The organism is Azospirillum sp. RU38E (genome assembly GCF_900188385.1).
In the GTDB taxonomy this organism is placed as follows: domain Bacteria; phylum Pseudomonadota; class Alphaproteobacteria; order Azospirillales; family Azospirillaceae; genus Niveispirillum.
This window is the reverse complement of the sequence record NZ_FZOI01000026.1, coordinates 1-54,030: the sequence shown is the minus strand read 5'-3', so window position 1 is coordinate 54,030 and position 54,030 is coordinate 1. Positions and strand designations below refer to the sequence as shown.

Genomic DNA, 54,030 nt, shown 5'->3' with positions numbered 1-54,030 from the left:
CACCCTGTAAATTCTTAACCGCTCCAAAATAAGGGTAATTACTTGTTATCAAAAATAAATCCGGAAAAATGCCGGCAACCGGTGACAAATCCGGGTCTATCGCGGCGCCATGCGGATGGCGCCGTCCAGGCGGATGGTTTCACCATTGATCATGCTGTTGGCGATGATATGCAGGGCCAGGGCCGCATATTCATCCGGTTTGCCCAGGCGGGAGGGGAAGGGCACCTGTTTGCCCAGACTGTCCTGGGCGTCCTGCGGCAGGCCCAGCAGCATCGGCGTCAGGAAGATGCCGGGGGCGATGGTGGCCACACGGATGCCACTGCGTGCCAGTTCCCGCGCGGCAGGCAGGGTCAGGGCATGGACCCCGCCCTTGGATACGGCATAGGCGGCCTGGCCCACCTGCCCCTCGAACGCGGCGACGGAGGCGGTATTGATGATGACGCCGCGTTCGCCATCATCATTCACCGGGTCCAGTCCAGCCATGCCGGCGGCGGCCAGCCGCAGCATGTTGAAGCTGCCGATCAGGTTCACCTCAATCACGCGGCGGAACAGGTCCAGATCATGCGGACCGTCACGGCCCAGGATTTTGGCCGGCGGGGCGATGCCGGCGCAATTGACGGCGATGCGGGCAGGGCCATTGCTGGCCGCTGCCTCTGCCACGGCCTGCGCGGCGCTGTCGGCGCTGGTGACGTCGCAGCGGATGGCGATGCCGCCGATTTCCGCCGCCACCGCTGCCGCCGCATCCGGGTTGATATCCAGCAGCGCCACCTTCACCCCGCGCGCCGCCAACGCGCGGGCGGTGGCCGCCCCCAGCCCGGACCCACCGCCAGAAATAAGGGCGGCGGTATGTTCATTGATTTTCATGGTGCGTCCCCGGTTTTAGGCGGTAAAGAAATCGGCCCGTGCCTGACCCTGGGGGTCATAGACGGGTTCGATCAGATCAACGCGGTATTTGCGCGCGTCCGCCGCCGTCATGCCAGCCTTTTGCAGCAGCCCGACCATGGTGCTGTAGGCGGGGGCGGCGAAATGGGCGCGCAGGGCCGCCTCATCGCGCCATTGCTCGAAGACATTTACCCGGGCGGGGTTCTTATGGTCGGCACCCCAGCTATATTCGACACAACCATCCTCGGCCAATGCCTCTTCAATCAAGGGATCGGCCTCGGCCAGGAATTGCGCGCGCAGAGCGGGGTCCACGTCCAGCGTGGCCATGATCACGATGGTCATGATTGCGGTCCTTGATGGGTTTTATCATACCAAGGGGCATGGGATATGCCCCTTGGAGGCCGGCGACCGCCGGCCCGCGGGCACGTGCTCGCGCAAGCCAAGCTGCCGGAGGCAGCGCCCGGCGATTGAGGGAACGGGTAAATACCAAGAGTCATGATCCATGGCTCTTGGTATCAGAGGCGGGGCGGCGGGGCAGCCGGATCATCGGTCAGATAGTGATCGACCCAGCGGTGGAAATATTGGTTGCCGCGTTCGTTGCGGCCAAAGGTGACATGGTCCAGCGCACCGGATTGCAGCCCCTTCTGGATCGACAGGCCCAGCACATAATCTTCCTGGTTGGTCACATCGCCGAAGAAGCTGGCCATCATGGCCATCTTCTCCCGCTCCGCCTCATCGGCCGGGGGGCGGGGGGTGGCATAAGTCAGGATCGTGCGGTTCTGTCCCGGCGTCGGCCCCGGCAGCAGCAGCGCGATCTGGGCGATTTCCGGCGCCACGAAGATCGACAGGTTGGGGAACAGGGTGCGGACGAAATCAAAGCCGTCATTCTGATGCCGATGCCAGTCGGCCGGCGGCACATCGCGCAGCTTGCCGATGCTGCGCTGGGGGAAGCCGATGCGCAGATGCGGGCCGAACCCTTCGAAATGCATGATGTTGGAGAAGGTGCGCGGATGCACTGTCTCCGGATGGGCTGCCGCGAAATGATAGCCCTCCAGATAGCCATCATAGGCAATCTTCCAGTTGGCACCCTGGATATCCCGGTTGCCGCAGAAATGCCAATGGCCGAAATCCAAGTTTTCCAGATCGTCCAACATGCCGCCAAGATAGGATTTCACGTCAATCGCCAGCCCCGGCGTCAGGATGACGAAGATCATGCCGGCCAGTTCCTGACAGGGGAGCTGTTTCAGCCGGTGGCAATCCTTCTCCACCTCCCCGAATTTGGCTTTCTCTGCCACGGCAAACAGCCGCCCGTCATTCTGGAAGGTCCAGGCGTGATAGGGGCAGACGAAACGGCTGGCCGTTCCCTGGCCGGCTTTGACCAGCGGTGCACCCCGATGGGTGCAGACATTCAGCATGGCATGGACCTGCCCGGCGCGGTCGCGGGTGATCAGGACGGGGATGTCCATCACCTCCATCGCCTTGTAGTCACCGGGGTTCGGCAGCTCGATCGACAGGGCCAGCATCAGCGGCAGCCGTTTGAAGATGCGCGCCATTTCAAGCTCGAAGCGGGCAGGGTCCAGATAGTCGCGGGCCGGCACCTTCAGGATGTCTGCGGCCTGATCGGTGGTTTGTGTCTCCACATAGGTGAGCATCGCTTCCACCGAGCGGTTGATCTGCTCCGCAAGCGCCGTCATCTCAACTCTCCCTATTGTGCAAAGCAGGTTGGCAATGTGCGGACCAGGCCGCCCGAAAAACCACCTGCAATGATTTATGATTCATTCATCATCGTTATCATCCACGCCGGCCTTGTCAAGGCGGGTTTGATTGCGTTTCAGCGATTTTGCAGAAAAGCGAAAGGGCGGCCGGATGGCGCTTGACAGCCCCGGCCGGTTGGGTCGAAATAATGACTAATGAATCATAAATCGCATTAAGGTCGGTCAGACGGGTTTGCTGGGCGGGGGGATTTTCCCCGGTCCTGGCCATGGCCGCCGACCGGCTGTTGCAAAAACGGGAGGATTGAAATGGGTCGAATGCAGGGCAAGGTCGCCATTGTCACCGGTGCCGCTTCCAACCCCGGCCTGGGCTATGCCACGGCGTTGCGTCTGGCGGCGGAAGGGGCGCGGCTGGTGGTGACAGACCGGGAGGAGGCGGGGGCCGAGCTGTGTGCCGCTGCCATCCGGCAGGCGGGCGGTGAGGCCATCCATCTGCGCCATGATGTGGTGTCGGAGGAAGAGTGGGCCCAGGTCATCAGCGAGACCGAAAAGGCCTTTGGTCGCCTGGATGTGCTGGTCAATAATGCCGGCATCCACCTGACCAAGAGCCTGGATGACACCACGCCCAAGGAGTTCCAGCGGCAGTTGGATGTCAATCTGGTGGGTTCCTTCCTGGGGGTGAAGGCGGCCTTCCCGCTGCTGCGCCGGTCGGGGGCGGGGTCGATCATCAATCTTTCCTCCATCGCCGGCACGCTGGGCATCCAGGGCCTGTCCGCCTATGCGGCGGCCAAGGGCGGGGTGCGGTCCATGACCAAGACCATCGCCATCGAGGGGGCGCCCGATCAGATCCGCTGCAATTCCATCCATCCCGGCATGATCTGGACCAACATGATGATGCAGGCCTCTGTCAGCGCCGAAGCGGTGAAGGATGCGCTGCTGGCGGCCGTGCCGCTGCGGCGCATGGGGGAACCGGATGATATTGCCAATGCCGTGCTGTTCCTGGCCTCCGATGAAAGCCGGTATGTCACCGGCATCGAACTCTATGTCGATGGCGGCATGTGGGCGCAGTGATCGGGGGACAGCATGGTTGAGCGTGGATTGCAGGATGCCCGTACCCTGGTGACCGGTGCCCTGCGCGGGATCGGGCTGGCCACAGCGGTGCGGCTGGTGGCGGAAGGGGCGCAGGTGCTGGTGACCGACCTGTCCCCGCCCGATGATCCGCTGGTGGGGCAGGTGCTGGGCCGGCTGGGACCAGCCGCGACATACCTGCCCCTGGACGTCACCGCAGAGGCGGATTGGGAACGGGCGCGCGGCTGGGTGGAAAGCCGCTGGGGCAGCCTGGATGTGTTGGTCAATAATGCCGGGACCGACCTGGTGGGGCCGGTGGATCAGCTTGACCTTGCCGCCTGGCACCGGTTGATGCGCGTCAATGTCGACAGTGTGTTTCTGGGCGTGCGCAGCTTCACGGCTGCTCTGGCGGCTGGTGGGGCCGGGCGGCGCGGCGGCGCCAGCGTGATCAATGTCGCCTCCATCATGGGGCTGGTCGGGTTCGCCGAGACCTCGGCCTATAATACCAGCAAGGGGGCGGTGCGCCTGTTCAGCAAGGCGGTCGCCATTGAATTTGCCCAGGCGGGCAAGCCCATCCGGGTCAATTCCATTCATCCCGGCTTTGTGGAAACGCCGCTGCTGCATGTCGGGATGCAGCGCTGGGTCGATCAGGGCAAGGCGGCCCGGGCTCAGGATCTGCTGGACGGGATCGCGGCCATGACGCCGGTGAAGCGTCTGGCCCAGCCGGAAGAGATTGCCGCCGCCATCGCCTTTCTGGCCAGCACCGATGCCAGTTATCTGACCGGTTCGGAACTGGTGGTTGATGGCGGCTGGACAGCACAATAGGGGGACAGCAGAGCATGAGCGACGAACTGAAAGGGGCTGTTGCCCTGGTGACCGGGGCGGGCGGCGGTATCGGCCGGGCCATCTGCACCGCCCTGTCGGCCGCCGGTGCGCATGTCGTGGCGGCCGACCGGCACTGGCCCGCCGACGCTGCCCCGGTTGCCGGTGAACAGGCAGTGCTGGATGTCTGCGATCCGGATGCCTGGTTCCGGCTGATGCAGGATATCCGCCAACGGCATGGGCGGCTGGATGTGCTGGTCAATAATGCCGGCATTTCACTGGTGGCCAGCATCGCGGAGACCAGCCTGGAGCAATGGCGCCGCTGTCAGGCGGTGAATGTGGAGGGCACGCTGCTGGGCATCCAGGCGGCCCTGCCATTGCTGCGCGATGCCGGGGCCGCCCGTCCCGGCGGGGCCTCCATCATCAATATCTCTTCCGTCGGGGGCTTGCGCGGGGCACCATTCAACGCGGCCTATTGCACCTCCAAGGCCGCCGTGCTGATGCTCAGCAAATCGGCGGCGCTGGAGTTTTGTGCACTGGGCTATCCGATCCGGGTGAACACCGTCCATCCGGGGGCGGTGGGGACCGCCATGATGCAGGATATCATCCACCGTTATGTGGAACTGGGGGCAATGGCATCGCTGGAACAGGCCACACAGGCCGTCAATGCCATGCACCCGATCGGACGGCAGGCCACACCGGCGGAAATCGCCGCCGGTGTGCTGTTCCTGGCCTCGCCGGCCTCCAGCTATATGGTCGGGTCGGAACTGGTGATTGATGGCGGCTATACCAGCCGGTGAGGGATCAGGGCGCGGCCGGAAAGTCCCGCGCCCATTCAGCCGCCGCCGGCCCGGTCAGCCATGTCACCGCATTGGCGATCAACCGACGATAGGCGTGGTTGTTATAGGCTGAGGGGCCGTCCCCGCATTGAATATAGACCACGGGCGCGTTGCCCGCACGCTTGGCCCAGGCGATCAGATTGCTGCCCGGCGGATGCTGCCAGTCCGCATTGCAGAACATCCGCCCTTGCACGGCCAGATCGGCGGAATAGAAGTTCTCGCGGGTGAAGCCGTGGTCGCTGCGCAGCAGGGGCAGCTTGTCGCCTTCATCGATCTGAACCAGATACAGTTCATCGGTAATGTCAAAGCCGGTCCCCAGACCGGCCGTCACCGGATGGTCCGCCACCACCCGGACATGATGGTCAACATCATGGCGATAGCCACTGTCGTGCCGGCCGCACGCCGGATCGGGGCTGTAATGAAACTGCCCGCCGATGATTTGGGCCCAGCGGTCCCAGGCCGGCCAGCCGGCCAGGGCGTGGTGCAGGAACAGCATTGGCTTGCCCTGTTCCAGCAATCGCTCCACGCCGTGTTTCATCAATGCCGGCGGTTCGACCTCCCGGACCGGCTGACCGGGATGGAACAGCAGGCCCGGCATATCATAGAAAACCAGACCGTCGAATTCGACCAGCCGCTCCGGCTCCATCAGATAGGGGGCGGCGGGATGTTCGACATGGGCCCAGGCAAAGCCGTCCAACGTATCGAACAGGGCGAAAAAAGCGGGCTGGTCGAACGGGTGGCCCCGCGTGACCAGCAGTATTTTCTTCGGCGCATCATACCGGATGACCATGCCTGCCGCCCTTGGGTTCAGTTGGGCCAGTCCAATGCCAGCACGGTTTTCCCGACAGTTTCCCCCGCCATCAGGCGGCAGAAACTGTCGGGCGCGTGGGCGATGCCACGGGTGACATTCTCCAGCGCCACCAGCTTTCCATCTGCTGCCCATTGGTGTAGATCGTGCCGGGCCTGGGGCAGGCTGTCTGTGTGAGAGAACAGCAGAAAACCCCGCATGGTCAATTGCTTGGCCACCACCTGCCACAGATTGTGCACGGGCGTGGGGCTGGCTTGATTGTTATAGTCGGAAATCATGCCACAGCAGATGATGCGGCCGAAATCCCGCATGTTCGGCAGCAGCGCATCCAGGGTGCGCCCGCCGACATTATCGAAATAGACATCGACCCCGGTGGGGCAGGTATCGGCAATGGCGGCCCGCAGATCATCCACCGCGCGGTAATTGATGGCGGCGTGGAAGCCCAGCCGGTCGGTCAGGATCGCCGCCTTTTCCGCCGAACCGGCCAGCCCCACCACCCGGGCCCCGCGCAGCCGGGCGATTTGCCCCGCCACACTGCCCACCGCCCCGGCGGCAGCCGAGATGACCACGGTATCGCCCGCCTTGATCCGCCCGATATCATGCAGCCCGACATAGGCGGTCAATCCCGACGGTCCCAGCGCCCCGACATAATGCGACAGCGGGATATCCGGGCTGACCGTCAGCCGTTCCAGCAGGATCGTCTCGGCCGACAGGATGGAGTATTCTTCCCAATGGGTCAGGCCCCAGACGTAATCGCCGGGCGTGAACCCCGCCAGGTTGGATTGTTCCACCACACCCAGGGAGGGGCCGCGGATGACGCCGCCCAGGGGGATGGCCTGGAAGTAATTATCCTTGCCATCCAGCCAGCCGCGAATGGCCGGTTCCATGGAGAAATAAAGGTTGCGCACCCGCATCTGGCCCGGCCCCGGTTCGGGAACCGGCGCTTCGATCAGGGCGAAATCATCCGGCTTGGGATGGCCCTGGGGATGGGCACGCAAGGTGATGCGTCGGTTGACATGCATGGAACGGGCTCCCCGCTTGCAAGAAAATATCCCGGCCAGCCGAGTGGGCTGGCCGGGGCCGACATCAGAACTCGTACCCGAGCTGGATGCCGAAGGTCCGCGGCTCACGCCCGGAGGAGAAGGACCAGAGACCGGCGACGGTGAAGGCGGCGTTGGGGCCGCGATCATCGAACAGGTTGCGGCCATAGAGCGTGACCTTGGCCTTGTTGCCGCCGAGATCGAATTTCATCGTTGCCGAGGCATCGAACAGGTTCTGCGCGTCTGACCGCACGCGCGGATCGTTGGAGAGAACCTTGACATTGCCCGATGCATCCACCTGCGTCGGCCCCAGCGAGATCTGTTGATCATAGGGGGCGACGTAACGATAGCTGCCGCTGAAGACCAGATCGCCGGCATCCAGCGGCACCGTATATTCCGCCGTCAGGGAGCCAGTGACATCCGGCGAATAGATCATGTTCACGTCGGAATAATCGAACTTCACCAGCTTGCCGGCGGCATTGGGGGCGGTGGTGATGAAGCCGTCGAAATTGCTCTTTTGCAGGCCCAGCGAGGCCGTGACCTTGAAATCATGGGTGACGCGGGCGGTGACATCCAGTTCCAGCCCCTTGATCTTGGCCTTGCCGACATTGGTGACGATGGTTTCATTGCCGGTGCCGACGGTGGTGGGAATGGTGGTGTTCTGCTGCAGGTCACTGTAATTGGACAGGTAGGCTGCGAGATTGACCTGCAGGCGGTTATTCAACAGCGCGCTTTTGAACCCCGCCTCGTAGCTGTCCACCGTTTCCGGGCCAAAGGGCGTGGTGGAGGAAAGCAGCGTCTGACCCCGGCTGGAGAAGCCGCCGGAACGATAGCCGCGCGACCAGGACGTATAGAGCATGTTGTTATCGTCCGGACGGTAATCCAGCACGATCTTGGGGGTGAATTTGCTGCCGCTATATTTTGAGTTGGGATATTGCGCCGTGCCGACGCGGTTGATCTGCTGTTTTTCATCATGGGTCCAGCGCCCGCCACCAGACAGGCGCCATTGATCGGCGAACTTCCAGTTAAAGTCACCGAACAGGGCGTAGGATTTGGCGCGGCCGGTATTATACTGGTCAGCCCCCGGATTGACGGCCCCGAACAGCCGGGTCGCCTGGAACAGGTCGAACTTGCTTTCATAATAGAAGCCGCCGACCACATAGTCGAAACTGTCGGTCAGCTTGCCGGCACCGCGCAGTTCCTGGCTGAACTGCCAGTAATCCTGAATGCGGTTGGTATAGTAGAGATCGGCCGAGGAGGCGTCGAAATCCTGCGTCTGCGCCTCGTCGGAGGTGCGATAGCCGGTGACCGAGGTGAAATCGATCCCCTCCGTATCCAAGTTCATCTCCAGCGTGGCCGCTGGGGATTTATAGTTGGAATGGGCCGGACTGTTGAAGACCGTATAAAGGTCATCCCGGGTATTGCGGTTGCATTCGCGCGCCGGCGCGAAGGAACAGAAGACCTCTCCGGTCTTGGAGATGTTGGAATTGACCGGATCGAAATCCTGCACCTGCTTTTCCAGGGTCAGCAGGGCTTCGAAATTCTCGGTCGGGGTCAGCAGGAAGCTGGCGCCGAAATTCTCGTTATTATTGCCACCGACCCGCTTGCCGGTAATGCCGTTACGGTAATAGCCGTCACTTTCATTGTGGAAATAGAAGAACTTGGCGGCCAGCTTGTCCGGGATCAGGTTGGCGTTCAGGATGGCGCGCGTGGCCCAGGTATTGAACTTGCCATAGCTGACTTCCAGCTTGCCGCCATTCTCCCCCGTCGGGCGCGACCGGCGGATATTGATCACACCGCCGATGGTGTTGCGCCCGAACAGGGTGCCCTGCGGGCCGCGCAGTACCTCGATACTGTCAATATCGAAGAAATCCAGAAAGGCGCCGGTGCTGGTGCCGATGAAGATGCCATCGACGACGATGGCGACGGTGGGATCGAAGGATTTCTCCACATCCGCAAAGGACAGGCCGCGGATGGAGACGTTGGCGGCGGCAGCGCCGGAATTCTGCTGCGTGATCAACACATTGGGGGCCGACCCCATCAGGTCGCCGATATTCAGCGTCGCCTTGCTTTCCAGCTGGGCGGGCGTGATGGCCGTGATGGCCAGCGGCGTCTCCTGCAAGGTTTCAGACCGGCGGCGGGCCGTGACGACAATTTCTTCCAGCGCGTCAACCTGGGTGCCGGATGCGTCCCCGGCGGCCTGCGCCAGGGCTGGCGGGGTGCTGGTGCCGGTCAGCACCAGGGCGGCAGCCGCCAGCAGGGTAGAACGCAAGGTGGGTGCGCAAGCCATGATCGATATCCTCCCTGTGGATGTCTTTTTTTGTGGGCTTGTTTGCAGCGACTCTTTGGGCGGGGCACCGGTTCCGGTGTGGCAGGCGCTTTGTGCATTCCCGCTTGAAATGATGATTTGTGAGTCATTAATCACTATATTCGTGCCCTGAACCGGCGTCAATCCACCTTCGCTTTTTCACCGCTGAATTCCCCGTCGCTACGGGGTGAATTTAGGGTGGTGAATGGCGTGCCGGATGGCCGTCGGCGGGGCTTGACAGAAGGGGGAGGGTCCGCGTTAATGACTAACGAATCATAAATCATAACGATGGTTGTTGGGGGGCATGGTGCCCGCCCGTTGCCATCCCTTCATGGAGGAACAGGTGACCCATACAGACGCAGCCGCCCGCAATCTGGCCACCACAGAGGCGCTCTATGCCGCCACAGCCACCGGAAATTGGCCGCTGGCCGAAACCATGCTGTGCGATGATCTGGTGATTACGGAGGCGGAAACCTTGCCCTTTGCCGGCACCTATACCGGCAAAGGGGCCTTGCGCGACCTGTATGCCAAGGTGCTGGGCACCTCGCTGGGCCAGGCCACCATCGCGGTGAAGAACAAGATGGCGGCCGGTAATAACGTCGTCTATCTGCTGGAACTGGTGCCGCCGACCGGCGATCCGCTGGAACTGGTGGAGGTGTTTCATTTCGCCGATGACGGACGTGTGTCTTTGATCAAGCCTTATTACTACAACAGTGCTGCCGTCACGGCCGCCGTCGCCGCTGCCCGTGGCTGAATGAAACGGGGCGGCCCATCCGGTGCCGCCCCGTTTTGTTGAACCGGTCAATCCGCCAGATATTTATCCAGCGTCGCGTGCAGGTGCCGCACGCGGATTTCCTGGTAATTGCCCAATTGCACCGCGCCATTCTTGGATGCCTTCAGCCCGTCCTGCACGAAGGGCAGGTTATCCATATCCTGCTGGAACACATCGCCCAGCACGCCCAGTTCCTTGGCATCGGTCCAAGGCTGGTCCGGCCCCAGGAAGTTCATTTCCACCGGCGGCGGTTTGGGCGCATCGGCCGGCAGGCGGACCAGGATGCGCACCTCCATCAAGGTCTTGTCCTGATCCGGCCAGGGCCGCCAGCGGTAGACGATGTTGGGCATGAACCCGCCCCAGGGTGCGAAATTCGGGAAGACATTATAGACAAAGGCATCCAGCAACTCGGCATCGGTCACATGGCTGTGATCATAGCCGCTGTCGGCCTGGTACTTCTCCCGATTGGCGGCGGCCATGGCGCGCCGGGCACTCATGCCGTCCGGCACCGCCACTGACATTTCCGTGCCACCGGCCCGGCCATTATATTTCAGGAACTCATCGACGATCCATTGCTGCGCCTTGCCAGCGGGATCGATATGCGGCGACATGACGGCAAAGGGCGTCAGCGCCGCATTCACATGGTCGCCATAGGTGCTGTACTGGGTATTGGCATCCCCGGTGAAGGGCAGGATCTGGGGGTGCGTCTCAATCGTGTGCCAGGCCTCCATGAAGGCTTCGGCCACCACCTTCCAATTGGCATTCACCACCTTGCCGACCCAGATGACGGTGGTGCATTCCTCATGCCGCCAGCGTTGGAAGAAGTCGGGCAGGGGGGCCAGATACTCTTCCAGGCTGGGGCCCTCGGCGGCCTCCCGGATGAAGATATAGCCGGCCCAGCGGCCCACCTGCGCCTCCGGCAGGGCCATTTTCTCGTCCTGCAGGTGTGGGAAATCCCAGCGGCAGGGGATGTTCTTCAGGCTGCCATCGGTATTCCAGGCAAAGCCGTGGAAGGGACATTTGAATTCCGCCGCCGATCCGCTTTCCAGCCGCAGCTTACGCCCGCGATGCAGGCAGACATTGTGAAAGGCGCGGATGGAACCGTCCGGCTGCCGCGTCACCAGATAGGAACGACCGGCATTTTCATAGAGGGCGAAGTCGCCCGGTTCCGGGATATCTTCCTCCCGGGCGGCAAACTGCCAGACGCGGGGCCACATTTTTTCCAGCTCACGCCGGAAGAATTCCGGGCTGGTGTAACGCTCCGCCTGCAGCGGTTCGCTGCCCATATAGCGGTAATTTTCCCGGCGCAGGAAATCGGGCACGGGACGTGTGTCCGTATCCATCAGGTCGTTCCACGAGGTGCCGGGGCAACGGGCCTCGCCGGGTTTGGGCTGGGACGCAAGATCATCTGGCACGGCAACCTCCCTGAACCTGTTTGATTTGTTTGACTGCGTGGGTCTCGGTGACTGACCGGAAAGTTATTGTGTTGTTTCAATGTTTCACACGATTTGACTTTCTGTATCACCGTCACCCCGGCGAAGGCCGGGGTCCAGAATCACGGGCACCTTGCTCTCCGAAACTGGACCCCGGCCTTCGCCGGGGTGACGGTGAGGATGCAGTAATACGTTGATAATGAACAAAACCTCCAGACAGACTCTCAAACCCCGACCAGCCCCGCCGTCGTGCCGCCATCGGCCACCAGTTCGGCGCCATTGATCAACGACGCGTCGGCGCTGGCCAGGAAACTGACCAGGGCCGCCACCTCCTCCACCTGGCCCAGCCGGCCCAGCGGAGAGATATTGCCCAGATAGGCCAGGGAGGCATCGGGATCGGGCGTGTCGGCCACGGCGCGGCGGATGATCGGTGTGTCGATGATGCCGGGATGAATGGAATTGCAGCGGATATTGGTCCGGGTTCGCGCACAATGCACCGCCACCGACTTGGCCAGCAGCCGCACCGCCCCCTTGGAGGTGGTGTAGGCGATGTTGCCGGGCAGGCCGACCAGACCATTGATCGACGAATTGATGATGATCGACCCGCCGGACCCGCCGGGATTGGCCTTCATGGCGGCGATGGCGTGCTGGCAGGTCAGCATGGTGCCGGTGACATTGACGGCCATGATGCGGTTCCAGGCGGCCATGCCGATGGTTTCAATGCTGCCATCCCCCATCTCGATCCCGGCATTGGCAAAGGCAATGTCCAGGCGGCCGAACCGGTCCGCAATGGCCTGCATCAGGGCGGGCCAGGCGGCCTCGTCCGTCACATCATGGGCGTGGAAATGCGCACCGGTTTCCTGGCACACCGCTTCCGCCGCCACGGCGTTGGAGCCGGTGAAGACCACTTTCGCGCCATCATCCGTCAGGCGGCGGACCGCCGCCGCGCCGATGCCGGCGGTGCCGCCGGTGACCAGGGCCACCTTGCCGTCAAGCCTTGCCACTCTCGCCTCCCTGTTCTGCCGCGATCTGTGCCGCGATGCGTTGGCGCAAAAGATCCTTGCGCACCTTGCCCGATGCCGTGCGGGGCAGGTCGGTCACCAGCTCCACCCGTTCGGGGAATTTCTGCCGTGCCAGCCCGGCGGCGGCAACATGGTGGGTGATGCTGGCCAGATCGGGCCGTTCGCCGGGCTGCGGCACGACATAGACGCAGACGGTTTCCCCCAGCCTGGCATGGGGCATGGAAACGGCAGCCACCTCCTGCACGGCGGGGTGCTGGTGCAGCACATCCTCAATATCCTTGGCGGAGAGATTCTCACCGCCCCGGATGATCAGGTCTTTCTTGCGCCCGGTGATGACAATGGCGCCGGCGGGTGTCAGGTGGCCAATATCGCCGGTGCGGAAATAACCATCCGCGTCGATCGCCTCCCGCGTCTGCGCTTCATCGGCATAGCCCATGAAAAGGGAGGGGCCGCGCACCAGGATTTCCCCATCCTGGCCCCGCGCCAGCACCCGCCCCGTCTCATCCACGATGCGGATATCGTAATCGATCACCTTGCCGTCGGTGGTGGCGGCCAGTTCCAGTTCGTCTGCCCCCATGCAGCCCTGGGTGATCAGCGGGGCTTCGGTGCTGCCATAGACGCGAAAGGCGCGGCCCCGGTCGAACAGGGCATTGGCGCGGCGGATCAGGTCCGGCGGCACGGCGGCGCCGCCACAGGCAAAAATCTTCAAGGATGGCAGGCGTGATCCTGCCCGTTCCGCCGCCTCCAGCAATTCCTGCAAGAAGGGGGTGGCACCGATGGTGATGTTGACCCCATGCCGGTCAATCAACTCCACCGCCTCATCCGCGTTCCAGCGTTCCATGAACAGGGTGCGTGTGCCCTCGGTAAAGGGCAATTCGATGCCGTTGGAATAGCCGGTAATATGGGTGACAGGCGACGGCATCAGCATCAAATCGCCCGGTTCCAGCCGCCAATAGCCCATGAAAATATGCGAAACGCGGGCGATGGAGCGGTGATCATGCATCACCGCCTTGGGCCGGCCCGTGGTGCCGGACGTGTACATCATCAGCTTCAGCGCGTCCGCCGGGACATTGGGCCAGTCGATCTGCCGGCCGCGGCCCGCCTGCATCAACCCGTCCAGCGTCAGCGGACGGTTGCCCGCCCGCACATGCACCACATGGCGCAGGTCGGGCAGGGAAGGGCGCAAGCCCTCCAGCATCGCCGTGTAATCAAAGCCGCGATAGCTATCCGGGATGAAGATCAACCGGCTTTGGCAGTCGGCCAGGATCAGCCCCACCTCCGCCCCGCGATAGATCGGCACGATGGGGTTGCAGACCAGCCCCAGCAGGCTGGCCGCCATATCCACCAGCACGGCTTCCATCCAGTTGGGTAACTGGAAACTGATCACATCGCCGGGGCGCAGGCCCAGATCCCACAGACCCACGGCCAGGGCTTCGGCATCCGTCAGCAGGCTGGCATAGCTGCCGGGATGCTGATCCTGGTTCAGAAAGGCGATGGCATCGGGCGCGCTTTCCGCATGGCGGCGCGCCAGAACCGCCAGGGGTTCGGCCTGCCAGTCACTGCCAGATGCCAGATTCTGCCGGGCCATCACCCTCTCTCCCCATCCAGGCCGGCGGCGGTCCAGCCGCCCAGCCGGTCCAGATGCCAGCCGGCCGCGCCGAACAGCGTTTCCAGCAGCATCAGACGACGATAGTAATGCCCGATGGCATATTCTTCTGTCATCCCGATACCACCATGCAGCTGTATGGATTGTTCGCCCACCAGCCGGGCGGCGGCACTGCTGCGGGCCTTTGCCGCGGCCGTCAGCAGGGCAGCATCCGGGTTGCCGCTGGTTACAGCACCAATGGCGGCCCAGGTGATGGCCGATGCCTCCTGCATGGCCAGACTCATATCCACCATCCGGTGCTGCATCACCTGGAAGCTGCCGATGCTGCTGCCGAACTGGGTGCGGGTTTTCAGGTAATCCAGCGTCAGCCGGTTGGCGGCCTCCATGGCACCCACCGCCTCCGCACAGACGGCCAGGGCGGCGGCTTCATTCAGGTTGGCCAGCAAACTGGCATCGCCACCCGGCAGCCTGTCCGTCGCTGCCACGGCCACATCATCCAGCCACAGGTCGGAGACCGGTCGGTCATCCACGGTGCTTGCATGGGCCAGGGTGACGCCGGGAGCGGTGGGGGAGACCAGGAACAGGGCCACCTGGCCCGCCAGTTCCACCTTTACGATGATCTGGTCGGCGGCGGCCCCGTAGAGCACGAAGCCACGCCGGCCGTTCAGCCGATAGCCGCCCTCTGTCGGGCTGGCGATCACCGGTGTTTCGTCGCTGGCGGCATCATCCTGCGCCAGGGTCAGGATGGCGCGCCCCTCCGCGATGGCGGGCAGCCATTGCGCCTGTTGCTGGGCGTTGCCGCCGCCTGAAAGCGCCCCCGCTGCCAACACCAGGGTGGGCAACAGCGGTTCCATCAACAGCCCGCGCCCGGCGGCCCGCATCAGCACGGCCAGTTCGGCCAGCCCGCCGCCGGACCCGCCCTGTTCTTCGCCTATGGCGATGCCCAGCCAGCCCAGTGCAGCGTATGTCGCCCAATCGCTGCGGCTGAAGCCATCATCGCTTTTCAGGATCGCCGCCCGGTGTTCCGGCCCGTAAGCCTCATCAACATAACGGTTGATGCTGTCGGCCAGCAGGCGGCGATCTTCGGTGGTGAATGCCGACATGATGCTCCCTACAGGCCCAGGACGGCCTTTGCCAGGATGTTGCGTTGAATCTCGTTGGTGCCGCCATAGATCGTCGTGGCGCGATCATGCAGATGTTCGCGGATCATGCCCGGCGCTTGGGGCAGGCCGACCGGTGCAGCCTGCCAGCCGGCATCCAGTGCGGGCGTCTGATAGACCAGCCCCTTGACGGCCAGCGCATCCACCATAGCGCCGGTCAGGCCCTGGATCAGTTCCGATCCCATGATTTTCAGGGCCGACACTTCCAGCCCTGGGGTGGAGCCGGCCTCGGCGGCGGCCAGATATTCGTTGCACACGGCCTCCAGCGCCAGCAGGCGGGCGCGCAGTTCGCCCAGCCGGCGGCGCCAGTGCGGATCATCCGCCAGCGCTTGCCCGCCGTTCTGAATATCCAGCAGCGTCTGGCGCAGCTGCTGCAGCAGGCGGGTGGATTTGCCCACCTCCGCCCCCAGCAGACGTTCATTATTCAGCAGGAACTTGGCATAGGTCCAGCCGCGGCCTTCTTCCCCCACCAGATTGTCAGCGGGGACGCGCACATCATCCAGAAACACCTCGTTCAGGTGATGGCACTTGTCGATGCTCTGGATCGGGCGGACCGTGACGCCCGGACTGTTCATGTCGATCAGCAGGAAGGAGATGCCGTTCTGCGGCTTGCCGTCGCTGCTGGTGCGCACCAGGGTGAACATCATGTCGGCCCATTGCGCCATGGTGGTCCAGGTCTTCTGGCCGTTCACCACATAATGGTCGCCATCGCGCACGGCGCGCGTCTTGATGTTCGCCAGATCAGACCCGGCCCCCGGCTCCGAATAACCCTGGCACCACCAGGTATCGGTGCTGCGGATGCCGGGCAGGAAGCGGTCCTTCTGTGCCGGGCTGCCGAAGGTATAGATGACCGGCCCGGCATAGCAGACACCAAAAGGGGTCAGCCAGGGGGCACCCGCTTTGCTGGTTTCATCGTCAAAGATGGCGCGTTGCAAGGGCGTCCAGTCCTGGCCGCCATATTGGCGCGGCCAATGGCCAACGATCCAGCCCTTATCGAACAGGATTTTCTGCCAGCGCACATAATCCTGCTTCTCCAGATGCTGGCCGGCCAGCACCTTGGCGCGGATATCACCGGGTAGGGCTGTTTCGCAAAAGCGCCGCACGTCCCCCCGGAATGCCTGGATGGCCGGGTCGCGCATGAGGTCGATCCCCAACATGGCCTTCCCCCGTTTTGTTATGATTGATGAGTCATAAATCAGGTTAGATCGGGTGCGCGGGTTCGTCAACGGTCAGAAGCAGGTTTGTGACGATTTTTGCGTTGACTGATGAATCAAGGATCAATCATTATTCCTGTTATAAACCTTTGCTCCATGCCGCTTTCGCGCAGGATGAAGCCATGCAAGTCGACGCTTCCCCATCCGATGTGACCTATCACGATCTGCTGCCCGCCGATGATCTGCCGCCCGGCCAGATGCGGCTGTTCACCATCGCGGGGGAGGAGGTGCTGGTGTGCAGTGCGGTGGGCGGCTTCTTTGCTGTGCGCAACCGCTGTTCCCATGCGGAATCACCGCTGGAGGGCGGGCGGTTGCGGCAGAACAGCATCTCCTGTCCGCTGCATGGGGCGCGCTTTGACCTTCCCACGGGGCGGGCGCTGGGCGGCACCGGCTACCGCCCGCTGACCTGCTTCCCGGTGAAGGTGGAAGGCGGGCGGGTGCTGGTGGGGGTGAAAGGGTAGGCGGCTGTTAGAACGCCGCCGTCTCCACGCTGCGCCCCGTCACCCAGCGGATGCCCCGGCGCAGCAATTCATAGAAAACCGGGCTTTGCCAGGAACAACGCTCATTATGGGGATATTCCTCCATCAAGGGGCGCAGATCATGCTTGCCCCGGCAATGGCCCAGCACCAGATACAGCACTTGGCCCGGCCCATGGTCGCGCAAATACAGGACCGGATGGTCCGCCTCCGGCCAATCCTCCTGCACGAAGGGGGCGCAATTGCCGCCCCAGCGTGTGTGCAGCAGGGTGCGATTGCCGGGGTTGACGCTGCCCAGATACAGCTCATCCTCCACCCAGAAATTCTTCAGGCCGCGGGTCAGCGGATGGGTGCTGTCCGTCACCTGGATTTCATAGCGGCAGATGGGCGGATGGGCGCGGAACTGGCTGCCCAGCATGTCCGACAGGTCGGCATCCAGATCAGGGCAGTCGATGCGCCCATCATCCAGGAATTTGATGGTGGAGTTGGTGCCGTGCAGGGCGAACCATTTGCCACCCTTGGCCAGGAAGCGGCGCAGGCCTGCCTGTTGTTCCGCCGTGGGCAGCACGTCACAGGTATAAGTGATCAGCACATCCGCCGCCGCGATCTCATCGATGCGACTGTAATCGGGCCCCACCTCCACGCGGATATCCTCATGCTCGGCCAGCAACTTCAGCAGCTCCAGCCGGGCGAAATTGATGTCGTGATATTTGCCGCCGGCAACCAGATAGACGTCGATCCTGCTGGACATGTCGATCTCTCCCGTTGCCGTTACAGCTGCACGCGCTTGGTGTAACCGCCATCAACCACAAGGTTGACGCCTGTGACCCAACTGGCAAGCGGGCTGGACAGGAAGGCGACGCAGTTGGCCACTTCCTCTGGCGTGCCCAGCCGGCCCGACGGCTGGGCGGCGAGGGTGGCGGCGTAAAGCTCCGGCGCGCCCTCCTTGATCCCCTCCCAGGCCCCGCCGGGAAACTCGATCGGGCCGGGGGAGACGACATTGACCCGGATGCCGCGCGGCAGCAGCGTCTGCGAAAGCTGTTTGGCATGGACAATCAAGGCCCCCTTCATGGCGTTATAGGCCATGGGCGCCATGAAGGTTTCCACCGCTGCCGTGGTACCGGTGATGGTGATCGCCCCCTGGCCGGAGGCTTCCAGCGTGGGCAAGGCGGCCTCAATGGCGCGCAGCGTGCCCAGCACGTCGATGTTATAGGCGTCGTGCCAGCTCTGCTCTCCATTCAGGCTGCCGCCGGCCGACACGTTGGGGATTAGAATATCGATCCCGCCCAGCGCATCGCCCATGCGGGTGACCCAGTTGCTCACGGAAGTCGCATCGGCGGCATCCATGGCCGCCCCCACCACCTTCACACCCAGGCCGGACAGGTCCGCAATAGCGGCCTCCACCTCATCCGCCTTGCGCGCACCGATGGCGATGGCGCAGCCCTCCCGCGCCAGGGCCTCGGCAATGCGGCGGCCGATGCCGCGTGTGGAACCGGTGATCAGCGCCCGGCGACCCGCCAGCTGAAGGTCCATCTGAAATCCTCCCGTTTATCTGATTGTCTTTTTGCGGGGCAGGGTAACGGCCCCTGCGGAATTGACAAGCACCCGCCTTCATCGTCATTATCATGACTGATGAATCAAAAGTCAACGCATCCACGCGGGTGGCAGCGTTGGCCCTATCCCCAGGCGGCAGACGAACGGAGGAACCATCATGGCGATGGAAGGCAGACCGCTTGCCGACAATGTCTTTACCTGGCCCAGCGATGATCCAGCTTTGATCGGTGGGGTTGATGCGCGCGGGCGCGTCCGCTTCCCCTTCATGGGCCGTCCGGGTGAACAGCCGGTCCAACTGGCACGCGAGGGCGTGTTGTGGAGCTGGACGGTACAGCGCTTCCTGCCCAAGCAGCCGCCCTATCTGGGGCGGGAAACCAAGGCAGAGTTCCAGCCGTTCGCGCTGGGCTATGTCGAACTGCCGGGGCAGGTGCGGGTGGAAACACGGCTGGTGGATTGTGACCCGGCGGATTTGCGCATCGGGATGCCGATGCGCCTGACCATCCGCCTGCTGTTCCGCGATGAACAGGGGCAAGACCTGTTGATGTACGCGTTCCGCCCGGCGGCTTGAGCAGAAAAAAAGAGGGGAGGGTTGTGCCATGTCGGATGTGGCGATTGTGGGCATTGGCATCCATCCGTTTGGGCGGACGCCGGACCGCACCGGGTTGGAACAGGGGGCCTTTGCCGTGCGTCAGGCGCTGGGGGATGCCGGTATTGGCTGGGGCGATGTGCAGTTTGCCTATGGTGGCAGCCAGGATGGCGGCAATGCCGACACGATGGTGGAGGAACTGGGCCTGACCGGCCTGCAATTCATCAATGTCGCCAATGGCTGCGCCACGGGGGGCTCGGCCCTGATCTCCGCCTATGGGGCTATCCGGTCAGGGCAATATGATCTGGGGCTGGTGGTCGGGTTCGACAAGCATGAACAGGGATCGTTCCGGGTGCGCCCGTCCGATTGGGGCCTGCCGGAATGGTATGGGGAGGTAGGGTTTGCCCTGACCACCCAGTTCTTCGCCATGAAAATTCAGCGCTATATGGCCCTGCATGGCATCACCGATGATGCCTTGATCCGCGTGGCGGAAAAGGCTTTTGCCAATGGAGCGCAGAACCCGAATGCATGGCGGCGCCGGGCGCTGTCCTATGCGGAGATTGCGCAATCAACGATGATCAGCGATCCGCTGCGCCAATATATGTTCTGTTCGCCGGGGGAAGGGGCGGTGGCCCTGATCCTGGCCAGCCCGAAAAAGGCGGCACAATTGACACAGCATTCCGTGTGGCTGAAGGCGGCGGCCATGCGCACGCGCGGTGCCGGGTCGTTTGAGGTGTTCAGCCCCAGCCTGTCGGTGGAAGATGGAGAGGGGGCCACCCCCATCGCCGCGCGGGCCGCCTTCGCCATGGCCGGCATTGGGCCGGAGGAGATCGACATTGCCCAGCTTCAGGATACCGAAAGCGGGGCCGAGATCATGCATATGGCCGAAAACGGTTTCTGCCGGGATGGGGAGCAGGAAAAATGGCTGCGCGACGGCATGACCCGGCTGGATGGCAGGCTGCCCGTCAATACCGATGGCGGCTGTCTGGCCAATGGGGAACCCATCGGGGCGTCGGGCCTGCGCCAAGTTTATGAGACGGTCCTGCAATTACGCGGGCAAGCCGGGGCGCGGCAGGTACCGAAGCCGCTGCGCACCGGGTACACCCATGTTTATGGGGCACCGGGGGTTTCGGCGGTGACGATCCTGGCGCGGTAGTGTGGGGGAGCGCCGGTTCCAATGCAGCCAACCGTCACCCCGGCGCAGGCCGGGGTCCAGTTCGTGGAGCAATATGCCCTGCAATCCTGGACCCCGGCCTGCGCCGGGGTGACGGAGTAAACAGATAACATGTTGATAATAAAAACTTTTAGGCGTTCCACAGCCCATAAACCGCGTCCCCCGGCGCGTGGCCGCCCCGGTGCTGCATCAGGGCGAAAACGCCCTGATCCCAGCAGACGGTGCGCGCTGGGCTGGCGTTCCAATCCATCAGATACTGGCGATGGCTGAATTTCCACAGGCCCTCCCGGCGCTCATACCGGTCCAGATAGCGGCCATAAAGGATGCTGTCCGTGTCCGCCCCGGATGCTGCGGCCAGCGTCAGGCTGTAGATTTCCCCCACTGCCTGATCGCCGCGAATGTCAAACCATTCATTGCCGGCCATGTGGAAGGACCGGGCCAGCCCGCCGGTCGCCCCCACCGCCAACCCGCAGAATTCGGCCGCCGACCCGGTGAAATAGCCAAAATCGACGGTGGCATCGGGGTGCCAGAGGCTACGCAACAGTGCCTCATCCGCCCGATCCACCGCCCGGTTATAGGCCATGTTCAAATCATGCAGTGCCTGCTTGGCCAACAACGTATCCAGATCATTCATGCTGTTGTTTCCCCTCAGCTCAACAATCCCAGCGGCTGCTCCAGATGCTGGCGCAGGGCTGCCAGGAAGCGCGCACCCACGGCCCCATCGATGGCGCGATGGTCGCAGGAGAGGGTCACCGACATCACCGACCGGAAGCGCACGTCCCCATCCGGCCCTTCCTGCGCCTCTCGCCGCGTGGCGCCGACGGCCAGAATGGCAGCCTGGGGCGGGGCGATGATGGCCTGGAAATCCCGGATACCGAACATGCCCAGGTTGGAAATGGCGAAGGTCCCTTCGCTTAAATCCGCCTGGGTCAGCCGCCGGTCGCGGGCACGCGATGCCAGCGCTGCCGCCTCTGCCGCGATGGTGCGCAAGGGTTTGCCCCCGGCATCGCGCAGCACGGGCGTGACCAGCCCGCCTTCAATCGCCACGGCCACGGCGATGTTGGCCTGGGTGAAACGGCGCATCCCCTCTTCGGTGAATTGCACATTCACATCCGGCACATCGCCCAGCGCCAGGGCGCTGGCACGGATGATGAAATCATTGACGGAGATTTTTGGCCCCGGCAGCCCGTTCAACTGACCCCGCAGGGAAAGCAGATCATCCATGACAATGTCGGCCGTCAGATAGAAATGCGGCACGTCCCGCTTGGCCGCCGTCAAGGCCGTGGCGATGGCGCGGCGCATGGCGCTGTGCGGGATCAGATCGCTGTCAGCAGTCGGCGCAGGGGCTGGCGGCGGGGAGGCTGCGGCGTTGCGCACATCTTCTTTCGTCGCGTGGCCCTTCGGTCCTGTCGGCGTTACGCTGGACAAGGGGATGCCTAAATCCGCCGCCAGCTTGCGCGCGGCCGGCCCGGCGGGTGGGGTGGGGGCTGGTGCGGGTGTCGGGGCCAGGCCGCTGGCAGCGGCGTGCCGCTCCACATCCTCCACATTCACCCGCCCGTTGCGCCCTGTCCCCGCCAGGCGGGACAGGTCAATGCCCAGCCGGTTGGCCAGCCGGATGGCGTGGGAGGTGGCATGGATCGACCGGTTGTCGATGGTCGCGGGCGCGGTGTTTGCTGGCGCTGATGCAGGATGGGCGGCGAGATAGGCTTCCACATCTTCCTGATTGACGCGGCCATTGCGACCGGTGCCGGTAATGCGTGACAGGTCCACCCCATGCCGATTGGCGATGCGCCGGGCGATGGGGGTGGCCGATACGGTCTCGTTCCGGCGTTCCAGATCGGGGTCGCTCTCCAATGCTGGGGCATCTGGCGCAACAGCTGGTTCAGGGGCAGCCGGTGCCGGTGCCGCCGCTGGCGCGGGGCCTTCCCCCCGGATGAAGCGGTCGATATCAGCGTCCGTCACGCCGGCATCGGCGACGATGGCGATCAAGGCACCCACGGGCAGGGTCTGGCCCACGGGGGCGACGAGCCGGCGCACCGTGCCTTCCAGATCGGATTCCAGCGTGTTGACGATCTTGGCGGTTTCGATATCGACGATTTCCATGCCGCGGGAAAGGGTCTGACCCTCTGCCACATGCCAGTTGGAAATCGTCCCTTCCGACATTTCCAGGCCCCATTTGGGCATGATGATCGGGGTGATGGCGTTCATCGCGTCGTTCCCCCTTTATCAGCGGCTGCCAAGCACTTTGCGGATGGCGGCTTCAATCTTCTCTGGTGAGGGCAGATAGGCGGCCTCCAGTTCCCGCGCGAACGGCACCGGTGTGTGCGGGGCGGTCACCTGGATGATCGGGGCTTTCAGGTGGTGGAAGGCCTTTTCCGCCACCATGGCGGCGATATCAGCGGCGACGGAGCAGCGCGGCGGGCTTTCATCCACCACCACCAGCCGGCCCGTGGCCCGCACGCTTTCCAGAATGGTTTCCTCATCCAGCGGGCTGGTGGTGCGCGGATCGATCAGGTCGCAACTGATCCCTTCCGCCGCCAGCTTGTCCACGACGCCGATGGCCAGCGGCACCATGCGGGCCAGGGCGACCACAGTGACATGTTCCCCCTCGCGCACCATCGCGGCCTCGCCAAAGGGGATGGTGTAATCCCCGTCCGGCACCTCGCATTCATCCATATAGAGCGATTTATGCTCGAAGAAGATCACCGGATCATCGTCGCGGATGGCGGTCAGCAACAGGCCCTTGGCGTCATAGGCGTTGGACGGCACCACCACCTTCAATCCTGGAATGCCCGTCAGCATGGGATAGATCGTCTGGGAATGCTGGGCCGCCGCATTCATGCCGCCGCCGCAGGTCATGCGGATAACCAGCGGTGTGCGCGCCTTGCCGCCAAACATATAGCGGAACTTCGCCGCCTGATTCAGCAACTGGTCCAGGCAGACGCCGACGAAATCGGCGAACATGATCTCCGCCACCGGGCGCAGGCCGGTCAGTGCCGCCCCATTGGCAGCCCCGACGATGCAGCTTTCACTGATCGGCGTGTCGATCACCCGGTCTTCGCCGAACCGGGGCAGCAGCCCCTTGGTCAGGCCGAAGACGCCGCCGGCCGCCTCCCGCTCACCGGAGGTGCCGCCGGCCCCGCCGGAGACATCCTCCCCCAGCACGATCACGCGGGGGTCGCGTTCCATTTCAAGATGCAGGGCGTCATTGATCGCCTGGCGCATGGAAATCTTGGGCATGGGTCAGGCTCCCGCTCAATAGCTGATATAAACGTCGGTCAGGACGTCGGCGGCGGTGGGGGCAGGGGCGGCCACCGCTTCACGCACGGCCCGGTCGATCAGGTCGCGGACCTCGCCATCCACCTGATCCAGATCGCTGCCGGGCAGCAATCCTGTCTCCGTCACCCGCTGGCGGAAGATTTTAAGGCTGTCCTTCTCCGCCCGCAGCCGCGCCACCTCGTCCTTGGCGCGGTAAAGCTGGGGGTCGCCTTCGAAATGGCCGAAGAAGCGGGTGCATTCGGCATAGACGGCGCAGGGGCCGCCGCCATTGCGCGACAGTTCCGTCGCCTGACGCATCGCCTCATAGACGGAAAAGAAATCATAGCCATCGGCCTGGAACACCGGCATCCCGAAGCCTTCGGTACGCCGCACCATATCCCGGCTGCCCACGGCATAGCTGAAGCCGGTATGTTCGCTATAGCCGTTATTCTCCAGCACGAAGATTTTCGGCACTTTCAGCACCACGGCCATGTTCATGGCCTCGAAAACCGTGCCCTGGTTGCTGGCCCCGTCGCCACTGAAGGAGACGGCGACGCCGCCGGTCTTCAGCACCTTGGCGGTGATGGCGGCGCCCACGGCGATGGGCGGGCCGCCGCCGACAATACCATTGGCGCCCAACATGCCCTTATCCAGGTCGGCAATATGCATGGAGCCACCCTTGCCCTTGCACAAGCCATCCTGTCGGCCATAGATTTCCTTCATCATGCCGATGACGTCACAGCCTTTGGCGATGCAATGACCGTGGCCGCGATGGGTGCTGATGATCTTGTCCTTTTCCGTCAGGTGTTCGCACACCCCGACGGCCACCGCCTCCTGCCCCGCATAAAGGTGGGTGAAGCCGGCAATGCCACCGCGTTGGATATCGACATGGATCCGTTCCTCAAACTCCCGGATCGTCACCATCTGGCGGTAGGCCCGCAGCATCTGCTCGCGGCTGATCTGCATGGAAATCTCCCTGTTGCGTCAGGCAGAAGGGGCGGCCGTTCCCGCCATTTCCCGCTGCCCCGGACCTTGTCCGGCCTGTTGCCCGGTGGTCCGATCCTCCCGAATAATGATTTTTGATTCACTAGTCATTGTATCTTTCCGTTATCCTTCCGTCAACGCCACTTTCCGATATTCAACAGCCGTCTGGTGGGGCAACAGCCCGGATTGCAGCGCGCCCGCAACTGTGACAAAATGATTATAGAGTCATTAGTCATATATGCTGATGGCGCCTCCCTCCCGGACAAAAGCAAGGTTTGCCCGTGCCGCCCAGGAAAGCGAAAGCCACCGCCCCGTCGGATGAACAGGAACCGTCCCCCGGCCGCCGCCGGCGATCGGAAGCGCAGGTCCAGAAGAACGAGGAGACGCGGGCGCGGCTGCTGAATGCCGCCGCCCGCGTTATCGGCAAATATGGCTATGCCGGCTGTTCCATCGCCCGTGTCGCCGCCCGGGCCAAGGTGGCGCACGGCACCTTCTATCTGCATTTCAAATCCCAGCAGGATCTGTTCGACCAGTTGCTGCCCGCCCTGGGGGCGGAGATGCTGGAGGTGATCGGCAAGGCGGTACGCGACAGCAAAAGCCTGATCGAGCTGGAACATCGCGGGTTGGTGGCCAATTTCGATTATCTGGTGCAGCATCCCTATCTGCACCGGGTCACGTCGGAGGCGGAGCTTTACGCCCCCGTGGCCTATCGCCAATATTTTGAGGAACTGGCCAAGCCCTACAAGAAATCGCTGCGCCGGTCGATGGCGGCGCAGAGCCAGCCGGCCTTCAGTGAAGACCAGTTGGATGCCGTCATCTCCATGCTGCTGGGCGCGCGTTATTACCTGCTGACCCGGTTCTGTGTGGAGGGCAACAGTTTGAAACCGTTGACCCCGGAACTGACGCAAACCTATCTGCGCTTCGTCGCCGAAGGGTTGGGCGTGAAGCTGGACATGCCGGCAGAAGCGATAGCGGCGCCAGCGGCAGAGGTGGTGCCGCTGGCGCCGCGTCGTAAGCGCAAGGTGGCGGGGCAGGGGGACGATTAGAGTTTGTCAGGTTTACGCTGAATCACTCTCTACCGTCACCCCGGCGAAGGCCGGGGTCCATTTCGTAGAGCAAAGCGCCTTTGATTCTGGACCCCGGCCTGCGCCGGGGTGACGGTAGAGAAGGGACGATCGGTCCAATCTAAACCTGACAATCTCTAACCCCCCGCCGCCCGTGCGATCGATGCCGCCATTTCCTCCTTTGTCGGGTTGCGGCGCAGGGTCAGCCCGCCATTGACCTGGAGATTCTGGCCGGTCATGAAGCACTCGTCTGACGCCAGGAACACAGCCGCCGCCGCGATATCCTCCGACGTGCCGATGCGGCCCAGCGGATATTCCGGCAGGAAGGCTTCTGTCAGGCCGGGAATGGCCATATGCCCCGCCGTCATCGGTGTGGCGGTCAGGCCGGGGGAGATGGAATTGGCGCGGATCCCGCGCTGCCCGAATTCATGCGCGACGACGCGGATAATATGATCCGTCCCGGCCTTGGCCCCCATATAGGCGGCATGGTCGTTGAGCATGATGGTGGCGGTGGCGGAACTGATCTGGATGATCGATCCGCCCCGGTCCATGGCACCGATCACCGCCTGATAGAACATGAACGGCCCCTTGAACTGAAGCGCGCTCATCTGGTCGAACTCTTCCTCCGTCGTTTCCAGAAACGGCTTCAGCAGGCCCCAGCCGGTGGCGTTCAGGGCGATATCGACATGGTCCAGCTTCTCCTTGGCAAAGGCGGCCAGGGCGAAAACCTGTTCCCGGTCGGTGATGTCGCAAAGGGCTGCATGGCCGCCAATCTCCCCGGCCAGCCGTTCCAGCTCATCGCCTTTGCGGCCGGCGACCACCACCGTGGCCCCTTCGGCGGCGAAGCGGCGGGCGATGACTTGGCCCATATTGTCCCGATTGGCGGCACCGACGACGATGGCACCCTTGCCGGCAAGACGTCCCATCATGCCCCCCTTAAACCCAGTAGCGGACAGAGAAGGTGCGGGATTTGAAGGCCCATTGGCCGTCGATCTTCACCAGGATATCGTCATATTGCCCATGGGTACGGCGGGCCACGCCCTCGCTGTCGGTATAGGATTCCGCCGTATACATGCGCGCCGTCGCCTGATCGCCCGCCACCACGATGGAGCCGGGCAGCACCAGAAACACAATGTCGGGATAATGTTTCATCGCCGCCACCCAGGCATCAACGATGGTTTGTTTGCCCGACAGTTTCTCCATCCCCGGCACATGCGGCAGGCACCAGAAGCTGTCCTCCGCCCAGGTGGAGGCCCAGTCCTCGGCATTGTGCTGGTTGACGGCATCCGCATAGATTTCATTCAGCTCGCGGATGGCCAGACGGTCTTCCACCGGTCCCGTGAACGGCATTGTTTCCTCCCGATTTCCATGGATCACGGGGCCGGTTTGGCCGGTCGTGATGACATATTGTTGATTTATGATTCGTTAGTCAGAATGAAGCGCGGGTCTTGGCTTGTCAAGTCCGGGCGGGCGGTGAAATCCGGCTTCCTTTTGCCCCGGAAAGCCCGCAGCCCCTCAGCAAACTCGGCACCGTTAGCACGGGCGGTGAACTGGTCCTTTTCGGCCTGCAACTGCGCCAGGAAGGCGGCGGTCAGCGGCCCGCGCAGCAGGGCCTTGGCGGCGGCATGGGCACCCCGTGGGCCCGTGGCCAACCGTTGCGACAAGGCGTCCACCGTATTGGCCAGCGCATCGGCGGCCACCACCTGATTGACGATGCCCAGCCGGTGGGCCTCCGCGGCGCTGAACCGGTCACCCAGCATCACCAGTTCGCTAGCCTGCTTCAGGCCGCAGAGATGCGGCAGCATCAGGGTGGCCCCGCCATCCGGCGTGGCCCCCAGATGGCAATAGGCCAGGGAGAAGCCGGCATTCTCTGTGGCGATGGAAAAATCGCAGGCGGCCGCCAGCCCGATGCCGAAGCCGGCCACCGGCCCGTTGATGGCGGCGATCACCGGCTTCGGCATCCGCCATATCTGCGTGACCGCGCCATGGGCATGATCGATCAGCCGGTTGAAATAGGTGCTGCGGGCGGCGGCGGGGCCGTCCAGCGTCTGGGCAAATTCCCGCACATCGCCGCCGGCCATGAAGGCGCGGCCAGCCCCCGTCAGCACGATGACGCTCACCGCCGCATCCGCCGCCAGCCGCGCCAGGGTCTGATCCAGGGCGCTGGCCAGGGCCATGTCCAGGGCATTCAACGCGTCGGGCCGGTTGAAGGTGACATACGCCACGGCCCCCCGCTGTTCAACGCCGACCACATCTGCAATCGTCATGTCTCCTGCTCCTCCCTTTTGCCTTTGTCTGTCTGCGCCAGACGGCACTTGACCTTAGCCCCTGTCGATATGATTATGATCAATGAATCATAAGTCAATAAAGGAAGCGCCATGACCCTGATCCAGGTAACCGACCGTGATGGAACCCGGCACAGCCTTGACGCCCCCGATGGTGACAGCCTGATGGTGGCCCTGCGTAATGGCGGCCTGTCGGTGGAAGGTCTGTGCGGGGGGAACATGGCCTGTGGCACCTGCCATATCCATGTGCTGAATGCCATGGAGGGGCAGTTGCCGCCGATCAGCGCGGATGAGGCGGCCTTGCTGGCCGACCTGCCCGATACCATGCCGCAGTCGCGTCTGGCCTGTCAGATCCCGGTCGGCCCGGCGCTGACCGGCCTGTCCATCGTGGTGGCGCCGGATGACTGAACGGCCTTATTAGGCCGCCCCGGTTGAACCGCTGCCCCTTCCATTGCTATCATCGCCTTGAAATCAGCCTCGGCCGTCAGTCGTCCGGTGGCGAAGCAGGGTCAAGGAGTGGGGACGGTGGCGGTCAGCGCACAGGGGCGGAAACGGAAGCCGTCCGCCGAAAAGGTGGAAAAGAATGAGGCCACGCGCCTGACTTTGATCGAGGCGGCGGCCAAGATCGTCGGGCGTTATGGCTATTCCGGCTGTTCCATCGCGCGGGTGACGGCCAAGGCCAAGGTGGCGCACGGCACCTTCTATCTGCATTTCAAATCACAACAGGAACTGTTCGACCTGCTGCTGCCCACCCTGGGGGCCCGCATGTTGGACAAGATCAGCGACGCCGTGCGCAACGCCACCTCCCTGCTGGAGGTGGAGCGGCGGGGGCTGGAGGCGAATTTCGCCTATCTGGTGGCCCATCCCTATATGTACCGCCTGATGATGGAGGCGGAGCTTTTCGCCCCCACCGCCTTCCGTGCCCATGTCGACATGCTGCTGGAACGCTATGTCCGGTCGCTGCGGCGTAGCCTGAAGGACCAGGAACCGCCGCTCTATAGCGAGGCGGAATTGGAACAGGTGGCCAGTATGCTGATGGGCGCGCGCTCCTATCTGCTGATGCGGTTCTGCGCGGTCGATGGCAAGATCCGGCCCCTGTCGCCGGAGATGCTGGATACCTATCTGCGCTTTGTCGCCAATGGCCTGAAGGCCGGGCCGCTGTCCCCGATGCTGGCCGTGCCGGAAGCGGTCGCACCAGCGGCAGAGGCAGCGCCCAAACCCGTCCGCCGCCGCCGGGTTACGGCGGTGACGGACGCATAGGGCATCAGCGCCGACCCTCAATATAATCGTTGATCATCTCGTGGAACCGGCGGACCCGCGCTTCCTGCCCGGTCAGATAGGCATCCTTGAAGCCACGGGAGCGCAGGCCCCGCTGCTGTCCCACGGCGATGGAGAGATCCTGATCGGCGACAAAGCCCAGGCTCTGATCGCCATGGCTGAAGATTTCATGTTCTGCCTCGGCCAGGGGGCGCGGGCCCACGGGGGTCATCGCCTCCGTCTGGCCCGGCACCACCGGCACCATGAACCAATGGTCGAACAGGCATTTCTCCGGATCGGTCGGGTGCGGCTGCGGCCGCAGCAACTGGAACCCGTCCGCACTCATGGTCAGGGAGACATTGGGGAACAGGGTGTAATGGTGATAGTCGGTCAACTGGTCATCATCCAGCAGATCATAATGGGCAAAGCCGCGTTCCCGGCCCAGGCGTCGTTTCTGTTCCTGCAAGGCCCGGCGGGCATCGCGGGCATGGCCCTGAAAGGCGGCGGGGTCCAGATCCCAGGCGCGCAGGATATCATCCAGCGGCTGGGCCACGTCGGTGACGCTCTGCGCCCTTAATGAAGGCATCCCGCCCTTCATCCGCATCCGGTTATGGCCAGACGGGTAAAGGTCGAACAGCGTGTCCTGATAGGCATCCTCAATGAAGGTCGACAGTTCGGGATGCAGGGTCGGCAGATGGTAGCTTTCATTGAAATTGTCGTGAATGACCTTCCAATTGCAATTGACCTCTGCCGTCAGGTACAGCACGCGAACCTGCTGATCCATGCTGTATTTTTCAAATTGTGCGGCCACAGGGTCGAGATAGTGGCGCAAGGGTGGGGCTGCCGGGTCCATGTTGAACCAGACGAAACCGCCCCAGACCTCGCATTTTATGGCGGACAGCTTGACCTTGCCGCAGGGATTTCCCTGGGGGAAATCATCGGGGTCTTGAACCCGGCAGGTGGTGCCGGCCCGGTCGAACTGCCAGGAATGATAGGAACAGGTAAAGACCTTGGCATGGCCCAGATCGCCATGCACCAGCCGGTTCCCCCGATGGGGACAGACATTGTAGAAGGCGGCGACCGATCCATCCTCCTGCCGGACCATCAGGATGCTCTCCTGCCCGATCTCGTGGGTGATGTAATCGCCCGGCTCCGGCAGGTCCGCCGCCCAGCCCCCGATATGCCAGATGCGCGTCCACATCCGGTCCCATTCCAGGGCCATGAAGTCCCGGCTGGTATAACGGCTGCCGGTGATGGGATCGCCACGCAAGGGCGGCGGCGTGGGGGACGGCTCGACGGCGGGCTGGGGCGGCTGGCTGTTGATCACGGACATGGGGTTGCATCCTCCGCTGTTCGATTGCGGCCGGGTGCCGCTTATTTGTGATTGGTGAGTCATTGATCAATGTATGGCCGCGCGAACCCGTCGTCAACGACCCATGCAGGGCCGTTAGCCCAATGCCTTTGGATTGCTGATCGACAGGCGGGCGCGGGTGATGGTCAGCAGGGCCTGCCGCAAGGTGGCATCCGGGGCCGGTTCGTCGAACCGGCCGGCGTCAATGGCGGCACACAGGGCCGGGGCATCATCCTGGCCGATCAGGCCGGTCAGCGTTTCGGCGATGCGGCGCCGTGCCTCCGCTGCCTGCAGGTCGCGCAACACGATGGCCAGGGCGTTGGCCACCATCAGCCCGGTATAGCGGGCGTGATCGGGCAGGTTGGGCAGCAGCTCCGCCCGCAGGCTGGCCAGCGCGGTTTCCAGCAGGTTCTGGCTGTCTGGCAGATCACGGATCATGCGGCCGCCTCCATCTGGTCGATTTCCCGCAGCATGTCATGGGTAATTTCCGGCAGCATCCGGCCGGTCAGCGCCAGTTCCAGGGAGTGTTCCGCGCCTGAAACATGCCGTTTGGCCTGCTGTACCGCGATGGCGGCCCAGCGCAGATGGGCCATCACCTCCCACCAGCGCACGGCCTGATGGTTGACGGGGCGGCCGGTGGCCGCTTCATAGCCGGCATAGAAATCGGCGCGGTCGCCGATGCCGCCGGCTTCCTGGTCGCGCCGGCCAAAACGCCAGCAGGCGGCACAGAACCAGCCAATATCCTCCATCGGGTCGGACCAGCCGGCAAATTCCCAATCGATGATGGCGGTCAGCTTTCCCGCTTCCACCAGATAATTGCCGGTGCGGTAGTCGCGGTGCGACAGCACCAGATCGCCCACCGCCGGCCGCCGCCGATCCAGCCAGCGCAGGCCATAGGCCAGTGCCGGATCAAGCCCCGCCATTTCCCCCAGCCAACCACGATAGGCGGTCAGACAATCATCAAGCAGGTCAGCCGCCGGCAGGGGCAGGAAATCCAGCCCCGGCGCACCGGGGCGCAGACGATGCAGCCGGCCCAGCTGCTGCCCCAGATCATGGGCCAGCGCGGGGGAGGGGGGCGCCTTCACCAGCCGATGGCCAGCGGCCACCCCGCCCGCCCGCCGCATGATATAAAAGGGGCTGCCCAGCAAGGCGCCATCGCCTTGCACGAAAAGCGGTTCCGGTGCGGTGACGCCGGCATCGAAGGCGGCGCGCAGCACGGCCGCCTCCTGCGCCTTGGACAGGCTGGCGGAAACACCGCTGGGCGACCCGGCGCGGAACACCACCGGCTGACATCCGGCGAACGGCCCGCCCGCAATGATCAAATCCATGGAAAGATTGACGGAGATGGCACCGCCCGACAGGCGGCGCACATCCGCCAGCCGTACCGTTGCGGCCCCGGCCTGCCCGGTCAGCCAGTCGGCCAATGCCTGCAACTGCTCTGGCGAAAGGGAGGGCACGCTCATGACCACCCCCAGAACGCGTCCCCTTCGGTCAGATAGGACCGGCTCAGCACCATCTTATGTACTTCCGAGGCGCCATCGACCAGCCGCGACTGCCGCGCATAGCGGTAAATCCATTCCAGCACCGTATCGCGGGAATAGCCGCGCGCCCCGCACAGCTGGATGGCGGTATCCACGGTGCGCGACAGCGTGTCGGCCACCTGCACCTTGGCCATCGACACTTCCTTGCGGGCGAAATGGCCGCGATCCAGTTCGGCGGCGGCCCGCATGGTCAGCAGGCGGGAAATCTCGATCTGCATCGCCGCTTCGCCCAGCATCCACTGCACCCCCTCATGCTCTGCCAGCGGCATTCCGAAGCTGTGGCGTTCCTTGACATAGGCGCCGGCAATTTCCAGGCAGCGCTTGGCCAGACCGGTCCAGCGCATACAATGGGTCAGCCGGGCGGGGCCCAGGCGGATTTGCGTGGCTTTCAGCCCGTCACCGACATTCATCAGCACATTTTCATCCGCCACTTCCAGCCCGTCGAAGATCAGCTCGCAATGGCCGCCATGTTCCTCCGGCCCCATGATGGGGATGCGACGTTCAATGCGCCAGCCGGGCTGGTCGCGGTCGAACAGGAAGGCGGTCAGGCCCTTGCGCGGATCGTCAGAGGTGCGGGCCAGCAGGATGAAATGCTGGGCGACGCCGGCCCCGGTAATGAACCATTTATGGCCATGGATGACCCAGCGCCCGTCCCGGCGTTCCGCCCGGGTGCGCATCATCGACGGGTCGGACCCGCCGCCCGGATGCGGTTCAGTCATGGCAAAGGCGGAGCGTACCCGCCCTTCGACGATGGGGTCCAGCCAGCGGCGCTTCTGCGCCGCGGTGCCCACCTGATTCAGCAGCCGCATATTGCCATCATCGGGGGCGGCAGCATTGAAGCAGACGGGGCCGAAGATGGAGCGGTTCATCTCCTCATAGCAGGCGGCAAGGCCGGTGAAGGGCAGGCCCTGGCCGCCGGCTTCCTGCGGCAGTTGCAGGGTCCACAGGCCGGCCGCCTTGGCCTTGGCGCGCAGGGCGGCCAACGGCCCGTCGGCAATATTCTCATGCGCGTCCCATTGGCTGCGGTCCGCCTCCACCGGCAGGATTTCCGTTTCCACGAAATCCCGGATGCGGCGGCGATAATCCTCCAGGGCGGGGGGCAGCGTGAAATCCATGTCGGCGGTCTTTCAAAAAAGAGCGAGCGCTCGTTTTATATCGCCTTTCGGCTTCGCCGGCAATGGCCGTTCATGCTATGTCGGGCAGCGAAGGGGGCCGGTATGGACAGTTACAGCACGTTCCAGCAGGAATTCGACCTATCGATGGAGGCGCTGTGTCGCCGCATTCTGGAGCGGCATCAGGCAACCATCCGGGTACGCAAGGCCGAGACGGCGGTGGCCAATCTGGCGCGGATCATTGAGACCACCCTGGTGCTGTCCAACCGCAACGGCTTCCATCCCATGTCGCTGCGCGACCTGTCGGAACAGTCGGGCCTGTCGATGGGCGCGCTCTACAGCTATTTCGACAGCAAGGACACGTTGCTACTGATGATTTTGGGGCAGGTGGTGGATGCCATCGGTCTGGTGTTGACCGCACCGGATGTTGCGGCCGGTGATCCGCTGGCGCGGCTGCGCGCCCTGATGGCGCGCCACGTCTATCTGACCGAGGCCATGGGCCCCTGGTTCGTCTTCGCCTTCATGGAGGCCAAGGCCTTTGGCAAGCAGGGGCGGGCGATGGCGGTGGAAAGCGAATTATGGACGGAAGCGCTGCTGCGCGATGTCATCGCCGATGGCATCAATACCGGCCGCTTCCGTCCCGTCGATCCGACGATGGCGGCCGCCCTGATCAAGCCGATGCTGCAGGATTGGTATGTGAAGCGTGCCAAGTACCGCAAGCGCGGGGTGGAGCCTGATGCCTTTGTTGCGGTGCTGGTGGATATGGTGGGGAATATGCTGCTGGCCTGATCCCACCGGTCCTAAAGCGCACCCTGTCGGGTGCAGGTGGTAAAAATACAGCGGCGCGGTTTCACGCCGACAGGCGTTTTTCCGCCAGATTGATCGGTGCCGGTGCCGATTCCGCCGCTGGCACCGGCGGCGTCTGATATTCCGGGGAACGACTGGGGAAACGGGCGAGGAACAGTGCCCCGCCCGTGGGCATGGGGCTGACGGTCAGGCTGCCGCCCAGCCGCTGGGTCACCTGGCAATAGGCCAGATAAAGCCCCAGCCCGCTGCCGCCCTGGGTCCGTCTGGTGGTGAAGAATGGTTCAAAAATATGCGGCATGGCGTCGGGCGCGATGCCCACGCCATTATCGCTCACCCGCAATTCCACCCAGCCTTCGGCATCCTGGCCCAGGGAAATCACAATCTCCCCCGCCTGTCCCCCTGGGAAGGCGTGGGTGATGGCATTGACCAGCAGGTTGGTGACCAGCTGCGCCACCGCATCGGGATACAGATCAACCGGCAGCCGGCTGGCCCCGGTCAGGCTGATCTTATGCGGTGTCTTGCGCGTCTGCGGCCGCAGGCTGATCAGCACCTCCTCAATATAGCCGACCAGATCGAATCGCCGCCGGTCCTGCCGGGTGCGATCCACCGCCACGTGCTTGAAGCTTTCGATCAGCCGGGCGGCGCGTTCCATATTGGATTGTAGGATGCGGGCGGCCAGCGCCGTCGCCTCGATATAATCCTGCATCTGTTCGCGCCGCAGGGTGGCCTTGGCCAGCCCATCCTGGATGCCGCGCGTTTCCTGCACCAGCCGGGTGGAGGCGGCAAGGGCGGTGCCCACCGGGGTTGCCACCTCATGCGCGATGCCGGCCACCAGCCTTCCCAGAGAGGCCATTTTCTCTGCCTGGATCAGTTCATCCTGGGTGCCGCGCAGCCGGGCCAGCGCTTCTTCCGCCTGACGGCGGGCCTCGCGCTCCCCCTGCATCACCCGGCGCAGATTGGTCATGGTGCGGGCCAGCAGGGCCGCCACGCCGACGCCTGTCAGGGCGGCCAGTATCAGCCCCGGTCCCGCCTGCATCAGGTAAAGCGTCAGCCCGGTGCCCGCCAGAACCCCCGGCAGCAGCTGCCGCCCCCCGAACCAGAGGATCAGCAGGGCAAAACCGGCGGGCAGCCAGATGGCCGGCAATGCCAAGTCGGCCGGCAGCGAAACCGTCCCCCCCAGCCATCCCACCGCCCCATAGGCCGGGAGAAGCAGCAGGTTGAGCAACAGCAGGCGCAGTTTCCCCACGAGACAGCCCCCCATTGGCCGGCCGGTCACCCCCCATATTGGTGCCCGACATTTGACTAATAGTTTAGACAATCTGGCGAATAAAGAAAACCAGCCTCTGTCCCTGATTGTTCGTTTATTGCTAAAAAGGTTGATATCGTATTCGGTACCATACCAAACTGTTACCATTGCAGCGCATGATGTTGCGCAAATGTGACGCCAGGGGCAAATGCAGTGCTGCATCGTCGGTTGCCCCTGGCGGTGGGCACGGTTTCGCGTATTGTCCGTCTTGCCTTGTGGCGAGCGATCGACGTCACAAAAGGATGGAACCTCGGGCGTGTCTCGCCGATCCGGGGATGATCATCTGAAGCCGGCGTGCCAGGCACAGCCGGCTTTTTCTTTGCTTTCAGCGATCTTTGCAAATCTCTGCTTTGCCCGTCGATCCGTGTTAGGATCAGCGCATGTATAGCGATGTCCTTGATCTGCGCGATTTCTACCAGGGCAGCACCGGCCAGATGGTGCGCCGGCTGATCCGCCGCCGCATCCGCACCCTGTGGCCGGATGTCAAAGGGCTGCGGGTTCTGGGCATTGGCTATGCGACCCCCTATCTCGGCCTGTTCAAGGAAGAGGCGGAACGGGTGATGGCGGTGATGCCAGCCAGCCAGGGCGTCATCGGCTGGCCACCGGAAGGGCCGGGTCTGGTGACCCTGGCGGATGAGGCGGAACTGCCCTTCCCGGATATGAGCATTGATCGGGTGCTGCTGATCCACGGGCTGGAATGTACCGAAGAATTGCGCCCGCTGATGCGGGAACTCTGGCGCATTCTGGCGGGTGGCGGGCGGTTGATCACCGTGGCACCCAACCGGCGCGGCATCTGGGCCCGTTCCGACCGCACACCCTTCGGCATGGGCAGCCCCTTTTCCCCCTCGCAGTTGAAGCGCACCTTGCAGGCCAACATGTTCGTGCCGGAGCGGGAGGATTACGCCCTGTTCCTGCCGCCCACCGAATCACGCTTCCTGCTGGCCAGCGCCGGTGCGGTGGAAGAACTGGGCCGCCGCTGGTTCCGCGCCTTTGCCGGTGTGCATATGATCGAGGCATCCAAGCAGATCTATGCCAGTGCCGCCCGTGCCAAGCAGAAGGAACGCCACCGCCTGCTGTCCCCCGCCGCCCAACCTGTCTTCGGCCGCATGGCGGCCGAACGGCGCAAGGTGGAGACGGGGGAGGAATAGGCCGGCATCAGCGCCGGGCGGCGGTCGCCGCCGTCCCAACGGTCATGAATGATGACCGTTGGCATAATCCCGCACAGCATCGCCAAAGGCAGCCAGCAGGGCGGCATAGGGCGGGTTTTCCCAGAAGCGCCATTCCGGGTGCCATTGCACGCCGATGGCAAAGCCGGCCCCTTCCACCCGCACCCCTTCGATCAGCCCGTCCGGGGCTGTCGCCTCCACCGCCAGACCGGGGGCCAGACGGTTGATACCCTGCTGGTGCAGGGAATTGACCATGATCTCCTTCTGGCCGGTGATGCGGGCAAAGGCCCCGCCCGGCGTCAGCGCCACCTTGTGCACCGGGGCATATTGCACCTCCACCGGTTCATGTTCCGGGTCGCGGTGATCCATCAGGCCCGGCACTTCCTGCACGCGCGGGTGCAGCGTGCCGCCCAGGGCCACGTTCAGTTCCTGAAAGCCCCGGCAAATGGCGAAGACGGGCAGGCCGCGCGCCAGCGCGCCTTTCAGCAGCGGCAGGGTGGTGGCGTCGCGGTGCGGGTCCAGCGGCGGGGTCACCATCTCATCCGGCAGGCCGTAATGGGACGGGTGCAGGTTGCTGGGGCTGCCGGTCAGCAGCAACCCATCCAACCGGTCCAGCAACCCCTCCACATCCCACCAGTCGCCCAGCGCCGGGATCAAGACCGGCTGGCAGCCGGCGCCATGGCTGACACCCCGGATATATTTGTCGCCCACCACATGGAACGGGTGTTGACCCAGTTCCCGCGCATCGCAGGAAAGGCCGACCAGGGGGCGATGGGCGGGTTTGGTGGCAATGGTCATGATGCGGGGCTTCCGGTGGTGACGGTCATCCAGGATGGTAACCGCCCAACAGCATCCGTCAATCCCGCTCCCGCCCGCGCGTGGGATTGCGGAAATAGAACTGGTTGGCGTCCAGCTTTACACCGAATTCCGGGTTCTGCAGGGCCACCTCGGTCAGCTTGCCCTGGGCGTCCAGCACGCGCCATTTGCGCAGGCCAAAGGGCGTTTCCTCAAACACCAGGGTCAGGCTGCCCAGACCGGGATCTTTCGCCTGCACCAGGGTGATTTCCAGCAACCCGTCATCGCGCGCCACCTGGGTGATCTTGACATCGCCCGACAGGGTGATCTTGTCGCGCAGCAGGAAATCGGCCAGCGTGCTGCCGATGGGGGCGTTCTGCTGCTCCTTCACCTCGGCATCCCAGAAATAGACGAACTTGCCATCGGCAACGATGAAGTTCTCCACCGGGGGGGCGTAGCTGATGCGCATCCGGCCCGGCCGCAGCAGGGTGAAGGTGCCGCGCGCGCTCTGCCCATTATCGGCGGTCTGGATGAAATCCGATTTCAGGCTGGTGATGCCATTCAGATAGGTTTCCGCCTTGGCCAGCAGGGCAGGCTGATCCGCCGTGGCAACGGCGGTGGCGGCCTGCACCGGGGTCGGCAGGGCAACGGGCAGGGAAAGCAGCGGGGCGGCGGCCAGCAGGGCCAGAAGGGTCTTGCGCATGATTGCCTTGATAGACGCCGATCATGGCGGATTTAGGGAAGGGCCGGCCGGGCCTGTCACTCCCGCCCGGCATCCACCAGGGCGGCCGCCGCGGCGGCAAGGCCCCCACGCGGGCGCAGCCGGGGGCGGATTTGCGGCACCGGGTTGAAGTTGCCCGTCACCTTGTCCAGCACATGCAGTTCGGCCCCGCCTACATCGAACAGCAGCCCTTCCAGCTCCAGCTTGCCTTCACGTTCCAGTTCGGCAATCCAGGGGAAGGTGCGCAGATTGTCCAGCGACAGCTTCACCACCGCCCGCTCCAGTGCCGGTAGGTCCACCGGCTGGCCGGGTTCCAGCCCCTGACGCACGGCCGCCAGGGCCGGATCGGCGATGGAGACCCATTGGCCGATGAAGTCGGCCTTGGACTGGCTGCGATCATGGGTCAAGGCGGCCACACCGCCGCAGAGCGAATGGCCCATCACCACCACCGATTCTACCCCCAGTTCGCGCACGGCAAATTCCAGCGCGGCAGAGGTGCCGTGGTAATCTTCACTGGGCTTATAGGGCGGCACCAGATTGGCCACGTTGCGGATGACGAACAGATCGCCCGGCTGGGTGGCGAAGATCAGGGTGGGATCGACGCGGCTGTCGCAGCAGGTGATCAGGGCCGCCTTCGGCTTCTGCCCGGCCCAGGCCAGGGTGCGGAACAACCCGCGCTGCTGGCGGAAATTGGTACGGCGGAATTCCCGGAAACCGTCGATCAGATCCTTCAACATGCGTTCACCCCTGTGACCGTTCGATATCCTGTGGCACCGCACCATGCGCAGGACAGGCGGTTCTTGTCCAGACCGCACCTGTATGGTTTCCCCCTACGTCAACGCAGGGGTCAGTGACAGAATGGTTACAGGGAAGCCAGGGACAGCAGCCCGCCCGCCAGGATCAACAACACCCCGGTGCCCCGGTTCAGCCACAGGCTGGCACGCGGGCCAGACAGCCGGCGGGCCAGGCTGCGCCCGCCGGCGGCATAGGTCATGATCCAACCGAATTCGATCACCAGCATGGTGCCCACCAGAATGGCCAGCTGCGGCCCCAGCGGGCTTGTCATATCGATGAATTGCGGGAAAAAGGCGGCCATGAAGATCAGCGCCTTGGGGTTGCTGGCGGTGATCAGCCCGCCTTGCAGCAGCAGGCCCAGCGGGCGGTTGCTGCGCCCCGTGGCCGCATCTGCCGGCAGATCGCCCTGTGTATCGGTGTCCGGCAGCGGTGCCCGGATCGCCTGTATCCCCAGCCAGATCAGATAGGCAACGCCCACCCATTTGAAGATCATGAAGGCCAACGGCGACGCCTTCAGCAGCACGCCCAGCCCCAGGGCCGACAAGGCGGCCATCAGCCCCAGCGACAGGCACATGCCCAGCCCACCCCAGGCCGCCCCGCCCAGCCCATGACGCACCCCCATGGCCAACGCCGACAGCATGTTCGGCCCCGGCGTGGCCGACAGGAAGAAACAGGTGAACAGGAACAGGCCCAGCGTATGGGAATTCATCGGACGCATCCTTGAAGGACGGGAAGGCCCCTTTTTCGGTCAAGGCAGGCGCAGGGGCACGCGGCTCTGGTCGTTATTGGCATCGACCAGCCGGTGCAGCAAGCTGAGAAAAACCATCCGTTCCGCGGGGGGCAGCGGGGCCAGCAGCCTTTCATGGGCGCGGGCCACGGCGGGCCGCGCCCGGGCCATCAGCGCTTCCCCCTCTGGCAGGGGATAGAGCAGGCGGGCACGCCGGTTGCTGGGGTCAACCTCCCGCCGGATCAGGCCGCGCGCTTCCAGCCGGTCCACCACGCCGGTGATCGTGGTGCGGTCCAGGGCGGAGCGGCAGCCCAGCCAGGTCTGATCATGGCCGGGTTCATTGACGATCAGCAGCATCGCCACCAGTTGCGGTGTTGTCAGGTCCAGCCCCTGGGTTTCCTCCAGGAACAGGGCGGTGGAGATCTGCCATAGGCGCCGGATCAGGTATCCGGGCATCTCTTCCAGGGCCATCTCCGCGTTCATCTGCTTTTCCTCGCTATGGGATGCGTTCGTTGCATGGTTTTGAAGCCAGCCATGCGCGAAGCGCGCTTTTCCCGGAACCATATCATCGCCACCATTATTCAGCATACTGAATATCAGTAGACAGATAATAAGTGGCCCTGCTCTGGCCAAAGGTGAAGCCCCATGTCCAGCGACAATCCGTCTCTCCCGCCTCCTTCCCCGCACCCTTCCCGCCATGAACCCAAATCGGGGGCGCTGGGCGCGCATATGCGCTCGGCCCTGACGGGGGCGGTGGGGCGGCTGGCCGTGCCTTTGTTCGCGGTGGCCACCGTGATGGCGCTGGTGCTGGTGGCATCGGCCCGCTGGGATGGCTGGGTCGGCGGGGCGGATCTGCAGGTGACGGACAATGCCAGCATCCGCGCCGATGTCACCCGGCTGGGCGCGCGGGTGGCCGGTGCCGTGCGCCGTGTGGCGGTGACGGATTATCAGCGGGTCCGCAAGGGCGACCTGCTGCTGGAAATCGACCCGGCCGATTATCAGGCCGATCTGGCCAAGGCGGAGGCGGGTGTCGCCTCGGCCCAGGCGACGCTGGATAATCTGACCAACCAGATTGCCCTGCAACAGGCCAGCATCGCCCAGGCAGAGGCCCAGTTGCAGGCCGCGCGGGCCACGCAGCGGCAGGCGGGGCTGGAATCCGCCCGCCAGGATGATCTGCTGCACCGGGGGCTGGCCGGCACACGGCAGAAGGTGGAACAGGCCAGCGCCGACCATGATAAGGCCGTGGCCAATGCCCGTGCGGCAGAGGCCAGCGCCCAGGCGCAGCGCCGCCAACTGGATGTGCTGGCCGGCCAGCAGACGCAACGCACGGCCGAACTGCGCGCGGCAGAGGCAACCCTGCAGGCGGCCCGGCTGAAACTGGCCTATACGCGCGTCACCGCGCCTGTGGATGGGGTGGTGGGGGAAGCGCAGGTGCATGAAGGCGATTATGTCAGCGTCGGCAGCAGCCTGATCAGCCTGGTACCGCTGCCCGATGTGCATGTGGTGGCCAATTACAAGGAAACCCAGCTGACCCGCGTGGCCCCCGGTCAGGCGGTGGAGGTGGCGGTGGATATGTTCCCCGGTCAGGTGCTGCACGGCCATGTCGCCCTTCTGTCGCCGGCCAGCGGTGCCACCTTTGCCCTGCTGCCGCCGGATAATGCCACGGGCAATTTCACCAAGGTGGTGCAGCGCATTGCCGTGCGGATCGAACTGGAACCCGGACAGAAGCTGCTGGAGCGGCTGCGCCCCGGCATGTCGGTGGAAACCCGCATCCACACGGACAGCACGCCCGTCCCGCTGGATGACAAGGCCCCCCAGGTGGCGGAGCGCATACCATGACCAGTCAGCCGGTCAGCGCCGGGCCGATTTCCGTCGGCCGCCGCTCCCACCATCCGCTGCTGGCGGTGGTGGCGGTGCTGCTGGGCGCCTATATGACCAACTTCCATTCCCGCCTGTTTTCCACCGGGCTGGCCGATCTGCGCGGCGCCTTTGGCCTGGGCATGGATGAAGGGGCGTGGCTGAACAGTGTCGCCATGGCCCCGCAGATTTTCATCGCGCCCTGTGTCGCCTGGCTGGTGGTGGTGTTCGGCGTGCGCCGGGTGCTGGTGGTGCCGGCCTTTCTCTATGCCCTGCTCTGTCTGGTGATCCCGCTGCTGCGCGACCCCGGCACGCTGCTGGCGTTGCATGTGGTGCAGGGGCTGCTGCTGGGCCTGTTCGTGCCGGCGACCATCAGCATCATTCTGCGGAACCTGCCGATGAAATGGTGGGCGCCGGCCATTGCCATCTATGTGTTCCGTCAGGCCTTTGCCATCAATTCTGGCGTGGAACTGGTGGGGCTGTATGTCGGGCAATGGGGCTGGCAATGGCTCTATTGGCAGGATGTGGTGCTGGCCCCGCTGCTGGCGCTCTGCGCCTATTACGGGGCACCGCGCGAACCGGCCAACCGGGAATTGCTGGCAACGGCCGACTGGGGTGGCATGTTGCTGTTCGGGGCCGGGCTGACCATGCTCTATATCGGGCTGGATCAGGGCAACCGGCTGGATTGGCTGTCATCGGGTCTGGTGGTGGGGCTGCTGGCCGGCGGGGTGCTGCTGCTGGCCCTGTTCTGCGTGAATGAGGCACTGGTGCCACAGCCCTGGGCCAGTGCCAGCGTGGTGCTGTCGCGCAATATCGGGCTGTTGCTGCTGGTGGCCACGCTTTACACCGTCACCTCCATCTCCAATTCCACCCTGATCCCCAATTTCCTGACCAGCGTGGCGCATCTGCGGCCCGAACAGACGGGGCCGTTCCTGCTGCATTACGGGGCCCTGCCGCTGTTCCTGGTGATGCCGATTTCCGTCTGGCTGCTGGGCCGGATTGACGGGCGGCTGATGATCACCATCGGGCTGGCGGCCTTTGCCCTGGCCGCCTGGATGGGGACGCGGCTGACCCATGATTGGGGGCCGGGGGATTTCACCGGCATGGTGTTGATCCAGTCGCTGGGCCATTGCTTCACCTTTCTGCCGGTGGTGTTGCTGTCGCTGGCCAATGTCAACCCGGCCCGCGCCACCGCCATTTCCGCCTATATCCAGGTGCTGCGGGTGGACGGCGTGGCGCTGGCGGGGGCCCTGACCAGCACTTGGCTGCGCCAGTCTGAACAGGTGCATTCCAACCTGATCGGCCTGCATGTGGAACGGGGCGATCCCGGCGTGACCGCCCTGCTCAGCCAATTGACCCACCGTTTCGCCGGCACAGCCGGGGATGCCGGGGCCAAGGCGGTGGCCACCCTGTCCACCTTTGTGCAGCGGGAGGCGACGGTGCTGTCTTATATTGACGGGTTCTGGCTCTGCTTCTGGGTGGCGCTGGTGGCCATCCTGCTGACCGCCCTGATCGGCCGAGCCCCGGTCACCCCCTTCACCCCGGCGGGGCGGTGAGGGGTGGGATTATTCCTCCACATTGCGCATCCAGTCGGCCAGCGGGGCCAGCGCGCGCAGGATGACCAGCCGGGCCTTTTCATCCGGCACCGTCTGGTCCAGCGCGCGCTTCATGCATAAAAGCCAGGCATCGCGGTCGGACAGGTTGACCCGGAAGCCCATATGGCGGGCGCGCAGCCGGGGATGGCCGCGTTCGGCCGAATAATCCCCCGGTCCGCCCATCCATTGCGCCAGATAAAGCTTCAGCACCCGCCGCGTCTCCGTCAGATCGGCGGCATGGATGGCGCGCAATTCCCGCGCCTCTGGCAGCGTGTCCATCAGGTCGTAAAAACAATCGACCAGCCGGTCGACCACCAGCTGCCCGCCAATATGGTCAAAAATGCTGACGGCGCCGTCGCTCTCGCTGCTCATGCCTTCATATCCCGGTCATCGGCTGGGTGGGGTGCGGCTTGCATAGCAGCCGCCGCGCGGCGGGGCCAGCCCGATAGACACGCCATTGCCCGCCTGGGCCGTAGCACGCCGCAATGGCGGCGGCCTTGGAAAACCATCATCATGGCGTCCTTCCCCCCCCTGAAAGGCGCTCCGATGTCGCTGACCAACCTTCTCGTGCCGATCTATAAACAGACGCTGCGCGCCATGTCGGGCTGGCTGGACAAGGCGCAGGCATAGTCCGCGTGAGCTTTCCCCCATGTTCCTGTTTTGTTGATGCATCCGCCGCCGGCTTGCCTATAATCCATCCCCATGGATGATCGCATCGTTCCCTTTCCCGGCACGGGCCGGCGTGAACAGGCCCCAGCGGCAGCGGTGCGCACGGCACCGCCGCGCCTGTTGCTGCCCGATGCGCCGGCCATTGTGGTGGGGGCGCGCGGTGTCACCTGGGTGACGCCGGATGGCGAGGTGGAACTGATCCCCCATGATGAGGCGGCGTATCGGCTGAAACATAACAGCGTCATCCTGGCCCATGGCCGCGCCGTGGCGCGGCGGCTGCGGGCGGACCGGATGGCCGATGCGTTCGACCTGCTGGAACTGTTCGCCTTTGTCCGCCCGGCCCGGTTCTGCCTGCCCACGCCCAAAGGACTGGCGGAAGCCACGGGCCAAGCGGTGCCACCGGATGCGGAGGCTGAGGCCCTGTCGCTGATCGACAGCGCCCGCATCCTGCTGGGGGAGCTGGCGGAAAATAACCGGCCGGAACCCGAGGGCGAAAAACGCAAACAGTTGCGGGAAAGGTCCGATGCCGCCGGCATCGGCTGGTTCATGGGGCAGGCCGGCTGGACCTGGGCACCATCGGTGATGGCCGCGCTGGGCCTGCCGCACGGGCCAGGGAATGACCGGGCGCGGCGCGGCCTGATGGTGTGGAACGGGTTGAAGGAATGGCAGGCCGAAGCGCCGGAGCCGCCGCCCGGCCATATCCCGGTGGAGCCGGGTGAGGCGCGGCGGCGGCTGGCTGAACTGGTTGCCAGTGGTGCCGCCTCCGAACCGCGCCCGCAGCAGGCCGATTATGCCAGTGCCGTGACATCCGCCTTCACCCCGCGTGATGAACAGGGCGTGCCCAATCTGGTGCTGGCAGAGGCCGGCACGGGCGTGGGCAAGACGCTGGGCTATCTGGCCCCCGCCACCCTGTGGGCGGAAAAGAACAGCGGGCCGGTGTGGATTTCAACCTATACCCGCCAGCTTCAGCACCAGATCGACAAGGAACTGGACCGGCTGCACCCGGACCCGGTGATCAAGGCGCGCAAAGTGGTGGTGCGCAAGGGGCGGGAAAATTACCTCTGCCTGTTGAACCTGGAGGAGGCGACCAACATCGCCCATACCCAGCCCGCCTATGCCACATCCATGGGGCTGATGGCGCGCTGGGCGGCGGCGACGCGCGATGGCGATATGGCGGGCGGGGATTTCCCCGGCTGGCTGGTGGATATCCTGGGCAAGGGCCGCACCATGGGGCTGGCCGACCGGCGGGGCGAATGCGTCTATAATGCCTGCGCCCATTATACCCGCTGTTTCATTGAAAAAAGCGTGCGCCGGGCCCGCAAGGCCGACATTGTGGTCGCCAACCATGCCCTGGTGATGGTGCAGGCGGCGCTGGGCGGTGGGGATGATGCCTATGTGCCCACCCGCTATGTGTTTGATGAGGGGCATCATGTGTTTGATGCTGCCGACAATGCCTTTGCCGGCCATCTGACGGCGACAGAAACCTCGGAACTGCGGCGCTGGCTGCTGGGGGCGGAGGTGTCGGGCCGCAGCCGGGCAAGGGGCCTGCGCCGCCGGGTGGAAGATCTGGTCGGCGGCGACCAGACATCCTTGGAATTATTGCAGGAAATCCAGCAGGCCGCCCAGGTGCTGCCGGGCGATGCCTGGCCGCAGCGCATCCATGGCGGGGAGCCGAAGGGCGTGCTGGAACAGTTCCTGTCCCAGGTGCGGGGCCAAGTGCTGGCCCGCGCACAAGGGGTGGACAATCCCTATAGCCTGGAAACCGACTGTCGTCCGGTGGTCGATACGCTGCTGGAAACGGCCCTGGAACTGGATGTGGCCCTGGCCAAGCTGGCCATGCCGCTGGAAAAACTCTCCGACCGGCTGCGGGAGATGCTGGAGGAGGAATCGGACGAGCTGGACAGCGAAACCCGCCGCCGCATGGACAGCATCTCCCGCGCGCTGAAGCGCCGCGCCCAGAATGAGGTGAATGGCTGGCGGCTGATGCTGCAAAGCCTGAAGGAGGAGGCACCGCGCAAATATGTCGACTGGTTCGGCATTGAGCGGGTGGAGGGGCGGGATTTCGATACCGGCATGTATCGCCACTGGATCGACCCGACCATTCCCTTCGCCGATACGGTGGGGGCGGTGGCCCATGGGCTGGTGCTGACCAGCGCCACCCTGACCGATGGCACCGGCAATGTGGAGCAGGATTGGCAGGCGGCCTCGGTGCGCACCGGGGCCAACCATATGGGCGCCCTGCCCTTGCGCGCCGCAGTGCCCAGCCCGTTTGATTATGCCGGCCAGACGCGGGTGCTGGTGGTGAATGACGTGCGCAAGGATGATCTGGGCCAGGTGGCCGCCGCTTACCGGGAATTGTTCCTGGCGGCGGGCGGCGGCGGGTTGGGCCTGTTCACCGCCATCCAGCGGCTGCGCGGCGTGCATGAACGTATCGCCGAACCGCTGGAGGAAGCGGGCATCCCGCTGCTGGCCCAGCATCTGGACGGCATGGATGTGCCCACCCTGGTGGATATTTTCCGGGGTGAGGAAGATGCCTGCCTGCTGGGCACCGATGCGGTGCGCGACGGGGTGGATGTGCCGGGCCGCAGCTTGCGCCTGATCGTGTTCGACCGGGTGCCCTGGCCCCGGCCCGATATCCTGCACAAGGCGCGGCGTAATTATTTCGACAAGGTGCAGGGACGGCGCGGCTTTGATGACATGATCACAAGGTTACGGCTGCGCCAAGCCTTTGGCCGGCTGGTGCGCCGGGCCAATGATGTCGGCGTCTTCGTGCTGCTGGACCCGATGATGCCGACAAGGCTGGCCGGTGCCTTCCCGGAGGGCGTGGAGATTCAACGGGTTGGCTTGGCAGAGGCTGTGCGCCAGACGCGGGAATTCCTGCACCCGGAACGGGTTGGGTTGGTGCAGGGGGTAAGGCTGCCGGGGGCGTAAGGGGCTTAAACCGGGTGCAGCACCACCAGCCGATGGTCAGGGGCGGCATCCAGCGCGAAGGTCAGTTGCTGAAAGGTCAGCGGCCCCTGGGTTGGGTGGTTGAAGCGGCGCTCGCCACCTTCGCGGTCCAGCACCGTCTGGTCGCGCCAGCCCTCAGCGAAGGTGGCACTGCCGGCGCGCAGTTCGGCCAGCAGGTCGATCAGCGCCTGATCTTCCAGATGCCGGCTGTAATCGGCGCGCAGTTCGGCCAGCACCCGGCGGGTGCGGTGGCGCCAATCCACCACCAGGGTGCGGGCGGCCGGGTCCAGGAACAAAAAGCGCAGCATATTGTGGGGGCTGGGCTGGTCCAGCCAGCCGGTGAACAAGGCTTCTGCCGCTCCATTCCAGGCCAGCATCGTATAGCGATGATCCATGGCATAGGCGGGCACGGAAAGCGCCTGCACCGTCTGGCGCAACAGGGCCAGCATGGCCAGCGCCGGGTCCGCCCCCTGGCCCGCCTGCGGATCATGCCGCCCGGCCAGCTGGAACAGATAGGCGCGTTCGGCGCGCGACAGGCGCAGCGCATCGGCTAGCCGGGCCAGCGCGTGCGGGCTGGCCGCCACCTCCCGCCCCTGTTCCAGCCAGGTGAACCAGGTGGCGCTGATGCCCGCCAGCAGGGCCACCTCCTCCCGCCGCAGGCCGCGCGTGCGGCGGCGTCCGCCGATGGGCAGGCCCACGGCGGCGGGTTCCAGGCGGGTGCGGCAGTTGCGCAGGAAATCACCCAGCATCCGGCGCTGCAATTCGGGGCTCGTCACGCTCATGGTGACAATTATACCAGGATAATTGCTCTTCTTGTACCCGGATAAAATGGGCGTAACCTGCCCCCATCACCCCCGATCCTTGATGGAGCCCGCCGCCATGTCCAGCACCCCGCAACACCAGTCCATGGTGGCCGAAACATTCGGCAACCGGGCCGATGCCTATGTGAAATCCGCCGTTCATGCCGGCGGCCCCGACCTTGCCGCCCTGGTGGCGGCGTTGCAGGCCAAAGGGGCGGAAGGCCTGCTGGATTTGGGCTGCGGTGGCGGCCATCTCAGCTTCCATGCTGCCCCGCTGGTGGGGCAGGTGGTGGCCTATGATCTCTCCACCGCCATGCTGGCGGCGGTGGAAAAGGCGGCGGCGGAACGCGGGTTGAGCAATATCGGCACCCGTCAGGGCCCGGCGGAGCTGCTGCCCTTTGCCGATGCCGGTTTCGATGTGGTGGCCACCCGCTACAGCGCCCATCACTGGCGCGATGTACCGGCGGCCCTGGCGGAAATGCGCCGGGTGGTGCGGCCGGGCGGGCGGGCCATTGTGATGGATGTCTTCGCCCCGGCCAACCCGCTGCTGGATACGCATCTGCAGACGCTGGAAATGCTGCGCGATCCCAGCCATGTGCGCGATTACAGCCTGGAAGAATGGCAGGCCCTGCTGCGCCGGGCCGGTTTTCAGCCGCAGGCCCCGCAATCATTCCGCCTGCGGCTTGAATTCACCAGCTGGGTGGAACGGATCGGCACGCCGGCCGCCCATATCCCGGCCCTGCGTTCGCTGCTGTCCCATGCCCCGGCAGAGGTGAGGGACCATTTCGCCATCGAACCGGATGATAGTTTCACCATCGATACGATGTTCATCCTGGCCGATGCACCCTGAGGGCTGAAAGGCGGTTTCCATCGGGGCTTGACAGGGGGCGGCAAGCGGCGGCTGAATATTTTCATGATCATTCCGCCGCAACCACCGCCGGTCCTGGCCACCCAGGCGCCCCCGACCTCGCCGCATCAGAATGCGGCGCTGGCCTCGGCTGCCGTGGCGGCGCAGAAGGTGGCGCGGCCGACGGAAACCCAGACCCGCCGCGCCGCCGCCGCTGTGGCGCAGGCAGACAAGGGGCGGGAAAATACCGACGGCACCTTCCTGGGCCGCGCCTTCGACAGCGAGGCGCAGACGGTGGAAAGCCAAACCAACGGCAGCCGCCCGCAAGCGCGGGGCAACCGGCTGGATGTGTCCGTTTAACTATTTCGTTTAACCATAGCGCCGCTTCGCCTCAATCGTCAGCCCCAGGCCGACGGCGCCGAACTTGTCACCTTCCACAATGCGGGCTCCCGGCATGGCCCCGGTGATGGCCCCGCGCACGGCGGGCAACAGGGTGGAACCGCCGGTCAGGAACACGGCATCCACCTGATCGGCCCGCAAGCCCGCCTGGGTCAGGCATTCGCGCGTCTGGGCGGCCAGCCGCTGCACCGGATCAGCCACGGCCACGCCCAGCCGGTCGCGCGTGGTGGGGGCCTTCAATCCGGCTTCCACCAGGGCCAGATCAATCTCCACCCGCTCGTGATCGGACAGGGCGATCTTGCCTTCCTCCACCCGCATGGCCAGGGCGTGGCCCAGATGCTGTTCCAGCACAATGGCCAGCCGTTCCAGCAAGTCCGGCTGACGGGCCTCCCGCATCAGCCGGCGCACATCGGCCAGCACGCCGGGTGTGTAGAGGAAGTTGATCTTGGCCCAGGTGGCCAGGTCGACGAACAGATGGTTGGGTGTCAACAGCCCGTCGCGCAGCAGGGGGGAGCGGTAGCCCAGATGCGGCATCACCGCCTCCAGCGACAGCAGCCGGTCGAAATCCGTACCGCCGATGCGCAACCCCTCATTGGCCAGAATATCGCCGGCCCGGTCGGGCTTGGCGGCATGGTCCGGGCCGATGCGCACAATGGAAAAGTCCGATGTACCGCCGCCAATATCGGCGATCAGGGCAATCTCTTCGCGCGTCACCTGCGCCTCATAGGCAAGCGCAGCGGCGATGGGTTCATACTGGAAGCTGACATCGCTGAAGCCGCTGGCCCGCGCAATATCGGCCAGCGCATCCTCGGCCCGCGCATCGGCGGCAGCATCGCCATCCACGAAATGCACCGGGCGGCCATGCACCACGCGGGTCAGTTCCACGCCGGTGGCGGCCTCTGCCGTGGCCTTTATGTGCCGGATCACCAGGCCGATCACCTCCCGAAAACCGACGCGGCGACGGCCAAGCAGGGTTTCCTCATCAATCAGGCTGGTGCCCAGCACCGATTTAATCGACCGCATCAACCGCCCCTCGCCGCCGGCCACATAGGCATTGATGGCGGCGCGGCCAAAGGCGGGGTGATGCGTTTCAAAATCAAAGAAGATGGCGCTGGGCAGCGTCTCATGCCGGCCCTCCAGCGCGATCATCCGCGCCCCCTCCGGCCCGGCAATGCCAAGGGTGGAATTGGACGTGCCGAAATCCAGACCGCAGGCCGTCATCTTCATCACCTTCGACGCAAAAAGGGCAGGGGGCCAACCGTGTGGCCAGCAAAAGGGGGCGGGGTGTTTAAGCGATAAGGGGGGCGTGCGTCAAGCTGTTCGCTTGGCGCCCCTCGGGTACTTGCGGTAAGGTTGTATAACTATGTGACATGGGATTATCCTTATATGTTGTCGGCTGAATATTTCGATCCGATCGTGGCTTTCCTGCGGGAAATCGGTTTGCCCGTACAGGTCGCTCCCTTCGGGGCAGAGGGGTTCCTGCCCGGTGTCACCATTATGGATGGTGCGCTGCGGGTGGACCCGGATCACCTCTATGTCTCCGGCGATCTGCTGCATGAGGCGGGGCACATGGCTATTGTGCCGGCACGGCTGCGCGCCCAGTTGGGCAATAACCTGGAAGAAAGCCTGCGCGAACGGCTGGAAGGGCAGGATGATCCGCTGGCCCGTCTGGCCCTGCAGCATACGGAAATGATGGCAATTGCCTGGTCTTATGCCGCGCTGCGGGCCCTGAACCTGCCGCCTGAGGTGATTTTCTTCGCCGGTGGCTACCGTTTGGGACCGGAACAGCAGCAACAGTTCGTCGCTATGCTGGACAGCGGCAATTATTTCGGTATCGCCCATCTGGCACGGGCGGGCATGACCGGGCCCTGTGGTATCATGGCGCTGTTACAGCAAAACGGACTGCCCCCCTATCCGCAGATGACGAAATGGCTGCAGGATTGACGGGTGCACGCTATCTGTTGGGCTTGATGATGTCAGCATCCAAGACCAAGGCCGCATGACCCCGTTTGGTGACCGAATCCGCAGCCTGCGCGCCCGCAAGGGCGTCAGCCTGAAAGAGATGGCGGCGGAACTGGAAATCAGTTCCGCCTATCTGTCGGCCCTGGAACATGGGCGCAAGGGCCTGCCCTCGCCCATGTTGCTGCGCCAGATCTGCACCTATTTCGGCCTGATCTGGGATGAGGCGGAGGAGATGGAGCGGCTGGCCGCCATCAGCGACCCGCGCGTGGTGGTGGATACCGGCGGCCTGTCACCCGACCATACGCTGGCGGCCAACCTGATGGCCCGCCATATCAACCTGCTGACCCCGCATGAGCTGGCCAGCCTGCTGGCCATCCTACGCCGGCATGAGAAGAAGGGGTAAGGGGGGGGAGGGGCGCCCCTTAAATCCGCATCTGCAGGGTCAAGGCCCCCGTCCAGCCCTTGGCACTGACCCCGAAACCGGGTCGCCGGTCAGCATCGTAGCGCACCAGATCGAAGCCGACCGAGGTCTGCTTGTGAAAGCGCCAGGACAGGCCTATGCCGTAGGCCTCGTAATCCTCCACCTGCCCGCGCTCGCTGGCCTGCCGCCAGACAGACAGCCCATAGGGGCCGTTTTCATAGCCACCGGTCAGCGTATAGCCCCGGCTGGATGAAATGCCGACAGGCTGGCCGCTCTTGCCATCGTCGGTCCAGACGATGCCGGCGGAGAAGCCGCCATAGAGCAGCAGGCCGGCTAGCTTCAGGCTTTCCGTATCATGGATGCCGACGGTCCCGGCATCACCGCGCACATAGCCGGCCGCCAGCTCATAGGAAAAGGCCCGCCAATCGCCCTGGTAATTCAGGCCGAATTCCCACAGGTCGCGCTCGGGCGCGATGGCGGAGGGCTTCTTGATATCCTCCACCAGGCTCTGGCGCTTCCAGGCATAGGAAACACCAGCCCGCAGGCCCATCACCCGTGGCGTCTCATAGAGAATTTTCGTGGCATCATCGCTGTCGCGGCCGAGATGGCTCCAATAGGGGGCCGCGCCCGCCGTATGGTTCCAGAACCCATCCACCTGCCCGCCGGCCAGCAGGGGCAGCAGGTCCACCGCGCGCTTGGCGGCCCCATCCTCATCCCCCAGCCGAATCCTGCCCCAGGCAGAGGTGACATGCAGATAGGCTTCATTGACCGTCAGGTCGGCATTATTGCCTACCCGGTCCTGGCTTTTCTCGTAATCGCCGGAACCGATGGTGGCGGAAAGCCCATAGGACAGGCCGCTGTCAGTGGTGACAGTGCCGTCACCGGTCAGGGCATAGCCGCCATAGGCGTTCCAGCCATCGCCGCTGCCGCGCGGGGCGTTGGTGGCCCGCACCCCCGTCACCTCCGCCACGCCGCGCCAGTCGAACTGGATGCCATCGGCGGCGGCGGCCGGCAGGCAGCCCCCGATCAGGGCGGCAGCGAGCAATACAAGGCGGGCGGCACGGCGGAGCGTCGTCTGGGTCAAGGTTCTGCTTCCGGTGATTTTGACGGGCTTGGTTGTCACGGACTAGGTGGCCGATCCGGCAGGAATATGGCAGAGGTGGCGTATCCGGGCCGGATTGGCAACCCCGCAAGGCGGGGGGCCGGCCGTGCCCGCCCCATCCGGCACCAGCAGGTTTCAGCAGATGAGCCAGAATTCCGCCCTCCCCGACATGCAGCAGGATATCGCTGCCAACCTGTCTGCCATCCGCAGCGCCATTGCCGCCCAGGCGGAAAGTGTCGGCCGCCCGGTTGATGCCGTCACGCTGGTCGCCGTCTCCAAGGTGCAGCCGCTGGAAAAGCTGGAAGCGGCCCTGGCCGCCGGCCAGCGCGTGTTCGGTGAAAACCGGGTGCAGGAGGCCAAGGCCAAGTTCCCCGCGCTGCGCGAGCGTTATGCGGATATCGAACTGCACCTGATCGGCCCGCTGCAGACCAACAAGGTGAAGGAAGCCGTCGCCCTGTTCGACGTGATCCAAACCCTGGACCGGCCCAAGCTGGCGGTGGCCCTGGCCGAGGAAGGCCGCCGCCAGGGCCGCCTGCCGCGCCTGTTTGTGGAGGTGAATACGGGGGAGGAACCGCAGAAGGCCGGCGTCACCCCGGCGGAACTGCCCGCCTTCCTGGCAGAATGCCGCGACCAGCACGGGCTGACCATATCCGGTCTGATGTGCATCCCGCCGGTGGATGAGGAAGCATCGCTGCATTTTGCCCTGCTGGCGGAACTGGCCCGGCGCAACAATATCCCGGACATCTCCATGGGGATGAGCGGGGATTACGAGCTGGCAACCCGGCTGGGCGCCACCTATGTCCGCGTCGGCACCGCCATCTTCGGTGAACGGGTGAAGCACACCGCCGAATCCGAAGAGGCGCATGGCTGACGCCACCCTGCCCGATTTCCGCCGGCTGGATTATCTGGCCCGAGGCAGCGAAGACCAGCGCCGCGCCCATGCGGTGCTGGTCCGCCACGACCTGCTGGGCCGGCTGGCCCCGCTGGATGCGGTCTTGGCCGGCACGGTGCCGCTGGATATCCAGGGGCCGGGTTCTGATCTGGATATTCTGGTGGCGGCCCCCGCCCCTGCGGCCCTGATCCACTGGCTGGACGGGATGTTCGGCACCCTGCCGGATTATCACCGCCGGCTGGCGAATTTCATCGACGGCCCCGCCTTGGTGGCGGGTTTCACCCTGGACGGCTGGCCGGTGGAAATCTTCGCCCAGGCCCTGCCGGTGGAACGCCAGATGGGCTGGCGGCATTTGTTGGTGGAAGCCCGCCTGCTGGCCCTGTTCCCGGCAGCAAAAGCGGCGATCCGGGAGCTGAAGGCCACCGGTTTGAAAACCGAGCCCGCCTTCGCCGCCCTGTTCAACCTGCCCGGCGACCCGTACCAAGCCCTGCTGACACTGGAAAACCGGTCGGAGATGGAGCTTAAGGTATTGAAATTAAACGACATGAAGAAAAATTTCTGATTTTCGCAACAGAATGCTTGCGTGGGGGGGCGGAGATCAGTATGTTCCGCGCCGCTCCAGTGCGGAGGGGTGGCCGAGTGGTTGAAGGCGCTCGCCTGGAAAGCGGGTATACGTCAAAAGCGTATCGTGAGTTCGAATCTCATCCCCTCCGCCATTTTCCCCAACGGGGCCTTGATAAATCGTCACATTCTTGCGTTTGTGACCAACCGGCCTGGCCAGTTGGTGACGTTGCAATCTAGAAAGAAACTGCCTCAGGGGTTTGGGTTGGCGTAGGAGAGGGTGACGTTGTATCCGAGTTCAGTGAGGCGTCGGATGAGGCGTTTGGTTTGT

The 54,030-nt window shown here is 64.4% G+C and carries 55 protein-coding genes and 1 tRNA gene; 22 read left to right on the top strand and 34 right to left on the bottom strand.

From position 1 onward, the window contains the following. Positions 1–96: 96 nt before the first annotated feature. From CHB97_RS23970 to CHB97_RS23960, 3 genes are all read right to left on the bottom strand, one after another. Positions 97–864, bottom strand: a complete 768-nt coding sequence (locus CHB97_RS23970) for an SDR family NAD(P)-dependent oxidoreductase (protein ID WP_089290549.1) — start codon at positions 862–864, stop codon at positions 97–99. Positions 865–879: 15 nt separating this feature from the next. Continuing rightward, on the bottom strand, positions 880–1,224 hold the full coding sequence (locus CHB97_RS23965; RefSeq protein ID WP_089290548.1) for a putative quinol monooxygenase: 345 nt from the start codon (positions 1,222–1,224) through the stop codon (positions 880–882). A gap of 173 nt (positions 1,225–1,397) precedes the next feature. Continuing rightward, entirely contained in the window at positions 1,398–2,576 is a 1,179-nt protein-coding gene (locus tag CHB97_RS23960; RefSeq protein ID WP_089290547.1) for an aromatic ring-hydroxylating dioxygenase subunit alpha, read from the bottom strand. A gap of 327 nt (positions 2,577–2,903) precedes the next feature. Here CHB97_RS23960 and CHB97_RS23955 point away from each other — a divergent pair, with 327 nt between their 5' ends. From CHB97_RS23955 to CHB97_RS23945, 3 genes are read left to right on the top strand one after another with little or no spacing between them, the layout of a single operon-like run. Continuing rightward, positions 2,904–3,665: an SDR family NAD(P)-dependent oxidoreductase gene (locus tag CHB97_RS23955; protein ID WP_089290546.1), complete on the top strand. Its 762-nt coding sequence runs from the start codon at positions 2,904–2,906 to the stop codon at positions 3,663–3,665. A gap of 12 nt (positions 3,666–3,677) precedes the next feature. Further along, entirely contained in the window at positions 3,678–4,487 is an 810-nt protein-coding gene (locus CHB97_RS23950) for an SDR family NAD(P)-dependent oxidoreductase (protein WP_089290545.1), read from the top strand. 14 nt (positions 4,488–4,501) lie between these two features. Further along, the gene (locus CHB97_RS23945; protein ID WP_089290544.1) at positions 4,502–5,284 is read left to right on the top strand and encodes an SDR family oxidoreductase; all 783 of its coding nucleotides are present in this window, start codon (positions 4,502–4,504) and stop codon (positions 5,282–5,284) included. A 4-nt stretch (positions 5,285–5,288) separates the two neighbouring features. On the opposite strand, the gene CHB97_RS23940 is transcribed toward CHB97_RS23945, so the two are convergent. From CHB97_RS23940 to CHB97_RS23930, 3 genes are all read right to left on the bottom strand, one after another. Then, a complete protein-coding gene (locus tag CHB97_RS23940) occupies positions 5,289–6,113 on the bottom strand; it encodes a ThuA domain-containing protein (RefSeq protein WP_089290543.1) in 825 nt (274 codons plus the stop codon). Positions 6,114–6,130: 17 nt separating this feature from the next. Beyond that, a complete protein-coding gene (locus CHB97_RS23935; protein WP_089290542.1) occupies positions 6,131–7,153 on the bottom strand; it encodes an NADP-dependent oxidoreductase in 1,023 nt (340 codons plus the stop codon). A 64-nt stretch (positions 7,154–7,217) separates the two neighbouring features. Further along, complete coding sequence (locus CHB97_RS23930; protein ID WP_089290541.1) at positions 7,218–9,461, bottom strand: TonB-dependent receptor; 2,244 nt, start codon at positions 9,459–9,461, stop codon at positions 7,218–7,220. Positions 9,462–9,783: 322 nt separating this feature from the next. On the opposite strand from CHB97_RS23930, the gene CHB97_RS23925 reads away from it, so the two are divergent. Next, positions 9,784–10,233, top strand: coding sequence for a nuclear transport factor 2 family protein (locus CHB97_RS23925; protein WP_089290540.1), 450 nt, complete (start codon positions 9,784–9,786; stop codon positions 10,231–10,233). A 47-nt stretch (positions 10,234–10,280) separates the two neighbouring features. Here the strand turns inward: CHB97_RS23925 and CHB97_RS23920 are convergent, their stop codons facing one another. The 5 genes from CHB97_RS23920 to CHB97_RS23900 all read right to left on the bottom strand — a co-directional run bounded on the left by CHB97_RS23920 (position 10,281) and on the right by CHB97_RS23900 (position 16,629). Beyond that, positions 10,281–11,594, bottom strand: a complete 1,314-nt coding sequence (locus CHB97_RS23920) for an SRPBCC family protein (protein ID WP_089290539.1) — start codon at positions 11,592–11,594, stop codon at positions 10,281–10,283. Positions 11,595–11,908: 314 nt separating this feature from the next. Then, positions 11,909–12,688 (bottom strand): SDR family oxidoreductase, encoded by a 780-nt coding sequence (locus tag CHB97_RS23915; RefSeq protein ID WP_089290538.1) that lies wholly within the window; start codon positions 12,686–12,688, stop codon positions 11,909–11,911. Further along, positions 12,675–14,294: an AMP-binding protein gene (locus tag CHB97_RS23910; RefSeq protein WP_089290537.1), complete on the bottom strand. Its 1,620-nt coding sequence runs from the start codon at positions 14,292–14,294 to the stop codon at positions 12,675–12,677. Before CHB97_RS23910 ends, CHB97_RS23915 begins: the two co-directional genes overlap by 14 nt. Then, positions 14,294–15,415: an acyl-CoA dehydrogenase family protein gene (locus tag CHB97_RS23905; RefSeq protein ID WP_089290536.1), complete on the bottom strand. Its 1,122-nt coding sequence runs from the start codon at positions 15,413–15,415 to the stop codon at positions 14,294–14,296. Before CHB97_RS23905 ends, CHB97_RS23910 begins: the two co-directional genes overlap by 1 nt. 8 nt (positions 15,416–15,423) lie before the next feature. Next, complete coding sequence (locus CHB97_RS23900) at positions 15,424–16,629, bottom strand: acyl-CoA dehydrogenase family protein (RefSeq protein WP_244559686.1); 1,206 nt, start codon at positions 16,627–16,629, stop codon at positions 15,424–15,426. A gap of 179 nt (positions 16,630–16,808) precedes the next feature. On the opposite strand from CHB97_RS23900, the gene CHB97_RS23895 reads away from it, so the two are divergent. Further along, on the top strand, positions 16,809–17,147 hold the full coding sequence (locus CHB97_RS23895) for a non-heme iron oxygenase ferredoxin subunit (RefSeq protein ID WP_143271170.1): 339 nt from the start codon (positions 16,809–16,811) through the stop codon (positions 17,145–17,147). Positions 17,148–17,154: 7 nt separating this feature from the next. On the opposite strand, the gene CHB97_RS23890 is transcribed toward CHB97_RS23895, so the two are convergent. Next, on the bottom strand, positions 17,155–17,913 hold the full coding sequence (locus CHB97_RS23890) for a ThuA domain-containing protein (protein ID WP_200820102.1): 759 nt from the start codon (positions 17,911–17,913) through the stop codon (positions 17,155–17,157). Between the two features lie 20 nt (positions 17,914–17,933). Then, on the bottom strand, positions 17,934–18,695 hold the full coding sequence (locus CHB97_RS23885; RefSeq protein ID WP_089290534.1) for an SDR family NAD(P)-dependent oxidoreductase: 762 nt from the start codon (positions 18,693–18,695) through the stop codon (positions 17,934–17,936). A 178-nt stretch (positions 18,696–18,873) separates the two neighbouring features. Between CHB97_RS23885 and CHB97_RS23880 the strand changes: the two genes are divergently transcribed. Both CHB97_RS23880 and CHB97_RS23875 read left to right on the top strand, forming a co-directional pair. Next, entirely contained in the window at positions 18,874–19,284 is a 411-nt protein-coding gene (locus CHB97_RS23880) for a Zn-ribbon domain-containing OB-fold protein (protein ID WP_200820101.1), read from the top strand. Positions 19,285–19,312: 28 nt separating this feature from the next. Further along, the gene (locus tag CHB97_RS23875; RefSeq protein WP_089290532.1) at positions 19,313–20,458 is read left to right on the top strand and encodes a thiolase family protein; all 1,146 of its coding nucleotides are present in this window, start codon (positions 19,313–19,315) and stop codon (positions 20,456–20,458) included. Between the two features lie 148 nt (positions 20,459–20,606). Here CHB97_RS23875 and CHB97_RS23870 read toward each other — a convergent pair whose 3' ends face one another. From CHB97_RS23870 to CHB97_RS23855, 4 genes are read right to left on the bottom strand one after another with little or no spacing between them, the layout of a single operon-like run. Then, a complete protein-coding gene (locus CHB97_RS23870; protein WP_089290531.1) occupies positions 20,607–21,110 on the bottom strand; it encodes a nuclear transport factor 2 family protein in 504 nt (167 codons plus the stop codon). A 14-nt stretch (positions 21,111–21,124) separates the two neighbouring features. After that, positions 21,125–22,684 carry a 2-oxo acid dehydrogenase subunit E2 gene (locus CHB97_RS23865; protein WP_089290530.1) on the bottom strand — a complete coding sequence of 520 codons (1,560 nt, stop codon included), beginning with the start codon at positions 22,682–22,684 and terminating at the stop codon, positions 21,125–21,127. 18 nt (positions 22,685–22,702) lie between these two features. After that, entirely contained in the window at positions 22,703–23,716 is a 1,014-nt protein-coding gene (locus CHB97_RS23860; protein ID WP_089290529.1) for an alpha-ketoacid dehydrogenase subunit beta, read from the bottom strand. Between the two features lie 15 nt (positions 23,717–23,731). Next, entirely contained in the window at positions 23,732–24,700 is a 969-nt protein-coding gene (locus tag CHB97_RS23855; RefSeq protein ID WP_089290528.1) for a thiamine pyrophosphate-dependent dehydrogenase E1 component subunit alpha, read from the bottom strand. 299 nt (positions 24,701–24,999) lie between these two features. Here CHB97_RS23855 and CHB97_RS23850 point away from each other — a divergent pair, with 299 nt between their 5' ends. Beyond that, complete coding sequence (locus CHB97_RS23850) at positions 25,000–25,764, top strand: TetR/AcrR family transcriptional regulator (RefSeq protein ID WP_160106218.1); 765 nt, start codon at positions 25,000–25,002, stop codon at positions 25,762–25,764. Between the two features lie 155 nt (positions 25,765–25,919). Here CHB97_RS23850 and CHB97_RS23845 read toward each other — a convergent pair whose 3' ends face one another. From CHB97_RS23845 to CHB97_RS23835, 3 genes are all read right to left on the bottom strand, one after another. Continuing rightward, a complete protein-coding gene (locus CHB97_RS23845; RefSeq protein WP_200820100.1) occupies positions 25,920–26,711 on the bottom strand; it encodes an SDR family oxidoreductase in 792 nt (263 codons plus the stop codon). Between the two features lie 7 nt (positions 26,712–26,718). After that, a complete protein-coding gene (locus tag CHB97_RS23840) occupies positions 26,719–27,132 on the bottom strand; it encodes a nuclear transport factor 2 family protein (protein WP_089290526.1) in 414 nt (137 codons plus the stop codon). Between the two features lie 65 nt (positions 27,133–27,197). Then, positions 27,198–28,049 (bottom strand): enoyl-CoA hydratase/isomerase family protein, encoded by an 852-nt coding sequence (locus CHB97_RS23835; RefSeq protein WP_089290525.1) that lies wholly within the window; start codon positions 28,047–28,049, stop codon positions 27,198–27,200. A gap of 111 nt (positions 28,050–28,160) precedes the next feature. Here CHB97_RS23835 and CHB97_RS23830 point away from each other — a divergent pair, with 111 nt between their 5' ends. After that, positions 28,161–28,475 (top strand): 2Fe-2S iron-sulfur cluster-binding protein, encoded by a 315-nt coding sequence (locus CHB97_RS23830; RefSeq protein ID WP_089290524.1) that lies wholly within the window; start codon positions 28,161–28,163, stop codon positions 28,473–28,475. Positions 28,476–28,592: 117 nt separating this feature from the next. Beyond that, the gene (locus tag CHB97_RS23825; protein WP_244559685.1) at positions 28,593–29,327 is read left to right on the top strand and encodes a TetR/AcrR family transcriptional regulator; all 735 of its coding nucleotides are present in this window, start codon (positions 28,593–28,595) and stop codon (positions 29,325–29,327) included. Between the two features lie 4 nt (positions 29,328–29,331). On the opposite strand, the gene CHB97_RS23820 is transcribed toward CHB97_RS23825, so the two are convergent. From CHB97_RS23820 to CHB97_RS23805, 4 genes are all read right to left on the bottom strand, one after another. Then, positions 29,332–30,657 (bottom strand): SRPBCC family protein, encoded by a 1,326-nt coding sequence (locus CHB97_RS23820; RefSeq protein ID WP_089290523.1) that lies wholly within the window; start codon positions 30,655–30,657, stop codon positions 29,332–29,334. 114 nt (positions 30,658–30,771) lie between these two features. Further along, complete coding sequence (locus CHB97_RS23815) at positions 30,772–31,113, bottom strand: DUF6285 domain-containing protein (RefSeq protein ID WP_089290522.1); 342 nt, start codon at positions 31,111–31,113, stop codon at positions 30,772–30,774. Further along, a complete protein-coding gene (locus tag CHB97_RS23810; protein WP_089290521.1) occupies positions 31,110–32,138 on the bottom strand; it encodes a phosphotransferase family protein in 1,029 nt (342 codons plus the stop codon). Before CHB97_RS23810 ends, CHB97_RS23815 begins: the two co-directional genes overlap by 4 nt. Beyond that, positions 32,135–33,331: an acyl-CoA dehydrogenase family protein gene (locus CHB97_RS23805; protein ID WP_089290520.1), complete on the bottom strand. Its 1,197-nt coding sequence runs from the start codon at positions 33,329–33,331 to the stop codon at positions 32,135–32,137. Before CHB97_RS23805 ends, CHB97_RS23810 begins: the two co-directional genes overlap by 4 nt. Before the next feature lie 102 nt (positions 33,332–33,433). On the opposite strand from CHB97_RS23805, the gene CHB97_RS23800 reads away from it, so the two are divergent. Then, positions 33,434–34,117: a TetR/AcrR family transcriptional regulator gene (locus tag CHB97_RS23800; protein ID WP_089290519.1), complete on the top strand. Its 684-nt coding sequence runs from the start codon at positions 33,434–33,436 to the stop codon at positions 34,115–34,117. Between the two features lie 61 nt (positions 34,118–34,178). Here the strand turns inward: CHB97_RS23800 and CHB97_RS23795 are convergent, their stop codons facing one another. Then, entirely contained in the window at positions 34,179–35,381 is a 1,203-nt protein-coding gene (locus CHB97_RS23795; protein WP_160106216.1) for a sensor histidine kinase, read from the bottom strand. 440 nt (positions 35,382–35,821) lie between these two features. Here CHB97_RS23795 and CHB97_RS23790 point away from each other — a divergent pair, with 440 nt between their 5' ends. Further along, on the top strand, positions 35,822–36,589 hold the full coding sequence (locus CHB97_RS23790) for a methyltransferase domain-containing protein (protein WP_089290517.1): 768 nt from the start codon (positions 35,822–35,824) through the stop codon (positions 36,587–36,589). Between the two features lie 42 nt (positions 36,590–36,631). Here the strand turns inward: CHB97_RS23790 and CHB97_RS23785 are convergent, their stop codons facing one another. The 5 genes from CHB97_RS23785 to CHB97_RS23765 all read right to left on the bottom strand — a co-directional run bounded on the left by CHB97_RS23785 (position 36,632) and on the right by CHB97_RS23765 (position 40,128). Beyond that, positions 36,632–37,405 carry a gamma-glutamyl-gamma-aminobutyrate hydrolase family protein gene (locus CHB97_RS23785; protein ID WP_089290516.1) on the bottom strand — a complete coding sequence of 258 codons (774 nt, stop codon included), beginning with the start codon at positions 37,403–37,405 and terminating at the stop codon, positions 36,632–36,634. A 58-nt stretch (positions 37,406–37,463) separates the two neighbouring features. After that, entirely contained in the window at positions 37,464–38,105 is a 642-nt protein-coding gene (locus tag CHB97_RS23780) for an outer membrane lipoprotein carrier protein LolA (RefSeq protein ID WP_089290515.1), read from the bottom strand. Between the two features lie 56 nt (positions 38,106–38,161). Beyond that, a complete protein-coding gene (locus tag CHB97_RS23775; protein ID WP_089290514.1) occupies positions 38,162–38,860 on the bottom strand; it encodes a carbonic anhydrase in 699 nt (232 codons plus the stop codon). 125 nt (positions 38,861–38,985) lie between these two features. Next, positions 38,986–39,627 (bottom strand): LysE family translocator, encoded by a 642-nt coding sequence (locus CHB97_RS23770; protein ID WP_089290513.1) that lies wholly within the window; start codon positions 39,625–39,627, stop codon positions 38,986–38,988. Between the two features lie 39 nt (positions 39,628–39,666). Next, complete coding sequence (locus tag CHB97_RS23765; RefSeq protein WP_089290550.1) at positions 39,667–40,128, bottom strand: MarR family winged helix-turn-helix transcriptional regulator; 462 nt, start codon at positions 40,126–40,128, stop codon at positions 39,667–39,669. A gap of 162 nt (positions 40,129–40,290) precedes the next feature. Between CHB97_RS23765 and CHB97_RS23760 the strand changes: the two genes are divergently transcribed. Together CHB97_RS23760 and CHB97_RS23755 are read left to right on the top strand one after the other, a co-directional pair. Beyond that, positions 40,291–41,484, top strand: a complete 1,194-nt coding sequence (locus CHB97_RS23760) for an HlyD family secretion protein (RefSeq protein WP_089290512.1) — start codon at positions 40,291–40,293, stop codon at positions 41,482–41,484. After that, on the top strand, positions 41,481–43,058 hold the full coding sequence (locus tag CHB97_RS23755; protein ID WP_089290511.1) for an MFS transporter: 1,578 nt from the start codon (positions 41,481–41,483) through the stop codon (positions 43,056–43,058). Before CHB97_RS23760 ends, CHB97_RS23755 begins: the two co-directional genes overlap by 4 nt. A 9-nt stretch (positions 43,059–43,067) precedes the next feature. Here CHB97_RS23755 and CHB97_RS23750 read toward each other — a convergent pair whose 3' ends face one another. After that, on the bottom strand, positions 43,068–43,469 hold the full coding sequence (locus CHB97_RS23750) for a group II truncated hemoglobin (protein WP_089290510.1): 402 nt from the start codon (positions 43,467–43,469) through the stop codon (positions 43,068–43,070). 330 nt (positions 43,470–43,799) lie between these two features. Between CHB97_RS23750 and CHB97_RS23745 the strand changes: the two genes are divergently transcribed. After that, entirely contained in the window at positions 43,800–46,697 is a 2,898-nt protein-coding gene (locus tag CHB97_RS23745; protein WP_089290509.1) for an ATP-dependent DNA helicase, read from the top strand. A 5-nt stretch (positions 46,698–46,702) separates the two neighbouring features. On the opposite strand, the gene CHB97_RS23740 is transcribed toward CHB97_RS23745, so the two are convergent. Continuing rightward, entirely contained in the window at positions 46,703–47,497 is a 795-nt protein-coding gene (locus CHB97_RS23740) for a helix-turn-helix transcriptional regulator (protein WP_089290508.1), read from the bottom strand. Between the two features lie 97 nt (positions 47,498–47,594). Between CHB97_RS23740 and CHB97_RS23735 the strand changes: the two genes are divergently transcribed. Beyond that, positions 47,595–48,365, top strand: a complete 771-nt coding sequence (locus CHB97_RS23735) for a class I SAM-dependent methyltransferase (RefSeq protein ID WP_089290507.1) — start codon at positions 47,595–47,597, stop codon at positions 48,363–48,365. 63 nt (positions 48,366–48,428) lie between these two features. Next, positions 48,429–48,722: a hypothetical protein gene (locus tag CHB97_RS23730; protein ID WP_143271168.1), complete on the top strand. Its 294-nt coding sequence runs from the start codon at positions 48,429–48,431 to the stop codon at positions 48,720–48,722. A gap of 9 nt (positions 48,723–48,731) precedes the next feature. On the opposite strand, the gene CHB97_RS23725 is transcribed toward CHB97_RS23730, so the two are convergent. Next, entirely contained in the window at positions 48,732–49,982 is a 1,251-nt protein-coding gene (locus CHB97_RS23725) for an Hsp70 family protein (protein WP_089290505.1), read from the bottom strand. A gap of 165 nt (positions 49,983–50,147) precedes the next feature. Between CHB97_RS23725 and CHB97_RS23720 the strand changes: the two genes are divergently transcribed. Both CHB97_RS23720 and CHB97_RS23715 read left to right on the top strand, forming a co-directional pair. Continuing rightward, the gene (locus tag CHB97_RS23720; protein ID WP_143271165.1) at positions 50,148–50,705 is read left to right on the top strand and encodes a hypothetical protein; all 558 of its coding nucleotides are present in this window, start codon (positions 50,148–50,150) and stop codon (positions 50,703–50,705) included. Between the two features lie 55 nt (positions 50,706–50,760). Next, positions 50,761–51,126: a helix-turn-helix domain-containing protein gene (locus CHB97_RS23715; RefSeq protein WP_089290503.1), complete on the top strand. Its 366-nt coding sequence runs from the start codon at positions 50,761–50,763 to the stop codon at positions 51,124–51,126. Between the two features lie 19 nt (positions 51,127–51,145). Here CHB97_RS23715 and CHB97_RS23710 read toward each other — a convergent pair whose 3' ends face one another. After that, positions 51,146–52,228 (bottom strand): porin, encoded by a 1,083-nt coding sequence (locus CHB97_RS23710; protein WP_160106214.1) that lies wholly within the window; start codon positions 52,226–52,228, stop codon positions 51,146–51,148. Positions 52,229–52,388: 160 nt separating this feature from the next. On the opposite strand from CHB97_RS23710, the gene CHB97_RS23705 reads away from it, so the two are divergent. The 3 genes from CHB97_RS23705 to CHB97_RS23695 all read left to right on the top strand — a co-directional run bounded on the left by CHB97_RS23705 (position 52,389) and on the right by CHB97_RS23695 (position 53,854). Next, the gene (locus CHB97_RS23705) at positions 52,389–53,117 is read left to right on the top strand and encodes a YggS family pyridoxal phosphate-dependent enzyme (RefSeq protein ID WP_089290501.1); all 729 of its coding nucleotides are present in this window, start codon (positions 52,389–52,391) and stop codon (positions 53,115–53,117) included. Next, positions 53,110–53,700: a DUF4269 domain-containing protein gene (locus CHB97_RS23700; RefSeq protein WP_089290500.1), complete on the top strand. Its 591-nt coding sequence runs from the start codon at positions 53,110–53,112 to the stop codon at positions 53,698–53,700. The genes CHB97_RS23705 and CHB97_RS23700 overlap by 8 nt, the downstream gene beginning before the upstream one ends. 63 nt (positions 53,701–53,763) lie before the next feature. Then, a tRNA-Ser gene (locus tag CHB97_RS23695) sits at positions 53,764–53,854 on the top strand. Positions 53,855–54,030 lie beyond the last annotated feature (176 nt).

Bases quoted from the DNA above. Each gene is read 5' to 3' on its own strand.
- CHB97_RS23860 (WP_089290529.1), bottom strand. From the start codon at position 23,716: ATGCCCAAGATTTCCATGCGCCAGGCGATCAATGACGCCCTGCATCTT.
- CHB97_RS23720 (WP_143271165.1), top strand. From the start codon at position 50,148: ATGTTGTCGGCTGAATATTTCGATCCGATCGTGGCTTTCCTGCGGGAA.
- CHB97_RS23855 (WP_089290528.1), bottom strand. From the start codon at position 24,700: ATGCAGATCAGCCGCGAGCAGATGCTGCGGGCCTACCGCCAGATGGTG.
- CHB97_RS23815 (WP_089290522.1), bottom strand. From the start codon at position 31,113: ATGATCCGTGATCTGCCAGACAGCCAGAACCTGCTGGAAACCGCGCTG.
- CHB97_RS23970 (WP_089290549.1), bottom strand. From the start codon at position 864: ATGAAAATCAATGAACATACCGCCGCCCTTATTTCTGGCGGTGGGTCC.
- CHB97_RS23885 (WP_089290534.1), bottom strand. From the start codon at position 18,695: ATGGACCTTCAGCTGGCGGGTCGCCGGGCGCTGATCACCGGTTCCACA.
- CHB97_RS23960 (WP_089290547.1), bottom strand. From the start codon at position 2,576: ATGACGGCGCTTGCGGAGCAGATCAACCGCTCGGTGGAAGCGATGCTC.
- CHB97_RS23870 (WP_089290531.1), bottom strand. From the start codon at position 21,110: ATGAATGATCTGGATACGTTGTTGGCCAAGCAGGCACTGCATGATTTG.
- CHB97_RS23880 (WP_200820101.1), top strand. From the start codon at position 18,874: ATGGCGATGGAAGGCAGACCGCTTGCCGACAATGTCTTTACCTGGCCC.
- CHB97_RS23930 (WP_089290541.1), bottom strand. From the start codon at position 9,461: ATGGCTTGCGCACCCACCTTGCGTTCTACCCTGCTGGCGGCTGCCGCC.
- CHB97_RS23750 (WP_089290510.1), bottom strand. From the start codon at position 43,469: ATGAGCAGCGAGAGCGACGGCGCCGTCAGCATTTTTGACCATATTGGC.
- CHB97_RS23770 (WP_089290513.1), bottom strand. From the start codon at position 39,627: ATGAATTCCCATACGCTGGGCCTGTTCCTGTTCACCTGTTTCTTCCTG.
- CHB97_RS23755 (WP_089290511.1), top strand. From the start codon at position 41,481: ATGACCAGTCAGCCGGTCAGCGCCGGGCCGATTTCCGTCGGCCGCCGC.
- CHB97_RS23765 (WP_089290550.1), bottom strand. From the start codon at position 40,128: ATGAACGCGGAGATGGCCCTGGAAGAGATGCCCGGATACCTGATCCGG.
- CHB97_RS23865 (WP_089290530.1), bottom strand. From the start codon at position 22,684: ATGAACGCCATCACCCCGATCATCATGCCCAAATGGGGCCTGGAAATG.
- CHB97_RS23910 (WP_089290537.1), bottom strand. From the start codon at position 14,294: ATGGCCCGGCAGAATCTGGCATCTGGCAGTGACTGGCAGGCCGAACCC.
- CHB97_RS23905 (WP_089290536.1), bottom strand. From the start codon at position 15,415: ATGTCGGCATTCACCACCGAAGATCGCCGCCTGCTGGCCGACAGCATC.
- CHB97_RS23785 (WP_089290516.1), bottom strand. From the start codon at position 37,405: ATGACCATTGCCACCAAACCCGCCCATCGCCCCCTGGTCGGCCTTTCC.
- CHB97_RS23745 (WP_089290509.1), top strand. From the start codon at position 43,800: ATGGATGATCGCATCGTTCCCTTTCCCGGCACGGGCCGGCGTGAACAG.
- CHB97_RS23840 (WP_089290526.1), bottom strand. From the start codon at position 27,132: ATGCCGTTCACGGGACCGGTGGAAGACCGTCTGGCCATCCGCGAGCTG.
- CHB97_RS23950 (WP_089290545.1), top strand. From the start codon at position 3,678: ATGGTTGAGCGTGGATTGCAGGATGCCCGTACCCTGGTGACCGGTGCC.
- CHB97_RS23800 (WP_089290519.1), top strand. From the start codon at position 33,434: ATGGACAGTTACAGCACGTTCCAGCAGGAATTCGACCTATCGATGGAG.
- CHB97_RS23730 (WP_143271168.1), top strand. From the start codon at position 48,429: ATGATCATTCCGCCGCAACCACCGCCGGTCCTGGCCACCCAGGCGCCC.
- CHB97_RS23725 (WP_089290505.1), bottom strand. From the start codon at position 49,982: ATGACGGCCTGCGGTCTGGATTTCGGCACGTCCAATTCCACCCTTGGC.
- CHB97_RS23920 (WP_089290539.1), bottom strand. From the start codon at position 11,594: ATGGATACGGACACACGTCCCGTGCCCGATTTCCTGCGCCGGGAAAAT.
- CHB97_RS23700 (WP_089290500.1), top strand. From the start codon at position 53,110: ATGGCTGACGCCACCCTGCCCGATTTCCGCCGGCTGGATTATCTGGCC.
- CHB97_RS23780 (WP_089290515.1), bottom strand. From the start codon at position 38,105: ATGCGCAAGACCCTTCTGGCCCTGCTGGCCGCCGCCCCGCTGCTTTCC.
- CHB97_RS23740 (WP_089290508.1), bottom strand. From the start codon at position 47,497: ATGAGCGTGACGAGCCCCGAATTGCAGCGCCGGATGCTGGGTGATTTC.
- CHB97_RS23760 (WP_089290512.1), top strand. From the start codon at position 40,291: ATGTCCAGCGACAATCCGTCTCTCCCGCCTCCTTCCCCGCACCCTTCC.
- CHB97_RS23955 (WP_089290546.1), top strand. From the start codon at position 2,904: ATGGGTCGAATGCAGGGCAAGGTCGCCATTGTCACCGGTGCCGCTTCC.
- CHB97_RS23875 (WP_089290532.1), top strand. From the start codon at position 19,313: ATGTCGGATGTGGCGATTGTGGGCATTGGCATCCATCCGTTTGGGCGG.
- CHB97_RS23810 (WP_089290521.1), bottom strand. From the start codon at position 32,138: ATGAGCGTGCCCTCCCTTTCGCCAGAGCAGTTGCAGGCATTGGCCGAC.
- CHB97_RS23940 (WP_089290543.1), bottom strand. From the start codon at position 6,113: ATGGTCATCCGGTATGATGCGCCGAAGAAAATACTGCTGGTCACGCGG.
- CHB97_RS23705 (WP_089290501.1), top strand. From the start codon at position 52,389: ATGAGCCAGAATTCCGCCCTCCCCGACATGCAGCAGGATATCGCTGCC.
- CHB97_RS23935 (WP_089290542.1), bottom strand. From the start codon at position 7,153: ATGCATGTCAACCGACGCATCACCTTGCGTGCCCATCCCCAGGGCCAT.
- CHB97_RS23805 (WP_089290520.1), bottom strand. From the start codon at position 33,331: ATGGATTTCACGCTGCCCCCCGCCCTGGAGGATTATCGCCGCCGCATC.
- CHB97_RS23965 (WP_089290548.1), bottom strand. From the start codon at position 1,224: ATGACCATCGTGATCATGGCCACGCTGGACGTGGACCCCGCTCTGCGC.
- CHB97_RS23945 (WP_089290544.1), top strand. From the start codon at position 4,502: ATGAGCGACGAACTGAAAGGGGCTGTTGCCCTGGTGACCGGGGCGGGC.
- CHB97_RS23715 (WP_089290503.1), top strand. From the start codon at position 50,761: ATGACCCCGTTTGGTGACCGAATCCGCAGCCTGCGCGCCCGCAAGGGC.
- CHB97_RS23900 (WP_244559686.1), bottom strand. From the start codon at position 16,629: ATGTTGGGGATCGACCTCATGCGCGACCCGGCCATCCAGGCATTCCGG.
- CHB97_RS23835 (WP_089290525.1), bottom strand. From the start codon at position 28,049: ATGACGATTGCAGATGTGGTCGGCGTTGAACAGCGGGGGGCCGTGGCG.
- CHB97_RS23895 (WP_143271170.1), top strand. From the start codon at position 16,809: ATGCAAGTCGACGCTTCCCCATCCGATGTGACCTATCACGATCTGCTG.
- CHB97_RS23830 (WP_089290524.1), top strand. From the start codon at position 28,161: ATGACCCTGATCCAGGTAACCGACCGTGATGGAACCCGGCACAGCCTT.
- CHB97_RS23925 (WP_089290540.1), top strand. From the start codon at position 9,784: ATGGTGCCCGCCCGTTGCCATCCCTTCATGGAGGAACAGGTGACCCAT.
- CHB97_RS23890 (WP_200820102.1), bottom strand. From the start codon at position 17,913: ATGTCCAGCAGGATCGACGTCTATCTGGTTGCCGGCGGCAAATATCAC.
- CHB97_RS23845 (WP_200820100.1), bottom strand. From the start codon at position 26,711: ATGATGGGACGTCTTGCCGGCAAGGGTGCCATCGTCGTCGGTGCCGCC.
- CHB97_RS23790 (WP_089290517.1), top strand. From the start codon at position 35,822: ATGTATAGCGATGTCCTTGATCTGCGCGATTTCTACCAGGGCAGCACC.
- CHB97_RS23820 (WP_089290523.1), bottom strand. From the start codon at position 30,657: ATGTCCGTGATCAACAGCCAGCCGCCCCAGCCCGCCGTCGAGCCGTCC.
- CHB97_RS23775 (WP_089290514.1), bottom strand. From the start codon at position 38,860: ATGTTGAAGGATCTGATCGACGGTTTCCGGGAATTCCGCCGTACCAAT.
- CHB97_RS23735 (WP_089290507.1), top strand. From the start codon at position 47,595: ATGTCCAGCACCCCGCAACACCAGTCCATGGTGGCCGAAACATTCGGC.